Origin of the sequence: Micromonospora sp. WMMD734, from assembly GCF_049178975.1 — a bacterium.
In the GTDB taxonomy this organism is placed as follows: domain Bacteria; phylum Actinomycetota; class Actinomycetes; order Mycobacteriales; family Micromonosporaceae; genus Micromonospora; species Micromonospora wenchangensis.
Window position 1 is genome coordinate 2866275 of record NZ_JBMHMK010000001.1, and the last position, 57671, is coordinate 2923945.

At 71.5% G+C, this 57671-nt stretch carries 49 protein-coding genes and 1 pseudogene (2 of these 50 cut by a window edge); 18 read left to right on the top strand and 32 right to left on the bottom strand.

Going from position 1 to position 57671, the window contains the following annotated elements:
• Together ACN267_RS12240 and ACN267_RS12245 are read left to right on the top strand one after the other, a co-directional pair.
• Window positions 1–1184 carry the 3' portion of an extracellular solute-binding protein gene (locus ACN267_RS12240; protein WP_421488679.1) on the top strand. The gene continues 25 nt to the left of window position 1, outside the view, so the window shows 1184 of its 1209 coding nt (coding positions 26–1209); its start codon lies beyond the left edge, outside the window; it ends in the stop codon at window positions 1182–1184.
• A gap of 25 nt (window positions 1185–1209) precedes the next feature.
• On the top strand, window positions 1210–1578 hold the full coding sequence (locus ACN267_RS12245) for a hypothetical protein (protein WP_421488680.1): 369 nt from the start codon (window positions 1210–1212) through the stop codon (window positions 1576–1578).
• A gap of 422 nt (window positions 1579–2000) precedes the next feature.
• On the opposite strand, the gene ACN267_RS12250 is transcribed toward ACN267_RS12245, so the two are convergent.
• From ACN267_RS12250 to ACN267_RS12270, 5 genes are all read right to left on the bottom strand, one after another.
• The gene (locus tag ACN267_RS12250) at window positions 2001–3440 is read right to left on the bottom strand and encodes an alpha/beta fold hydrolase (protein ID WP_421488681.1); all 1440 of its coding nucleotides are present in this window, start codon (window positions 3438–3440) and stop codon (window positions 2001–2003) included.
• A gap of 123 nt (window positions 3441–3563) precedes the next feature.
• Window positions 3564–4046 carry a hypothetical protein gene (locus ACN267_RS12255; RefSeq protein WP_421488682.1) on the bottom strand — a complete coding sequence of 161 codons (483 nt, stop codon included), beginning with the start codon at window positions 4044–4046 and terminating at the stop codon, window positions 3564–3566.
• Complete coding sequence (locus tag ACN267_RS12260; protein ID WP_421488683.1) at window positions 4043–4564, bottom strand: SigE family RNA polymerase sigma factor; 522 nt, start codon at window positions 4562–4564, stop codon at window positions 4043–4045. Before ACN267_RS12260 ends, ACN267_RS12255 begins: the two co-directional genes overlap by 4 nt.
• Window positions 4565–4689: 125 nt before the next feature.
• Window positions 4690–4881 carry a hypothetical protein gene (locus ACN267_RS12265; protein ID WP_421488684.1) on the bottom strand — a complete coding sequence of 64 codons (192 nt, stop codon included), beginning with the start codon at window positions 4879–4881 and terminating at the stop codon, window positions 4690–4692.
• A 396-nt stretch (window positions 4882–5277) separates the two neighbouring features.
• Window positions 5278–6027 carry a siderophore-interacting protein gene (locus ACN267_RS12270; RefSeq protein ID WP_281898549.1) on the bottom strand — a complete coding sequence of 250 codons (750 nt, stop codon included), beginning with the start codon at window positions 6025–6027 and terminating at the stop codon, window positions 5278–5280.
• A gap of 83 nt (window positions 6028–6110) precedes the next feature.
• Here ACN267_RS12270 and ACN267_RS12275 point away from each other — a divergent pair, with 83 nt between their 5' ends.
• Window positions 6111–6692, top strand: coding sequence for a TetR/AcrR family transcriptional regulator (locus ACN267_RS12275; protein ID WP_421488685.1), 582 nt, complete (start codon window positions 6111–6113; stop codon window positions 6690–6692).
• Between the two features lie 141 nt (window positions 6693–6833).
• On the opposite strand, the gene ACN267_RS12280 is transcribed toward ACN267_RS12275, so the two are convergent.
• Complete coding sequence (locus ACN267_RS12280; protein WP_204960888.1) at window positions 6834–7454, bottom strand: TetR/AcrR family transcriptional regulator; 621 nt, start codon at window positions 7452–7454, stop codon at window positions 6834–6836.
• A gap of 117 nt (window positions 7455–7571) precedes the next feature.
• On the opposite strand from ACN267_RS12280, the gene ACN267_RS12285 reads away from it, so the two are divergent.
• Window positions 7572–8357 carry an SDR family NAD(P)-dependent oxidoreductase gene (locus ACN267_RS12285; RefSeq protein ID WP_421488686.1) on the top strand — a complete coding sequence of 262 codons (786 nt, stop codon included), beginning with the start codon at window positions 7572–7574 and terminating at the stop codon, window positions 8355–8357.
• 165 nt (window positions 8358–8522) lie between these two features.
• Here the strand turns inward: ACN267_RS12285 and ACN267_RS12290 are convergent, their stop codons facing one another.
• On the bottom strand, window positions 8523–8825 hold the full coding sequence (locus tag ACN267_RS12290) for a hypothetical protein (RefSeq protein ID WP_421488687.1): 303 nt from the start codon (window positions 8823–8825) through the stop codon (window positions 8523–8525).
• A gap of 732 nt (window positions 8826–9557) precedes the next feature.
• On the opposite strand from ACN267_RS12290, the gene ACN267_RS12295 reads away from it, so the two are divergent.
• From ACN267_RS12295 to ACN267_RS12305, 3 genes are all read left to right on the top strand, one after another.
• Window positions 9558–9998 carry a MarR family winged helix-turn-helix transcriptional regulator gene (locus tag ACN267_RS12295; RefSeq protein WP_421488688.1) on the top strand — a complete coding sequence of 147 codons (441 nt, stop codon included), beginning with the start codon at window positions 9558–9560 and terminating at the stop codon, window positions 9996–9998.
• 84 nt (window positions 9999–10082) lie between these two features.
• Complete coding sequence (locus ACN267_RS12300) at window positions 10083–10961, top strand: NmrA/HSCARG family protein (protein ID WP_421488689.1); 879 nt, start codon at window positions 10083–10085, stop codon at window positions 10959–10961.
• Window positions 10962–11086: 125 nt separating this feature from the next.
• Window positions 11087–11614, top strand: a complete 528-nt coding sequence (locus ACN267_RS12305) for a DUF6244 family protein (RefSeq protein WP_421488690.1) — start codon at window positions 11087–11089, stop codon at window positions 11612–11614.
• A 28-nt stretch (window positions 11615–11642) separates the two neighbouring features.
• Here the strand turns inward: ACN267_RS12305 and ACN267_RS12310 are convergent, their stop codons facing one another.
• Window positions 11643–15296, bottom strand: a complete 3654-nt coding sequence (locus ACN267_RS12310; RefSeq protein WP_421488691.1) for a hypothetical protein — start codon at window positions 15294–15296, stop codon at window positions 11643–11645.
• 248 nt (window positions 15297–15544) lie between these two features.
• Between ACN267_RS12310 and ACN267_RS12315 the strand changes: the two genes are divergently transcribed.
• The 5 genes and pseudogenes from ACN267_RS12315 to ACN267_RS12335 all read left to right on the top strand — a co-directional run.
• Entirely contained in the window at window positions 15545–17134 is a 1590-nt protein-coding gene (locus tag ACN267_RS12315) for a DUF4153 domain-containing protein (protein ID WP_421488692.1), read from the top strand.
• A 95-nt stretch (window positions 17135–17229) separates the two neighbouring features.
• Window positions 17230–17415 carry a hypothetical protein gene (locus tag ACN267_RS12320; protein WP_421488693.1) on the top strand — a complete coding sequence of 62 codons (186 nt, stop codon included), beginning with the start codon at window positions 17230–17232 and terminating at the stop codon, window positions 17413–17415.
• A 192-nt stretch (window positions 17416–17607) separates the two neighbouring features.
• On the top strand, window positions 17608–18402 hold the full coding sequence (locus ACN267_RS12325) for a hypothetical protein (protein WP_421488694.1): 795 nt from the start codon (window positions 17608–17610) through the stop codon (window positions 18400–18402).
• Window positions 18403–18625: 223 nt separating this feature from the next.
• Window positions 18626–19183 carry a dihydrofolate reductase family protein gene (locus ACN267_RS12330; RefSeq protein WP_204960877.1) on the top strand — a complete coding sequence of 186 codons (558 nt, stop codon included), beginning with the start codon at window positions 18626–18628 and terminating at the stop codon, window positions 19181–19183.
• A gap of 51 nt (window positions 19184–19234) precedes the next feature.
• Window positions 19235–19444, top strand: a pseudogene (locus tag ACN267_RS12335) (alpha/beta fold hydrolase); the annotation flags it as partial.
• Between the two features lie 87 nt (window positions 19445–19531).
• Here ACN267_RS12335 and ACN267_RS12340 read toward each other — a convergent pair.
• The 13 genes from ACN267_RS12340 to ACN267_RS12400 all read right to left on the bottom strand — a co-directional run bounded on the left by ACN267_RS12340 (window position 19532) and on the right by ACN267_RS12400 (window position 32926).
• Entirely contained in the window at window positions 19532–19672 is a 141-nt protein-coding gene (locus ACN267_RS12340; protein ID WP_421488695.1) for a hypothetical protein, read from the bottom strand.
• Window positions 19673–20030: 358 nt separating this feature from the next.
• The gene (locus tag ACN267_RS12345; RefSeq protein ID WP_204960875.1) at window positions 20031–20468 is read right to left on the bottom strand and encodes a hypothetical protein; all 438 of its coding nucleotides are present in this window, start codon (window positions 20466–20468) and stop codon (window positions 20031–20033) included.
• A 36-nt stretch (window positions 20469–20504) separates the two neighbouring features.
• On the bottom strand, window positions 20505–21686 hold the full coding sequence (locus tag ACN267_RS12350) for a Cmx/CmrA family chloramphenicol efflux MFS transporter (protein ID WP_204960874.1): 1182 nt from the start codon (window positions 21684–21686) through the stop codon (window positions 20505–20507).
• Between the two features lie 547 nt (window positions 21687–22233).
• On the bottom strand, window positions 22234–23118 hold the full coding sequence (locus ACN267_RS12355) for a ribosome-inactivating family protein (protein ID WP_204960873.1): 885 nt from the start codon (window positions 23116–23118) through the stop codon (window positions 22234–22236).
• Between the two features lie 236 nt (window positions 23119–23354).
• Window positions 23355–24104: an SDR family NAD(P)-dependent oxidoreductase gene (locus ACN267_RS12360; protein ID WP_421488696.1), complete on the bottom strand. Its 750-nt coding sequence runs from the start codon at window positions 24102–24104 to the stop codon at window positions 23355–23357.
• 87 nt (window positions 24105–24191) lie between these two features.
• Window positions 24192–24815, bottom strand: coding sequence for an NAD(P)H:quinone oxidoreductase (gene wrbA / locus ACN267_RS12365; RefSeq protein ID WP_204960871.1), 624 nt, complete (start codon window positions 24813–24815; stop codon window positions 24192–24194).
• A gap of 250 nt (window positions 24816–25065) precedes the next feature.
• Complete coding sequence (locus ACN267_RS12370) at window positions 25066–25536, bottom strand: MarR family winged helix-turn-helix transcriptional regulator (RefSeq protein WP_421488697.1); 471 nt, start codon at window positions 25534–25536, stop codon at window positions 25066–25068.
• Complete coding sequence (locus ACN267_RS12375) at window positions 25533–26267, bottom strand: trimeric intracellular cation channel family protein (protein WP_421488698.1); 735 nt, start codon at window positions 26265–26267, stop codon at window positions 25533–25535. The genes ACN267_RS12370 and ACN267_RS12375 overlap by 4 nt, the downstream gene beginning before the upstream one ends.
• 90 nt (window positions 26268–26357) lie before the next feature.
• On the bottom strand, window positions 26358–27065 hold the full coding sequence (locus ACN267_RS12380; protein ID WP_204960868.1) for an alpha/beta fold hydrolase: 708 nt from the start codon (window positions 27063–27065) through the stop codon (window positions 26358–26360).
• Window positions 27066–27195: 130 nt separating this feature from the next.
• On the bottom strand, window positions 27196–28020 hold the full coding sequence (locus ACN267_RS12385; protein ID WP_421488699.1) for an AfsR/SARP family transcriptional regulator: 825 nt from the start codon (window positions 28018–28020) through the stop codon (window positions 27196–27198).
• Between the two features lie 109 nt (window positions 28021–28129).
• Window positions 28130–28966: an alpha/beta fold hydrolase gene (locus tag ACN267_RS12390; protein WP_281898582.1), complete on the bottom strand. Its 837-nt coding sequence runs from the start codon at window positions 28964–28966 to the stop codon at window positions 28130–28132.
• A gap of 105 nt (window positions 28967–29071) precedes the next feature.
• A complete protein-coding gene (locus tag ACN267_RS12395; protein ID WP_204960866.1) occupies window positions 29072–29773 on the bottom strand; it encodes an alpha/beta fold hydrolase in 702 nt (233 codons plus the stop codon).
• Window positions 29774–30049: 276 nt separating this feature from the next.
• Entirely contained in the window at window positions 30050–32926 is a 2877-nt protein-coding gene (locus ACN267_RS12400) for an AfsR/SARP family transcriptional regulator (RefSeq protein ID WP_421488700.1), read from the bottom strand.
• On the opposite strand from ACN267_RS12400, the gene ACN267_RS12405 reads away from it, so the two are divergent.
• Both ACN267_RS12405 and ACN267_RS12410 read left to right on the top strand, forming a co-directional pair.
• Window positions 32914–35766 (top strand): AAA family ATPase, encoded by a 2853-nt coding sequence (locus ACN267_RS12405; RefSeq protein ID WP_281898586.1) that lies wholly within the window; start codon window positions 32914–32916, stop codon window positions 35764–35766. The genes ACN267_RS12400 and ACN267_RS12405 overlap by 13 nt on opposite strands.
• Before the next feature lie 89 nt (window positions 35767–35855).
• A complete protein-coding gene (locus tag ACN267_RS12410) occupies window positions 35856–36368 on the top strand; it encodes a sigma-70 family RNA polymerase sigma factor (protein ID WP_281898588.1) in 513 nt (170 codons plus the stop codon).
• Between the two features lie 20 nt (window positions 36369–36388).
• Here ACN267_RS12410 and ACN267_RS12415 read toward each other — a convergent pair whose 3' ends face one another.
• Complete coding sequence (locus tag ACN267_RS12415; protein ID WP_421488701.1) at window positions 36389–37435, bottom strand: alpha/beta fold hydrolase; 1047 nt, start codon at window positions 37433–37435, stop codon at window positions 36389–36391.
• Between ACN267_RS12415 and ACN267_RS12420 the strand changes: the two genes are divergently transcribed.
• A complete protein-coding gene (locus ACN267_RS12420) occupies window positions 37394–38389 on the top strand; it encodes a helix-turn-helix transcriptional regulator (protein WP_421488702.1) in 996 nt (331 codons plus the stop codon). The two genes, ACN267_RS12415 and ACN267_RS12420, sit on opposite strands and share 42 nt — an antisense overlap.
• 122 nt (window positions 38390–38511) lie before the next feature.
• The gene (xylB, locus tag ACN267_RS12425; RefSeq protein WP_421488703.1) at window positions 38512–39909 is read left to right on the top strand and encodes a xylulokinase; all 1398 of its coding nucleotides are present in this window, start codon (window positions 38512–38514) and stop codon (window positions 39907–39909) included.
• 104 nt (window positions 39910–40013) lie between these two features.
• Here xylB and ACN267_RS12430 read toward each other — a convergent pair whose 3' ends face one another.
• Window positions 40014–41225: a pectate lyase gene (locus tag ACN267_RS12430; protein ID WP_421488704.1), complete on the bottom strand. Its 1212-nt coding sequence runs from the start codon at window positions 41223–41225 to the stop codon at window positions 40014–40016.
• 329 nt (window positions 41226–41554) lie between these two features.
• On the bottom strand, window positions 41555–41848 hold the full coding sequence (locus ACN267_RS12435; RefSeq protein ID WP_204960859.1) for a hypothetical protein: 294 nt from the start codon (window positions 41846–41848) through the stop codon (window positions 41555–41557).
• Window positions 41849–42250: 402 nt separating this feature from the next.
• Here ACN267_RS12435 and ACN267_RS12440 point away from each other — a divergent pair, with 402 nt between their 5' ends.
• Window positions 42251–46471, top strand: a complete 4221-nt coding sequence (locus ACN267_RS12440) for an FG-GAP-like repeat-containing protein (protein WP_421488705.1) — start codon at window positions 42251–42253, stop codon at window positions 46469–46471.
• A gap of 171 nt (window positions 46472–46642) precedes the next feature.
• Here ACN267_RS12440 and ACN267_RS12445 read toward each other — a convergent pair whose 3' ends face one another.
• Entirely contained in the window at window positions 46643–47620 is a 978-nt protein-coding gene (locus tag ACN267_RS12445; protein WP_421488706.1) for a hypothetical protein, read from the bottom strand.
• 142 nt (window positions 47621–47762) lie between these two features.
• On the opposite strand from ACN267_RS12445, the gene ACN267_RS12450 reads away from it, so the two are divergent.
• The gene (locus ACN267_RS12450) at window positions 47763–50912 is read left to right on the top strand and encodes a BTAD domain-containing putative transcriptional regulator (RefSeq protein WP_421488707.1); all 3150 of its coding nucleotides are present in this window, start codon (window positions 47763–47765) and stop codon (window positions 50910–50912) included.
• Between the two features lie 17 nt (window positions 50913–50929).
• On the opposite strand, the gene ACN267_RS12455 is transcribed toward ACN267_RS12450, so the two are convergent.
• From ACN267_RS12455 to ACN267_RS12485, 7 genes are all read right to left on the bottom strand, one after another.
• Window positions 50930–51457 (bottom strand): nucleotidyltransferase family protein, encoded by a 528-nt coding sequence (locus ACN267_RS12455; protein ID WP_281903098.1) that lies wholly within the window; start codon window positions 51455–51457, stop codon window positions 50930–50932.
• A gap of 133 nt (window positions 51458–51590) precedes the next feature.
• Window positions 51591–52577, bottom strand: coding sequence for an XdhC family protein (locus ACN267_RS12460; protein ID WP_421488708.1), 987 nt, complete (start codon window positions 52575–52577; stop codon window positions 51591–51593).
• Window positions 52567–54681, bottom strand: coding sequence for a xanthine dehydrogenase family protein molybdopterin-binding subunit (locus tag ACN267_RS12465; RefSeq protein WP_421488709.1), 2115 nt, complete (start codon window positions 54679–54681; stop codon window positions 52567–52569). The genes ACN267_RS12460 and ACN267_RS12465 overlap by 11 nt, the downstream gene beginning before the upstream one ends.
• A complete protein-coding gene (locus ACN267_RS12470; RefSeq protein WP_204960852.1) occupies window positions 54678–55673 on the bottom strand; it encodes an FAD binding domain-containing protein in 996 nt (331 codons plus the stop codon). Before ACN267_RS12470 ends, ACN267_RS12465 begins: the two co-directional genes overlap by 4 nt.
• Window positions 55670–56209, bottom strand: coding sequence for a 2Fe-2S iron-sulfur cluster-binding protein (locus tag ACN267_RS12475; protein ID WP_204960851.1), 540 nt, complete (start codon window positions 56207–56209; stop codon window positions 55670–55672). The genes ACN267_RS12470 and ACN267_RS12475 overlap by 4 nt, the downstream gene beginning before the upstream one ends.
• A 62-nt stretch (window positions 56210–56271) precedes the next feature.
• Window positions 56272–57549 (bottom strand): low temperature requirement protein A, encoded by a 1278-nt coding sequence (locus ACN267_RS12480; RefSeq protein ID WP_204960850.1) that lies wholly within the window; start codon window positions 57547–57549, stop codon window positions 56272–56274.
• A 28-nt stretch (window positions 57550–57577) separates the two neighbouring features.
• Window positions 57578–57671 carry the 3' end of a class I SAM-dependent methyltransferase gene (locus tag ACN267_RS12485; RefSeq protein WP_421488710.1) on the bottom strand. It continues 536 nt past the right edge of the window, so the window shows 94 of its 630 coding nt (coding positions 537–630); the start codon falls outside the window, past its right edge; its stop codon occupies window positions 57578–57580.

A 57671-nucleotide genomic window follows, 5' to 3' on the forward strand; every position in this document is an offset into this window, starting at 1 on the left:
CCTTCCTCAGCGGGGTGCTGACCTGCGGCGCGCTGAGCGCCTCGGCGGTCTACCTGCTGCCCGGCGGGCACCGCCCACCGCCGGTCGAGCTTCGGCTCGCCACCGGCACCGACCCCACCGGTGCCCGGAAACTCCTGCTGGCCATGTGGAACCAGGCCAACCCCGACACCCCGGCCCGGCTGACCGACGAGATCGAGGGCGGATCCGGCGACGAACGCACCAGACTGTTGACCGCAGCCCGTAACGGCGGTGCCGACATCCTCAACCTGGACGTCGTCGACATTCCCGAGTTCGCGGCGCAGAAGCTGATCACCCCGATCCGGCTGGCCGACCGGAACTTCCTGACCTCGGTGAAGGACCTCCACCAGGTCGCGAACACCCCGGACAGCTACTGGGCCGTGCCACTGAACACCGATGTCGGCATGCTGTTCTGGCGCAACCCCGGGACCGAGGCCGGTCGGGTGAACCTGTCGGGCGTGCTCAGAACCGCCGGCGAAGACTCGTTCGTCGGTCAACTGAGCCCCAACTCGTCGAACTACAACGAGGGTTTCCTGGTCAACATCCTGGAGCACGCCCTGTCCGTGGAATCCGACCTCCTCAGCCCGACCGGGGAGATCCGGTTCGAGCTGAAACCCTGGCAGCGGGCGCTGCAACCACTGCAGGAGGCCATTGAGGCCGGGAAGGTCACCCGCTCCAGCGACGAGAACGCCAGCCTCGAAGAGTTCGTGGGGAAGAAGCCGACGTTCATGCGCAACTGGCCGGTGAAGTACCGCGAACTCCAGCTGCGGAAGGACCCTGACCTGCTGGCCGGGAAGATCCAGGTGCGCCCGCTGGCCTACGGGGTGCTCGGCGGCCAGAGTCTCGCGCTGGCGCGCACCTGCCCGCATCCCGAGCAGGCCACCCGGTTCATCAACTTCATGACCGGCACGGCGGCACAGAAGGTCCTCGCCGGACACGGCTTCGCCCCGACCCTCGCCGAGGCGTACAACGACACGAACCTCCGGGCGGTCATCCCGCACCTGGAAGCACTACGGGGTGCGGTGGAGAATGCCCGCCCCCGACCGATGCATCCGGGGTACCGCGCGTTCGCCGAGGTCTTCGTCGATCACACCGCCCGGCTGCTGGCCAACGAGTCCGGCCTGACCTCGGAATTCATCGCCGCCATGAAGGCGGCGCTCGCATGACCGCAGACGGTGTGGAGGAGGGTCCGTGAAGGTCGAGCCGTGGCAGGTGCCGATCCTGGTGATGACCGGCATCATCCTGGCGGAGCTGGCCACCAGGGTGATCCCGCGCCGCTGGACGGCGCACCTGGCCCGACAGCAGGTCCGCACCGTGGCGCTCGGCGGGCTGGCGGTCCTGGTCATCGTCGTCGGGGTGCTGGCGCTCGGCCCGGACCTCGCCGACCAGATCGCCAGCGTGGCGGCGGCCGTCGCCGGGCTGGTGGCGCTCTGGCTGACCTACCGGTCGTACCAGTTGCAGACCACCGCGACCCGGGACGCCGCGAACCCGGTCGGGGCAGCGCGGGACGCCTCCGAGCCGGAGGCCGCGGGCAGCACCGGTCAGCCGGCCGGTCGGTGAGGGCCACCTACGACGGCGGGCGTTCGGCTTCGACCGGCGGCGATGCGGCATACCTGTGCCACCGGATGCGGCGGTCCGGGCTGGCGGATCTCCTGCCGTCGCTGCTGGACACCCTCTGGGCGGGGCTGAGCGCGGCGCGCATGATGCTGACTCCCCGGATCGGTTCCACCCTCGTCGAGTGGTAGTGCGCACCCGACGATCGCACGCCGGGGGTCGTCGACTTCCCGATCTTCCCGCACCCGGGTCTCGAACCGGACAACGCCGTGGCGGATGCCGGGAGGTGGGCGGCCGAGATCGCGGGTCCCGCGTACGCGGTCGACGACCAGACGGCCATCACCGTGACCGACGGCACCGTCGAGGTCGTCTCCGAAGGACGGTGGAGGCGCTTCCCCTCGTCGTCTCGGCCGGTGTGACGAGCACGTTCAGCAGGCGGTGTCGTGCTCCGGCAGCTGCCCGTGCACCAGGTATGCGGTGACCGCGCCCGCCAGGCAAGTGTCGGCCGGGCCGTTGAGCACCGGCGCATGGGTCCGCCTGTCCACGGTGACCAGCCGGGATCCGGTGATGGCCCGGGCGGTCGCGATCGAGTTGGCCGGTGGCACCGAGGCGTCGCGCAGTGCGGCGACGACGAGCGCCGCCGGTGCCCGGTTGCCGGCGAGCGGCGGCGTGTTGTCCCGGCTGACCGGCCAGAAGGCACAGGGGTTGAGGTTGGCGATCGACGGGCCGAAGACGGGATAGCGGGTGCCGAGGCGGGCCAGGTCGTGGCGGTAGGTCGCCGGGTCACGCGGCCACACATTGTCGCCGCAGCGGAATGCCGTGTTGACCGCGGTGTGGTTGTCCGCCGGCACACCCGGGGTGCCGGGCAGCGGGGCCGGTCGCGGGTCGAGGGGGATCGGTGGCGGGCGGTGCGCGAGGATGGCGGCGAGGTCGGTCGCGACCACCGGCCACAGGTGCTCGAAGTACGTCGCGATGACCGTCAGGGAGCCCAGCTCACCGGCGGTCCAGGCGTGGTCTCCGGCCACGATCGGCTCGGTCGCCGCCCCGGCGAGGGCCCGGCTGAGGGTGTCCGCGACCTCGGTCGGCGTCGCGCCGAGTCCGAACGTTGCGCTGTTGTCGGCGAGGTACCCGGTGAAGGCGGCGTAGTTCTCCTCGAAGGCCGGGATCCGTGCCAGCTCGTACCGACGCCAGGCGAGGTCGTAGTTGACCGGGCTGTCCAGCACGAACCGGTCCGCCCGACGCGGGAACAGGATGCCGTACGCGACGCCGAGCAACGCCGCGTACGAACCCCCAAGGAAGGACAGTTTCCGCTCGCCGAGCGCTGTCCGGATGGTGTCCATGTCACGGGCGGCCTGTGCGGTCGTGGCGAACGGCAGCGCCCAGCCGGCGTGCCGGGCACAGGCGCGGGCGTACGCGCGGGCCTGCGCGGCGGTGTCCGCCAGGGACTGGTACGTCGCGGTGCGCACCCAGTAGCCGCCCGGTTCCTCCTCCGGCTGGCCGCAGGTGATCGGGGTGCTGCGTTCGACGAAGCGCATGTCGAACCCGACGATGTCGTAGCGGGCGAGCACCGCGGGATCGACGACGGCGGCGAGGTTCAGCGGCTCGGGGACGCCGGCACCGCCCGGCCCGCCACCGGTGGTGACCAGTACGCCGCGGCGCAGCGCCGGGTCGGTCGCGGGGAGCCGGGAGATCGTGATGTCGATCGTCGGGCCGGCCGGCCGCGCGTGGTCGAGCGGTACCTGGACGGTGGCGCAGCGCAGGCGGCTGTCGTCGACACCGGGGCAGGAACGCCAGGCGAGGGTCGCCCCGCTGGCCGGCGCGGCCGGGGTGACGGCCACGGTGAGGAAGGCGACCACCACAGCGGCCATCGCACGCATACACGTCCCCCGACAGTCGATCCGCACAGGTCTATGTCGGACACGGTAGGGCGGGTGGTCCCCGCGTCACAACGTGGTTTCTCGACACCGCTCCCCGGTCCTGCGGACGGGCGGTCAGGAGGTGCAGAACGGTGCCGGCATGGTCAGGCCGAGCTCTTCACAGTCCCATTCGGTTCCCTGCTCCTGGTACCGCCAACCCGCGTCGGCCGTGTAGTGGAACAGGTAGCGGACGTTGCCGCCGGCCGGGCGCTTCACCTCCACTGCCGCCCACGTCTGCGCGCACTGCACGTCGGCGGACGCGAAGGACCAGTCCTTGGGCAGCTCGACCAGGTCCCCGAGGGTTTCGACAGTCGGACAGTCGGGTTGCCCGGGGGTGGTTGCGGGAGACGCCGACCGGTCGGGCCAGTGGTCGACGGCGAAGGCGACCGTACCGCCGACGGCGAACACCAGCGTCAGGGCTGCGACGCCCGTGGTGACGGCCGCCCGCCGTTGCAACTGCCGCGACCTGCGCAGGGTCCCCTCGTACAGGTCGGCGCTGCCGCCGTGCTCGCTCAGCTCGGACATGGCCTGACGCAGCGGCCCGAGGTTGTCGGTCATCCGGCCTCCTCCATCACGGCCGAGAGCAACTCGGGCGCCACCTCCCGCCTGCGGGCCAGTGCCTTGCTGGTCTGACTCTTGATCGTGCCGACCGAGCACTGCAACAGCTGCGCGGCCTCGGCCTCGCTGGGGTCCTCGAAGTAGCGGATCACCAGCACCGCGCGTTGCCGCTGGGTGAGCTGGGCGAGCGCCTGGTGCAGGGCGAGCTTGAGGTCGGTACGGCCGGCGTGGTCACTGCCGGGCTGAGCCACGTCGGCCAGCTCCCCGGGCAGGGACTCGGCCACTCTGCGTCGCCGCCACCAGCTCACCTGCTGGTGGTACATCGCGGTACGGGTGTACGCCTCGAAGTGTCCCGGATCGTGCAGCCGTCGCCGGCCCCGGTGGGTGCGGGCGAGTGCGTCCTGCACCAGGTCCTCGGCAAGGTGCCGGTCGCCGGTCAGCAGGAACGCCGTTCGGAGCAGGGCCGGCGAGCGGGTCCGGACGAACTCCCGGAACTGGTCGTCGATCGAGTCCGCCATGCCCGCTCGCATCCCCCGACGTACCGGCACAGGTTGTCAGGGCGCGACGGCGTCGGTGCGGCCGGCTGACTGTGGCGCACACCGTAGCCAGTGTGCGCCACAGCGCGCAAACCCGGTCCCTGCGGTCAGCCGGAGATGCAGAACGGCGCCGGCTCGTCGAGGCCGAGGTCCGTGCAGTCGTATCCGCTGCCCTCGCCGTAGTACTTCCAGCCCGTACCGGCCGTGTAGTGGAACAGGTAGACGCCGTCACCGGTCTTCGGGCCCTGCGGGACGGCCCCCGCCCAGCCCTTCACGCACTCGACCTTGCCGAAGGTCATGCCCTTCGGCAGCTCGATCAGCTTCTGCAGGTCCGTCCCCGAGGGACAGTCAGCGCTCGTGACACCCCCGGCGGCGTCCGCCGGGGCGGATGCGGCCGGGGCGGATGCGGTCGCGTTGGGGCTGGCTGCCGTCGGGGTGGTCGAGGTGGGAGAGGCAGAGGCGCCGGCCCCGGGTGCCTCCGTGGTGGAACAGGCGGCAAGTACGAACAGGACGGTGGCGGCAGGAAGCAGCAGAAGGCGACGTGCAGACATTTCCGGACCCCTATGGATCGTGGCGATCGTTGCTGACATCCGGGTACATGCGATCCACCGCCCGGAGGTTGCCGTCACCCGGAACTTTTTCTCGGCGGGGTGTCGGTGTAGGTGAGCCGACCGTTGAGGGTTCACGGAACGGCGCTAATCCATTCCCTTGCGTCCCGGGGTCCAGAACGGCTTGGTGATCACGTTGCGGCGCGGCCAGTTCCGCTCCTTGACCAGGTGGTGGCGGATCAGCTGGATCGTCCGGGCTTCCCCGGCCAGGTAGGCGCGGCCGGGCTCGGCGGGTAGCTCCAGTCCTCGGACGGCCTCGACCAGCGTCTGCGAGGAAGCCGCGGACCGACCCCGGCGGTAGCTCCACTCCAGGTCCCTGCCCCTCTTCGGGTCCGGGTGCCCGCTGTGGGAGTCGATCAGGTTCAGCCGCTCGTCCGGGGAGTCGATCTCGAACCGGCCAAAGACCCGGGCGTCGGCCGGCAGTGCGCGCAGCATCGGACCGTAGGCGGCCTGCGCGGTCTCCTCCCCGGCGAAGAGGTGGTACGACGCCGGGGCGGTGACGAAGGTGCCCTGGGGTTTCATCAGCATCAGCTCGTCGCCGGGCCGGGTGGTGCGTGCCCACTCGGCACCGGGGCCGTCCCCGTGGTCGAAGACGACCAGCTCCATGGTCTGGTCCTGGTAGCTCCACACCGTGTAGGTGCGCAGGGTGCCGACCAGCCAGTCGACGGCCGCCGGCCCCGGGGCGAGTTGCAGGCGTACGTGCTGGCCGGGCAGCCAGTCGAGACCCGCCAGATCGGGCCCGGTCAGGGTGACCAGCCGTAGGCGGGGGCCCAGCGGCTCGACCGCGTGAACCCGGGCGGCGACCAGCAGGCGGTCGAGCAGGCGACTCTTCACCATCGGTCCTCACCATCGGAGTCGAGACTGTTCCTTGCCGATCGGCAAGGCGAAACCTGCCGTTCGGCAAGTTATACCCTGTGGCGGTGACCGCCGCCAGCCCCACTGCCGAGCCGATGCGGGAGCGCATCGTGGACGTCGCCGTCGAGCTGTTCGCCCGCCAGGGCTACCAGGGCACGTCGCTGCGGCACATCGCGGAGCGGCTCGGCGTCAGCAAAGCGGCGGTGTACCACCACTTCCACGCCAAGGACGACATCGCCCGCACGGTCATCGGCCGGGCCCTCGACGTGCTCACCGAGGCGTCCGACCGGCTGGTGGTGGCCGGCAGCGACCCGGGCGCCTGGCAGCGGGCCCTGCCGCAGATCATCGACATCGCCCTGCGGCACCGGCAGATGCTCGTGGTCCTCGAACGCAACGAGGACGTCTTCCACGCGCTGTTCGCCAACGACCCCGAGGTCGGTGCCCGGCTGGCGGCACAGAACACGAAGCTGTCGGCACTCTTCGCCGACCCGGCGCTCGACCCGAAGGTGAGGGTCCGGCTCGGCAGCACCCTGGGCGCGATCTTCGGCCCCCTGGTGATGCTGTCGGACCACTATCAGGACATGCCAGCCGACCAGTTGCGCGAGCAACTGATGGAGGTCATCAAGGTGCTGCTGGACGGCCTGTGACCTGGCCAAGGCCCCTTCAGGTTTCCCTACGGGCACTCCCGTGACCGTGCGCCCGAGATGGCGGATGCCCCTGTGGTTGATGCCCCACACCCTCCAGGACGTCCTAGGACATTGGTTTCACGATGACGCCTCCGGTCGCGGTCAGGTCTGATACCTGGCGCACATGGTGCTGACCGCTTCCCGTACCGCTTGTTCGATCGCGGTCCGCTGCGGTGCCCAGTCGGTGAGCAGGAGCGTTGGCCAGAAGACGAAGTTGGAGATCATCCCGAGGAACTGGGTGGCCGCGAGATCAGGGGCGTCGACCTTCGCCGAGCCGGCCCTGTCGGCGGCGGTGAGGTAGCGGCTGACCGACTCGAAGTAGGGCATCTTTCCTCGGCTGAACTGCGCCTCGCCGAGCTCGGGAAAACGCGGTAGCTCCGCGATGACGATGCGGAACAGCGCGGTCATCCCCGGGCGGGTGAGCAGTTCGACGTACCGGTGACCGATCGTGGTCAGACCGGCCTCCAGATCCTCGGCCGACGGCTCCGGTGCGTGGGCCTCCTCGACCTGCCAGGACTCGGTCACGATCGCGTCGAAGAGCGCCGCTTTCGTGGGGAACTGCTTGAAGAGCGTGGCCTTGGAGACCCCGGCCGCCTCCGCGATCTTGGCAAGGGAGATTCCGTCGTAGCCGGCGGTCAGAAACAGGCCGGTGGCGGCCTTGAGGATGGCTGCGCGCTTCTCTTCGGCGACGCGTCTGTGGTACGCCGACGGCTCGGTGCTCATGGAGCACAGTATGCCCGATGGCGAGGTGAGTCACTTGACTCACCACTTCGCCGGGCATAGTCTCGGGTGGTGAGGTGAGTCGGTCAGCTCACCAAGGCCACTTTCGAAGGACACGTCATGTCACGTTTCACCAATCAGACCGTACTGGTCACCGGCGGCACCGGAGGACTCGGCGAGAGCCACGTCCGGAGCTACCACGCCGAGGGCGCGAACGTCGTCATCGGCAGTACGGCGGGAAGCCTGAGCAAGGCCACCAAACTCGCTGCGGAACTGGGCGGACGAGCCCTCGCGGTCCGCCTGGACGTCGCCCGTGAAGACGACTGGACAACCGCCGTCGCGGCAGCCGAGCACACCTTCGGCACGCTGACGATCCTGGTGAACAACGCGGGTGTCCAGAACCCCGCCACCACGATCGAGTCCACCGACCGCGCCCTCTGGGACCGCACCTTCGCGATCAACGTGACCGGGCAGTACCTCGGCGTCAAAGCCGTCACCCCCGCAATGCGACGGGCCGGCGGCGGCGTGATCGTCAACATCGGCTCGACGATGGCGTACGGCGGCACCGCCCGCTACGCCTCCTACGTCGCGAGCAAATGGGCGATCAGGGGCCTGACCCTGAGCGCCGCACTCGAACTGGGTCGGGACAACATCCGGGTGAACGTTATCCACCCCGGAGTCGTCTCGACCACCCTCATCCACGAACCAGCCGCACCCGGCGAACGGCCGATCTCCGACTTCTACGACCCGGGGCCCTTCGCGATCCCGCGCCTCGGCGAACCCGCCGACGTCAGCGCAGCACTGCTCTACCTCACCTCACCGGACGCGTCGTTCGCGACCGGGACCGAACTCGTACTCGACGGCGGCCTGCTGCTGGGTCCCGCCCTCCCGGTCGGCGTCGCCTGACAAGCGATGCACTCCCTGACCCGCGACCGGGTCGCCGAGCACGGCCCGGCCGGCGTATGCGTCTACGCGGTCGCGCCCGACCCGGTCTGAACCAGCGCCCCCGTCGGGTATCTCGACGGGGGCGCCCCCTCATCCCGCTGCGCCGCGTCGCCCAGCCGGAGGACGTCACCGAGGTGATCGCCTTCCTGGCTTCACCGCGGTCGAGCCCGCGAAGGCCGGGGTCGACCACCTCACCGAAGAACCGACACTGTCGCCGCCGAGGACCACCGCCCGCGGCTTGGCGGTGCCCTGCGGGACGACGAGATACCAGCCGCCCCGCACGTTCGCGATGAACACCTCATCAACCTCCTGGTCCGGTGGATTCGGGTCGGCGGCGTCCCCGACATGGTTCTCGAAGTCGACGGTCGCGCCGAAGATGCCACTTGTTCCGATCCGGGAAAATAGGACATGTGCAGCACGACCCAACATTGCAGCAATTGACGTGCATCAAATGACTTAGTTAAGATGCTTCCATTGTCGGAGACACGGACACCTGATTCGGCCGCGCCCTGGAGGTAGAGTTGACACAACCTGCGAAACGACTTCTCGCACTCCTGGTCGCGACACCTGCCATTCTGGCGACCAGCCTGACCCCTGCGTCCCCGGCAGCAGCCGCCCCCATAATCACCGGGCACAGCTGCCCATCCGGACAGGGGGAATACTACTGCCTCGTATCCCCCAGTGGCACTGTCGGACCCGTTACCTACACCTGGTACAGAGACGGCCACATGCTACCCATCGACCCCTACTCGAATCAATACTTTGATTATTGCCACATCGGACAGTCTGTGACGAGCCGCGTGGTGGTGACTGATTCCACCGGCTCCACCAGCTCTGTGGTCGGCTTCGTCTGCCAAGCGAATTGGGATTGACAGCGTTGTTCACGAGATACGATCCGGTGTTGCGGTTTACGGGTTCGTGGCAAGGCCGGGCCCCGGCAATGTCGTGACGGCGTCCGGCTTGATGCGATTGGTGTAGGCGCGTCGTGGCGGTGGGGTTCGCGTGCGCCCGCCCGCGAACCGCTCCGATCAGGTGAACCGTGAGGTGGTGGTGCAGGCGTGCCGGCCGGTCTCGTAGAGGTGTGCATCCCTGGTGAGTGGCGTGGTCTGCCGGCCCGCGACGGGTAGGCTGGCCGTTCGTCATCGGACGAGGGAGGCCGGCGTGGGCTATGGCGACAAGCTCTTCTGGCTCTCGGTGGTGATCCAACGCAAGTACGCGCAGATCTGCGCCGAGTTCGACCTGACCCCCGCACAGGCCACCCTGCTCTGCGCAGTCCGGAACGAGCCGCGGCAGATGGCGGACCTCGCCGCGTCGTTGGGGATGACCAAGAACGCGTTGAGCCAGTTGGTCGATCGCACCGCGCGGCGCGAGTTGGTCGGCCGGGCGAGTTCGGCGCAGGACCGACGGGTCGTCATGCTCAGCGCGACGCCCACAGGGAAGGTCCTCGCCGAGGCCTTCTACGCCCAGGTGGTCGAGCGCCTGCCCGAGATCGCGAGGAACCTCGACACCGACGACCAGCGCGACTTCGAGCGCTTGGCCACCGCCGTCGTGGACACCTCGGACCTCTCCTCGACCGTGGCGAACCCACCAGCCACGCGGTGAGGTCCCGGCACCCGACACCTTGACGTTGTTCATGCCATGAACTAGTTTCGTTCATGGCATGAACTAGTTAGGGGTGGCAGAGCGATGACCGGCACGATTGCAGTCTTCGGCGCGACGGGGCAACAGGGCGGGGCGGTGGTCGACGCGCTGCTGGACCACAGGGCGCAGGTGCGGGCTCTGGTCCGCAACCCGCAGTCCGACCGGGCTCAGGCGCTGGCCGCCCGCGGCGTCGAACTGTCGGCCACCCGGGCCGACGATCCGGCGTCGCTGGCCGCCGCGCTGGCGACGGTCGAGGGGTTCTACTTCATGACCCCGGAGGCGAACAGCCTCGAAGAGGTCGAGGCGGAGGTCCGCATCGGTAAGGCGCTCGTCGACGCGGCGGTCGAGGCGGGCGTCCCGCACGTCGTGTTCAACTCGGTCTACGGAGCGGACCGGGAGTCGGGCGTGCCGCACCACGACTCGAAGCACCGGATCGAGGAGCACCTGAGAACCTCCGGCCTGCGGGCCTCGATGGTTCGCCCGACCGCCTTCATGGAGAACTTCGCGAGCGTGATGGCACCGAGCCTGGAGCACGGGGAGATCGTGCTGAGGATGCCACTGCCCGAGGACGTCGCCCTGAAGATGATCTCGATCAGGGACATCGGCCGGGTCGCCGCCGCGCTCCTGCTCGACACCGCGCAGGCGCCCGGCGGAGCCGTCGAACTCGTCGGCGACGAGCTGACGGGCCCCCGGATCGCCGCGGCGTTCGGCGCGCACGCCGGGCTCCCGGCGCGGTACGAGGCCCTACCGTTGAGCGTGCTTCCCAACGAGCTCGACCAGGCGATGTTCCGCCAGTTCGCGGAGGCGGCGGAACACCCTTCGGACCTCGCGGTGGTGCGCTCGATCGAGCCGGCCGCCCTGGACCTGGTCGGGTGGATCCGAGCCACCGGCTGGACCGCGCCAGCCAACGTGGCGGGTTCCTGAGCCCCCGGCACCCGCCACGGCCGGTCGAACGGGTCAGGCATCTGCCGCTGTCTCTGGTGACCCTGGAGCGTCTTCGGTAGCGTCAGGTGCACGGTTCGCCGTCATCGATTGGGGACGTCACCCACGTGTCACACATTGAGAAGATCACCGGTGAGCTCAAGGCCCTGATGGCGGGCGTCGAGCGGGCGCAGGGGCTGACCGCCGCCGCCGACCGGCAGGCGCAGGAGGTGGCGATGCGTGCCGCCAGCGCCGGCTTCCTCGCTGTCGCGGCGGGCGTGGCCCGGGTGCGGAGCGCCCTCACCGATGTGCAGGGCGGCCTGGGGCGGCTCGGGGGGGCGATCGGTGAGGCGACGAAGGCCGTCGCCGCCGTACCCCAGCAGGCCACCCCGCAGGAGACGATCGCCGCACTGACGCCGGTGCAGGGCGCCGTCGGCGGCGCCCGCGACGCGGCCGGCGGTGCCATCACCCGGATCGGTGAGACCCAGCAGCTCGTCACCACGATCCTCCAGGGCGGCCAACCCGGACCACTGCTCCAGGCCCTGGACGGCATCAAGCAGGTGCTGATGCAGGTCGTCACCCGCACGACCGGCGCACGGCAGGCCGTCGAAGCGGCGATCGCCGAAGCACAGCGGGTGGGATCAGCGGGAAACTGACCGGGCTGAAGCTCAGACGCCGAACCAGTCAGCCACCGGAAGGCCGGAGGTCGGGGTAGGTGGATGCGGGCGCGGTCGGGTCGGCTCCCTGCCCGTAGGGTAGCTCGGGGCAGAGACGCCGGTAGGGCTCCGACCCGACGTGGTAGGCCCATTCGTCGTCGGTCAGGTTCCGCCCCGCCCGGCGGCAGAGCTCGGCGGGCCAGGTGTCCGGGGTGGGGGTGAGGCGGGCGGTGTGGTCCCAGGAGGTGGTGGCCAGCGTCTTGCCGTCCGGGCTGAAGGCCACCGCCGTGACCCAGCCGACGTGACCGGTGAGAACGACGATCGTCCGGCCACGGTCGCGGTCCCACAGGCGGGTGGTGCCGTCCCGAGCACTGGTGGCGATGGTCTGTCCGTCCGGGCTGAACGCGACCGCGTTCACCTCCGCGGTGTGTCCGGTCAGGACGGACGCCACGCGACGGGCGGCGATGTCCCACAGCAGGGCGGTGCCGTCGGCGGGGGCGATGGCGAGGGTCCGGCCGTCCGGGCTGAACGCCACCGCGTTCAGGTGGCCGGTCCTGGGGGCCAGGGTGACGATGGTGCTGCCGGCGTCGGAGTCCCACAGCCGGACCGTGCCGTCGGTCGAGGCGGTCGAGGCGGTGCTGCCGTCGGGGCTGAAGTCCACGGCGTCCACCCAGCCGGTGTGGCCGGTCAGCACGGCGGACGTACGTCGGGTGGCCAGGTCCCACAACCGGGCCGTGCCGTCGGTGGACGCGCTGGCCAGGAGTTGGCCGTCGGGGCTGAAGGCGACGGAGGCGACGCCGTCGGTGTGCCCGGTGAGGGTGGCCTTGCGTCGGCGGGTGCCGGTGTCCCAGAGTCGGATCCGGCCGTCCTTGTGCCCGGTGGCAAGGGTCGTACCGTCCGGGCTGAACGCCACGGTGAAGACGAAGCCGGCCCGGGCGTCGAGGACGGCGAGCTGCCCCTGCCGGGCGGTGTCCCACAGGCGGACGGTGCCGTCCCTGCTTCCCGTGGCGACGGTTCGGCCGTCCGGGCTGAACCCCACCGCGTCGACGTAGCCGGTGTGGCCGCCGAGCGTGGCGACGGACCTGCTCGTCGTCGTGTCCCACGTGCGGGCGGTACCGTCCCGGCTGCCGGTCACGACGGTCGTGCCGTCGGGACTCGTCCCCACGGCGAGCACCTCGTCGGTGTGGCCGGTGAGGATGGCCAGGGGCTGGTGCGTGATGGTGTCCCAGATCCGCGCGGTGCCGTCCCAGCTTCCGGTCACCACGGTGCGGCCGTCCGCTCCGAACGCCACGGCCCGCACGACGCGGGTGTGCCCGACGAGACTGGCCCGGGACTCGTGGGTCGTGACGTTCCAGATCCGCGCGGTGCCGTCGGCGGAGCCCGTGACGAGGGTCGTGCCGTCCGGGCTCAACGCGACCGCGAAGACCTCGCCCGTGTGCCCGGAGAGGACCGTCGTCTGACGGGTCGCCGTGTTCCACAGCCGGGCGGTGTTGTCGTCCCCGCCGGTGGCCAGGATCAGCCCGGTGCGGTCGAAGGTCACCGCGTTCACCGGGCCGTCGTGGCCGACCGGCACGGGCCGGGACTGGCCGGTGCGGGTGTCCCAGAGCCGGACGGCACCGTCGGCGTGCCCGGTCGCGATGGTCGTGCCGTCCGGATGGAAGGCCACCGTGTCGACCGCGGCGCGACCCGTCAACGTGCCGAGGGGTCGGTGGGTGGTCGCGTCCCACAGCCGCACGGTGCCGTCGACTCCCCCGGTCGCCAGCAGGCGTCCGTCCCGGGTGAAGGCGATCGCCGTCACGGCACTGCCCTGGGTGAGCGCGGCGGTCGGGCCGGCGGTCCACAGCCGGATGGTGCCGTCGTCGCCGCCGGTGGCGACGGTGCCGCCGTCGGGGCTGTACGCGACGGCGGTCACCGCGCCGGAGTGCCCGATCAGTGGCCGCGCGACGTGCATCGGGACCGAGAGTGCCGCCTGCGCGCTGGCCACGGTCTGCGCCGTCACGGAGTGGCCGAGCCCGGCCAGCGCCAACAGGTTCGCCAGGTCAGGCTGGGTCGCCAGCGCCGCACGCGACCGGGCGGCCAGGCTGTCGGCGACGGCGAGGTCACGTTGGGCGTTCGCCGTGACGGTCTGCACCACGGCGAGGACGGCCAACAGGCTGACCGTGACCAGGCCCGCGACCAGGCTGCCGATGGTGACCCGCAGCCGCCGCCGGCGGCGGGTGTGCTCGCGGGTCTGCCGGGCCAGGCTGGTGGCGAGGAAATCGCGTTCGGTTCCGTTGAGGGCTTCGGTGTCCCGGTCGGCCCAGCCCGCGAGCAGGCTGCCCCGGTACAGGAACGCGTCGTCCCCGCCGTGCGTCGCCCAGTCGGTGGCCGCACCGGTGAGGCGGCGGTGGGCGCGTAGCGACTCGCGGTCGGCGGCGAGCCAGTCCCGGAGCGTCGGCCAGCCCCGGATGAGCGCCTCGTGGGCGATCTCCACGGTCTCCTCGCCGAGCGTCACCAACCGGGCCGCCGCGAGTCGTTCCAGGACGTACGCGGTGACGGCGTCGTCGCCGAGCTCCGCGCGGGCGACCCGCCGGCGGGTGTCCTCGGTGCCGTCGCCCAGCGCGGTCAGCCGCAGCAGGATCCGTCGGACCGCCCGGCGGTGCTCCTCGTCCAGCTCCCCGAACACCCGATCGGCCGACTGCGCGAGCGCGCCGTCCAGGCCGCCGGCCGCCTCGTAGCCGGCCAGGAACAGCCCGGCGCCGCGCCGCCGCCGCCAGGTCTCCCACAGGGCGTGGGAGACGAACGGCAACACCGCCGGCCGGGACGCCGCCTCGGCGATGATCCTGGCGACGAGGGTCTTCTCCACCATCAGCCCGGTCCGGGCCGCCGGTTCGGTGACGGCGACCGACAGCTCCTCGGGCGTCATCGGGCCGACCAGCAGCTGCGCGTCCTGCAGCGCCGCCACCAGCTCGGGCACGCGGGTGCAGTGTGCGTAGAAGTCGGCCCGCAACCCGATCACCACCCGGGTGCGGCCGCCCGCCTCGCCCGCCACCGCGAGCAACGCGCGGATGAAGGTCTCCCGCTCGGACTCGTCCGCGCAGAGGGAGAACACCTCCTCGAACTGGTCGACGATCAGCAGACCGTCGACTCCCGCCACCGGGTTGTCCGCCAGCTCCCGCACCGGGTGGGCACCGGGGGTGATCACCACGGTCCGCAGCTCCTCGTCCGCGCGCCAGGCCGGCAGCAGACCGGCCCGCAGCAGGGACGACTTGCCCGAGCCCGACGGCCCGACCACCGCGACGAACCGGTGTCGGGCCAGCCGGTCCGTGAGGTCGGCGACGAGGCGGTCCCGACCGCAGAACAGGTCCGCGTCGTCGGGTCCGTAGGCGGCCAGGCCCAGGTAGGGCGGCCGGTCCCCGACCGGATCGGAGGCACCGGTCGTCGGTGGCGTCGCGGCGTCCAGTTCCGCGACCGCACTCCGCCAGCGGGCCGTCCACTCGTCGGGGTCGCCACCGCAGGCGCGGGCGTACGCCACCGCCACCGCCAGGGTCGGCAGCCGGTCACCCGCAGCGGCCTGCGCCAGCGCGGTTGCCGAGTAGTGCGCCCGCTTGGCCAGCACGCGGTACGTCGGATTGCCCGCCGACTGCCGCAGCTCCCGTAGGGCGACGGCGAACCGCTGCGCCGGTCCCTCGCCCGGATCCACCGGACGCTCCGGACGCGGCATTTCCCACCCCCAACGACAGATGCGAATGCTATCAGCGGCCGTCGTCGAATCGCCTGGTCGGCGGTTGTTTAGTTCCCACCCCCGGAAAGCGGACAACGTCGAACCACGGAAACGGTCGAGTCGGTTGTCCACTGTTGTTTGTCCATACCGCACTCCCGAAGCCGGACAACCCACCGCCCGCTAGACACAGATCCGTAAGCCGCGTCACCGCGTCCAAAGGGGATCTGATGTCGTTGCCCGTCACGAGCGCCACCCCACCACCGGGCGAGCCACCCGGGCCGTCGTCCTCGGCGTCGTCGTCGACCAAGCCTTCGTCGCCCGGGTCCGGGCTACCCGAGGCCACGCCCGCGCCACCGTCCCGGGCGGCGATCACCGCCACCGCGGGTGCCGCGATCGTGGCGGCCGTCGCGCTGTCGTGGGACCGGCCGGGCGTCGGGTGGCTGTTGACCGCTCTCGCCGTGGCCGCCGCGACGGTGGTCTCGGCCGGCCGCGGTTCTGCGTGGTCCGGTCGTACGGCGGTCCGGGCCGGCGAGGCCGTGGCCGTGGTGGCGCTGATCGCCGTGGGTACGGTGCGCGCGGCGGGGTGGCTGTTCGTGCTGTGCGTGCTTGCCGCCGGGGTGGTCGGCTGCGTGGCCCTGACCGATCGCTGGTCGGTCGGCGGTCTGGTGGCCGCCCCGCTGCGGGTGGTCGGTTCGGTGCCGGCCGCGCTGCGGTGGCTGCTCAGGGACGCGGTCAGGATCCACGTTCAGGATCGGGGCGCGGTCCGGCGGACCACCGTCGCCGGGCTGGTGGCGGTGGCGTTGATGGCCGTGTTCGGGTTCCTGCTGGCCGAGGCGGACGCGGCGTTCGCCGAGGTGTTGTCCGTGCTGATCCCGTCGGTCGACGGCGGCACCCTGGTGCGGTGGCTGGGGTCGGCGGTGGCCGCCGTCGTGGTGACGGCGGTCGCGGCTCACGGTCTGCTGACCGGCACGACCGGGCCCGAACCGGAGTCGCGGCCGGAGCTGGTCCGCCGGATCGAGTGGGCCGTTCCGGTCGGCGGACTGGTCGCACTGTTCGCGGGCTTCGTCGCGGTCCAGGCGACGGTCCTGTTCGGCGGCGGTGAGCACGTGGCGAAGACCGCCGGACTGACGTACGCCGAGTACGCCCGGGCCGGCTTCTGGCAGCTACTGGTGGTCACCGGGCTCACCGTGATCGTGGTGGGCGTGGCGGCCCGGATCGCGCCCCGGGCCACGGTGTCCGACCGGGTGCTGCTGCGCACGCTGCTGGGACTGCTGTCGGCCCTGACCCTGGTCATCGTCGCCTCGGCCCTCTCCCGGATGGCGGCCTACGAGCAGGCGTACGGGTTCACCAGGCAACGGTTGCTGGTGACCGTCGGCGAACTGTGGCTGGGAGCGCTCTTCCTGCTCATCCTGGTGGCCGGGATCCCGCTGCGGGGACGATGGGTGCCCCGGGCCGCCCTCGCCACGGCCGTCGGCGCGCTGATCGGCCTGGCCGTGCTCAATCCCGACGCGTTCATCGCCCGACAGAACGTGAACCGGGCCGCGAAGCACGGGATCGATGTGCACTACCTCAGCACCCTGTCCGCAGACGCCGTTGCGGCGCTGCAGAAGCTGCCGGAGCCGTACCGCTCCTGCGCGTTGGCCGCGATCGCCGACGAACTGAACGGCGGCTCGGCACCCTCGTCGGGGTCCGACCGGCGCGACGCGTGGCAGGAGTGGAACCTGGGCCGCGCCACCGCCCGGGACCACCTCGACGAGGAGGCTCTGCGTCCGTGTTCGGCGGCGTACGGGCGGTACGACTTGCCTGACGCTGACTGAGCTTCCGGCCTGACGACGGTCGGCGGGCAGGCCGCGGGCCTCGGCCTGTGGTTCCCGGGTGATGGCGGACTGGACCGGGGCCGGCGCATCTCGCCGTGAGCTCGGCGGACGCGCCGGGCGGGCCGCCTGCCGCGCTGCTGCGGGTCATCAGCGCGATCCCGGGGCTGTCGCGGGCGCTGCGGGTGGTGATGCGCCGCGCCTACCGCTCCGGGCTGCGTAAGGAGGGCCACGCCGACATCCCGGACGGGCGACGGCCCGACGGACCGCCACCCGCGTCCTGACCGGCAGGGTCGGCCGCGCGACCGGGCGACCGGGCGACCGGGCGACGCACGGATCACGGGGCACGGACGGCAGGGGCGCAACCGGCTGGCGTACCGGCGTTGTGCGGGCCCCGCTGCGGGGCTGGCATCATCACCGGTCAGCGGTCCCGGGTGGCCGGTCCCGCTGAACAACAACTACCGGAAGGAGACGGCGTGTCCCACTGGGACGACCTGCTCGGTCAGGCGTTCGGCCTGCTGCTCGGCCGGCCGCTGGCGGAGTTCGACGCGGCGGGCACGTACGCGGTGTTCCACTACGACGACGAGACCGCTGGCGAGGCGCTCGAAGAGTTCGATCCCGCAGATCTCGTGGCCGACGTCGACGGCAGGTCGGGCGACCTCGGCGGTGACGAGCTCTATCCGGACCGGTGGGTGCCCGACCTGGCCGGGTCGGCGTTCGTCGCCACCGACGTACGGCCCGCCGCGCTCCAGCCGCTGATCACCGCCGGGCCCGACGACGACCGGGCCGTGGTGTGGGGCAGGGAGATCGGCCGGGCGCTGCGGGACGGCTCGCTGGGTCTCGACGAGCTCAGCCCCGACGGCTACCGGCAGTACCCCCATCTGCTCCTGCGGCCGCGGACGGACGGCTCGTTGCTGGACGCGATGCGCGCGGCGACCTGGACGATGAGCGCTCCGGACGGCCTGTGCGACATCGGCGACAGCCTCGTGCGAGACGGGTACGTCGAGGCCGGGGTGAGCGTGGTCGACCCCCGCTGGGAGTCGACCCTGGACCAGATCGGCGACGAGGCGCTGCGGCGGCACCTGCGTGGGCTGTGCCTCGACGCCCGCTGGGCACGGATGGCCGGCGCGTACTATCTCGGCCCCGGTGAGTGCCCGTCCGACCTGCGGCCGATCGCCGACCTGCCGGGCAGCAGGGTGATCGCCGGTTGGGAGTTCGGTGAGGGCCAGGGCGCCACGGCCGTCGTGCTCCTTGGGCCTCCCGTCGGGTAGGGGTGCCCGGTACGACGTGGACGGAACTCCCTCCCTCGGACAGCGGGCCTCGACGTCGGCCGAGCGTGGAGGCCGGGCGGAGCACGGCCAGCGCCACGGTCGAGGAACCCGATGAGGACGGCCTGCCCGCACCCGACGCCCGTGGTCTCCCACCCCGTCGCGTCGGGACAGACCGGCGGCGTCACCCGGGGCGGCGGCGTCGGTGGCGCTAGACTCGCCGGCCATGGGACTGCTCACCTTCAGCCTGAACATCACCCTGGACGGCTGTGTCGACCACCAGGAGGGGGTCGTCGACGACGAGACGCACGCCTTCTTCACCCGGCTCATGGACGACAGCGGGGCGATGCTGTGGGGTCGGGTCACCTACGAGATGATGGAGAGTGCCTGGCCGGTCATCGCCCGGGGTGACCAGGAGGCACCGCCGGCCATGCGGGAATGGGCAGCCAAGCTGGAGGCCAAACCCAAGTACGTGGTGTCGACGACGCGCACGGAATTCCCGTGGACCAACAGCCACCACATCGCCGGCGACCTGCGCGAGGGCGTGCAGAAGCTCAAGGACGCGACCCCGGCCGGGGTCCTGCTCGGCAGCGGCACCCTCGCGACCGAACTGGACCGGCTGGACCTGATCGACGAGTACCGGATGCTCGTCCATCCCCGGATCGCCGGCCACGGCCCGACCCTCTACCAGGGCGGACTGCCCGCCACGCGCCGGCTCGAACTGCTCTCGGCGGCGCCGCTCCGTTGTGGTGCGGTGGCCGTGCACTACCGCCGCGCACGCTGATCACCGGAGTCCACAGCTGGCCCCCACGGCCCCCGCGCTGACCTCACCGGCCCGATCGGCGGATGGGCCGCAGCCGAGACGGCGGCGCTGGGTAGCCCGCGGGTGGTCTGGGGCGCGTCCGACGGCATCGCGCCGGCCGCCTACGGCCGCGCCTACGCTGACGCCATCCCGGGCGCCCGGTTCACGCTGCTGCCGGATGCCGGTCATCTGCCGCAACTGGAGACCCCGGAACGACTTCTCACCGCCGTGCTGGTCCGGTAGCCGCACTGCGGGGTCGTGAACGGTGCCGCCGCGGCGCGGCACCGACACCATGACGCCGGAGCGGACCACCCGCGCCGGCCGGGCGGATCAGCTGTGGCAACCACGGGGTGCGTGGTTGCACAGGGCGACCACGTCACCGGAAGGTGCCGACGCCAGCGCCGCCTGGGCACCGGCGACGACGAACGCCAGCGCGGCAGCCGCGATGACCGTACGAACCAGTGTGGACATATTCGCCCCTCGACAGACCGGAGATTCAATGTGATCGATAATATCGTTGTCGGTGGAGGACCGACCAACGTCGGATTCCCTGGCGGACGTAGATCGAGCATGCCGGGCTAATGCCGCCAATTCGGGACGGCGTTTTCGTTCACCCAGAATTCCCGCGGGACCCGGCCAGCATGCGCGACGGTGTGTGGACGGGGCGGTGGACACGATGGTCACCCGCCCCGGCCGGCCGGGATTCCGATTGAGGCGCATTGTTGGCGTACCGGTTCAATGCGGCCACAATGCAGACAGCACAGTGCCGTCGCCGCCCGCGCCGTTCGGGCGCGGCACGCTGCCGGGTGCCGTCCGTGGTCACCCTGTTTCAGAGCTTGACCAGGGCCAGCGTCCACTGGCCGTGAGCGTCTTCCCAGAGAGTGACGATCTCGCCGACCGGGACCGAGTTGTACTCGTGCCGCTCGTCCTCCTCGTAGTAGTCGCCGTCCTCCTCGGCCGCCGCGACGATGCGCAGGGCGTCCTCGCGGGTGCCGTCAGTGGCTGCGCGGATGCGGGAGACCCGCCACGTGACACCGCTGAGGTCGCGGCCGACGAGTTCACTACCGGGCACGAGGTTCTCGTCGTCGTCATCGATCGCGAAGAGGGTGCCGGGACCGTCGACCGGTAGCGTGTCGGTGTCGCCGATCATCAGGCCGTCGTCGACGATCTGCCGTTCGCCGCTGAGCACCGCCGGGTCGAGCCAGGCCGGCCGCCGGTCGAGTCCGACCTCGCTGATGAAGTTTCCCCAGGCGTAGAGCGCATACATGCGCGCATGCTACCGAGCGGCAGGATCCTCGCTTCCTCAGGACAATCGCCCCGGTGAGCCTCGATCCTCCCGGTAGGCAGTTCGACAGGTGAACCAGACGCCGACGGCGAGAATCACCAGCACGCAGCTGGCGATGACCGGGCCGCGTACGCCGAGCGCTTCGATGGTGAGACCGCCGGCGAGGGGTCCGGTGACCGCACCGACGTTCAACGCGACGGTCGCGAAGGAACCACCCATCGTGGGCGCGTCGCGTGTGGTGGCGACGATCCGGGCGATGAGCGTGCTACCCAACGCGAACGACAACGCACCCTGGGTCAGGGCGAGAAGCCACAATGCCGCAGGGCTGGCGACGGTGAACGCCAGCAGCGCCCAGCCCGCCATGAGCAGCGGCCCGGTGACGGTGATCAGCGGTCGCCAGTGCCGGTCGCCGAACCGCCCGGCCACGGTGACACCGAGGAACGCCCCGATCCCGAAGACAGCGAGCAGCAGCGGTACGGTGCGGTCGGTGAACCCGGCCGGCCCGGTGGCGATCGCCGCCAGGTAGGTGAAGGTGCCGAACGTCGCGGCGTTGACCAGCACGGCCAGCACGATGTTCAGCTGCGCCGGACGCCGACGCAGACTCGCCAACTCGCGGCCGATGGCGCTCCCGGCCCCCGTTCCGGCGCTCTGCCGGGGGTGGGTCGGCGTGGCCGCCAGAACCGCGACGAGCGCGGGCAGGCAGAGCAGCGCGATCGCCCACAACGTGGCACGCCAGCCCAGCACCTCGCCGACGAAGGCGCCGGCGGGCACTCCGGCGATCAGCGCGAGGGTGGTGCCGCCGAGGATGACTGCCAGCGCGCGGGTGTGCCGCTCGGCCGGCACGATGCGCGTCACGGTCGAGAGGGCGACGGCGAGGAACCCGGCGTTCGCCAGCGCTGCGCCGATCCGCGAGGCCACCAGGATGGCGAAGCTGTCGGTGATCGCGCCGATGACGTGCGCGGCGATGAACAGGGCCAGAAACCCGGTCAGGGTCCAGCGGGGTGGGAGCCGGCGGGCAGTGGCGGCCGTCGCCGGTGCGCCGACGACCATTCCCAGGGCGAAGCCGGAGGTGAGGAACCCGGCTCGGCCGAGCGAGACCTCCAGGTCGGTGGCGATGCCGGGAAGGAGGCCGGCGAGGACGAACTCCGAGGTTCCCTGGGCGAAGACCGCGACCGCGAGCAGGTAGAGGAGGACGGGCATGAGGGTGCCTTCCGAAGCGGGAACGTGATGGGTGGCAGGCGTCTGGCGCTGCCGGTGCTTCGGATGCGCAGGAACTCGAACGACGTCGCCGCCGACCGGATCGGCACGGATCGTCAGAGCAGGGACTGGGGCATCGGGGCTACCGGGAGGCCGGCAGCCCTGACCGGTCCGCTTGGGGGGAACTCACCTCGCGAGGCTACCAAACGGGCCCGTCGTCGCTGGTGGGCGCGCGCAACGACGACGCGCGCAGGTCATCTGGGCCGTCCGTACCGCCGCTCGCCGTGAACACGCAGTTCAACAGGCTCGTCACCGCGCGAGCGGTGCGTGGTCCAGCGGCGAGGCCGGCACCCCGGGATCGCTGATCTCCGGGGTGCCGGCCTCGCCGCTGACCGTCGGCGTCGCCGTAACCGCACCGGCTCCACCGCAGGCCCCCGGGCAGAGCGAACGCGTCACCTCGGACGCGTCCCTGCTTCCTCAGCGAGGTCCGGGGCCGTCCGATGGATCCGGTTCTCCACTCGCTGTCTGCCGGGTCGTGCGAGGCGGTGGGTCAGTACTGGGCCACCCGTACGTACTGCCGCGCCTGGGCGATCGTCGAGATGACGTGGGTGGAGTTGCCGCCGAGCCGTACGGTGTAGGTGTTGGTCGCGCCGTAGCTCCATCCCAGAATGGCACTGGAAATCGCACTCCACTGGTTCTCCAGCTCAGCATGCCGAAGGGTGATGGGAGCATTGTTGTAGCTACGCATCCCCTGACGGAAGATGCCCTCGATGTCGTTGAAGCGGGCACCCTCCGAGACGAACCCGATCAGGGTCTGCAACGACCTGGCCGCCTCCTGCTGCCGGCCACCGGGGTTGGCGGTGGGGTTCTCCATGCGGGCCAGCGACCCGATCGAGCCGGCGACGTCCTGGAAATTGGCGAGCATCGCCGTCCGGCTGCGGTTGGCAGCTCCCTCGATGCTGCCGTAGTTGCTGGTGAAGTAGAGCGTCTGCACGTTGGTGTCGACTCCGTACCAGCTACTGTTGGTCGTCCGGCTGAACCTGTCCCGCAGGGTTCCCGCCTGGTCGGAAAACGCGTAGGTGGCGCCCCGCTGGGTGGAGAAGCCCAGGACGTAGAGGTTCTGCGGGTCGATCCACAGATCGACGTCCTGCGCTGCGTACTCGAGCGTGACCCGTAACAGGGCCCGGTTCGTCTGGGTCACCAGTCCGCCCCGACTGTCGGCCCAGTCCGACACGGCGTTCCGCACCGCCGCGAGGAAACTGGAGTACCTGATCATCTGGTTGTCGCCGGGGCCGTATTCCATGATGAGGTAGACCTGCCGCAGCTGGTCCGTCGGAATGGTGGCCGACGCCGGACCGCTGCTGACCGCAGTTCCGCCGGCGGCCATGACCAGTGCTACGGCAGAGCCGACGACCGCGCGCACGAGACGGTGCATTGTCCTCATTGTTTCGCTCTTTCCTCTTCGACGATTCGCCGCCCGGCGGTGTGCGGGGCGCGGAATACCGCCGATCATCGGCGGCTCCCCCGAAAAGCTACCTAGGACGTGTTTATTCCTACTGATCTGCTTGTGTAACGGCATCGACGATGCCGGCCCGTCCCGCACGGGCGGCACCTGTCGGTCCCGGTGCGCCCGGTGATCGTCCGATGGCCGCTGTCGTGGGTGGCGGTCCGCTACCGGGGCAGACCCTGGTAGTCGGCCGGTCCGGCGATCTGCCCACCGTCGCCGGCCACTTCGCTGCCCGTGACGAACGTCGAGTCGTCGCTGGCGAAGAACAGGACGATTCTCGCGATGTCATCCGGCTCCCCGACCCGGCCGAGCGCGACGTTGGCCGTGTCGAAGACGACGCCGTCGGTCATCGGCGTGCGGATCTGACCGGGGTGGACGGCGTTCACCCGGATCCCGTGGACGCCCAACTCCAGCGCGGCGGTCCGGGTCAGGCCGCGTACGCCCCACTTGGAAACCACGTAACCGGACATTCTCGGCACACCCTGTAGGGCGCCGACGGAGCCGATGTTGACGATCGATCCGCCGCCGGCGCGCTTCATCGCCGGGACCACAGCCTGGATGCCGTTGAAGACGCCGATCAGGTTCACGTCCAGCGTGCGCTGCAACCGCGCGGCGTCCCACTGCTCCAGCGGAGCCGGATCGGCGATGCCCGCGTTGTTGACCAGGATGTCCAGCGAACCGAAGCGCGCCTCCGTCCGTACGACCAGGGCGGCCCACTGGTCCGCCGACCGGACGTCGAGGTCCTCGGCGACGGCCCGCTGCCCGAGTTCGACGGCGAGAGCCTGCGCCGCCGCGAGGTTCACATCGGCGACGACCACGTTCGCGCCCTCGGTCACGAACCGCCGCCCGGTGGCGGCACCCATGCCCATCGCGCCGCCCGTGACCACCGCCGTCTTTCCTGCCAACCGTGCCATGGTGGCTCCTCTCTGCCGTACCGTGACGGCCTTTTCTGTGGTTCCCGGCTGCTCGACGCTGGTCGGGCGCCGGCGGCGGCCGACCGGTCAGGCGGCACGCCCGGACTTCAGGGCCCGCGCGATCCGGACGACCCGTTCGGCCTGGTGGCGGGCGGAGTTGCGGGTGTCGTCGTCGATCGAGCCGAGGTCGGGGCCGAACGCGGCGTGGTGCGACGTGCCGTAGGGGTTGCCGTCGACGAACTTGACCGCGTCGGTGTATCCGGGCGGCACGATGATCCCGCCGAAGTGGTGGATGCTGTTGTACATGGCGAGCAGGGTCGACTCGTGCCCGCCGTGCCGGGTGCCGGTCGAGGTGAAGCCGCTGTAGACCTTGTCCGCCAGCCCACCGGCCTGCCACACCGGCGACAGGGTGTCGAAGAACTGCTTCAACTGGGCCGCGATGTTGCCGAAGCGGGTGGGTGAGCCGAAGATGACCGCGTCGGCCCAGGTGAGGTCGTCGGGGGTCGGGGTGGGCACGTCGGCAGTGGCCGCGTGGTGGGCGGCCCAGACGGGATTCGCCTCGATCGCGGCCTGCGGCGCGAGCTCGGCGACCTTGCGGACCCGCACCTGCGCCCCGGCGGCCTGCGCCGCGTCCGCCATCGTGTTGGCGATCTCGGTGCCGGTGCCGGTCGACGAGTAGTAGATCAGGGCGAGTGTGACGACGTCGGACATGGCTGTGGTCTTCTCCTCGGTTGCGGAACCTTGGTGGCCCCGGCGGGGTACGGGCGGCTTACCTCGACCGACCGTAGCCATTTTTAGGTGACACGTCATCATCATGTGTTTGGTGACACATCACCATCACGGCGCTATAGTGGGTTCCGTCAGGGATAGATCCGGGACAAAACGCCATCTGAGCCGCAGCATGTCCGCAGGTATCACCGCCCAGGTGCGGTGACTTGTCACCTAATTGACCTGCGGTTGATCAGTCCTCGAAGGCGTCGCTCGCGAGGTTGTCCAGCACGGTTTCGGAGACCACGGCGAGGGTGTCGAGCTGCCGGGGGCTGAGCAGGTCGAGAAAGATCTGACGCACGTACCGCAGATGCAGGGGCGTCGCCTTGTCGATCACCGCACGCCCCTCATCGGTCAAGGCGATGCGCGTGCCACGTCGATCCTCGACGCAGGTCTGACGTTCCAGCAGCCCCCGTCGAATCATGCGCGACGTCTGGTGGATCACCCGGGTCTTCTCCCACCGGAGCGCCTCCCGCAGCTCGAAGACCCGCATCGGACCGGCCGGGGACATGCGCAGGACGCTCAGCACGGCGAATTCCGCCACCGAGATATCCGCGTCACGGAGCAACTGGCGGTTCAGGTGACGCCGGACGTCCTCCTGCATCATCAGGAACCCGAACCACGCACGGCGCTCGCGGTCACTCAACCGCCCAGACTCACTCACCCGTCCACGCTACCGCCGAAGGACGCACCCGACCGGTTGGCCGACCGTCCTGCGCGGTGACGGCGGTGCCGCTGCCTGCTGCCACCGACGCCGTCGGGACCGGTATTCGGGCGTCGGGGGCCTACCGGACGCTGTTCGGGGAAGGTCCAGCCGAAACGAACGGCGGACAGCCGTACGGACATCGTCACGACGACGCAGGCGAGCCCCGCGATCAGGATCGGCGTGCCGGATGCGGTCAGCAGGACGAGCGTCCCGGTGCCGGCCCCGGCGGCCACGGCGTAGAGGGTGCCGACCTGCAGGATGGAGATCGGCAGTCCCAGGATCACGTCGCGCAGGATCCCGCCGCCGATGGCGCCGATGACCCCCACGACCAGCGCCCCGGCTCCGCCGACACCGACCGACAACGCCTTCGAGGCCGCGATCGCGCCGAACACGCCCATCACCACCGCGTCCAACCCGGTGATCAGCCAAGCCACCCGGACGATCACCGGTTGCAGCAGCATGCCCAGGACCGCCGAGGCGCCGGCCACCGGCAGGTACCAGTTTCTCCAGACCACGACGGGCGGCTGATTGAGCACCATGTCGCGAAGCAGGCTCCCCCCGAGCGACACGGCGAGTCCGATGACGACGACGCCCAACACGTCGATGCGACGCCGCCGCTCTCCCGCCGCGAACAGCGCGCCCTGAAGACCGCCCAGCCCTGCGGCGAGCAGTTCGATCCAGAGCGCCACCTGGAATAGGGTGGACATGTGGTCATCCTCCGCAGGGCTCGGGGCCGGCTCACCGGGGTGAGCCGGCCCCGGATCAGTGGTGCTCGGGGGTCAACGAACGCCGGCGGCGGCGCTGCGCGCGGCGCTGACGATCACGTCGGAAACGACACCGGGCTGGGTCGCGAACAATGCGTGACTGGCCGACACGTTGGTGACCTCCGCGTTGATCCGCTTGGCCATGTGCTGCAGCATCGCCTGGTCGAACGCCTTGTCCTCGGTGGCGATGACGGCCCAGCTCGGCTTGTCACGCCAGGCGGCGTTCGTCACCACCGCCGAGAACACCGCCATGTTGACGGGCACCTGCGAGTCGCGCAGGAACGCGGCGTCGGCGTCGCTGGCGTCCGCCGCGAACCCGGCCCTGAACGTGTCGGGATTGAGGTAGCCGTATCCCTGCACGACGTCGATCACGAATTCCGGAGTCGGGGCGAAACCCTCGTACTGCTGGGCGGAGGTCTCGCCGGCGTCGGGCACCAGTGCCGACACGTAGACCAGCCCGGCGACGTTCGGGTGCACTCCCGCCTCGGTGATGACCGTGCCGCCCCAGGAGTGACCGACGAGAATCGTCGGACCGTCCTGTCGGTCGAGCACCCGCACGGTCGCCGCGACATCGTCCTCCAGCGAGGTGAGCGGGTTCTGGACGATGGTGACCCGGAATCCCCGGGATGTCAGGTTGTCGTACACGCCGCGCCAGCCCGAACCATCGGCGAACGCGCCGTGCACGAGTACGACGTTGCGGATCTCTCGATCGGTGGTGCTCATGGCATTCTTCCCTTCGTTGCCGCGCCGGTCGTTCCCGGGCGGAGTCTCGGTGCCCCGACGGCCACCGTCGGTGCTGTGCGCGGTGCATGCAGGCCCGGGTGCGCCGCCTTCCTGGCCTCGTCGTCCTCGTTCAGGTGGACCAACTCCCGCTTCCCGTGGCCACGGATCCAGCCGTGTCCCGCCGCAGCACCTGCTGGTAGGCCTCGCGGAACTCCCCGCCCGGATCCACCCCCAGTTCGTCGGCGAGCCGGTGCCGGACGGTGTGGAACAGCGCGATCGCCTCGGCCTGCTGGCCACCGGCGGACAACGCGAGCAGCAGTTGGGATTGCAGTGCCTCGTCCCACGGGCGGTGCTCCGCCACGCGCCGCAGCACGGGCAGGACGGATCGGGCCCGGTCCAGGCGCAACGCCAATCTGGTGGCCTCGCGGGCCAGGTCGGCGCACTCGTGGTCCACGGCGTCGAACGCCAGGTGGTCGTTCGCACCGAGCTGCGCGGCCCCACCACACGGGCCACGCCACAGCCCGAGGGCCTCCTCGTAGGCCGACGCGGCCTCCACGAACCGGCCGGCGCCCTCGGCCGACCGGGCCCGTCCGGCCAGCGCGCGTAGTCTCAACAGGTCCAGGTCGTCGGGGTCGACCTGCATCCGGTACCCGCCGGCGTCGCCCCGCAGCCACCGTCCGGCGGATCTCGCCGCAAGGCCGGGCTCGAACAGACGTCGTAGCGCACCCACGTACCGGTGCACGACGTTCACGGCGCTCTGCGGTGGCTGCCGGCCCCACATGACCTCGAGGATCTCGCCGACCCCGACGGGCTGTCCGGCGTTGACCAGCAGCAGACCGAGGATCAGCCGTTGCTGGCGGGGCCCGAGATCCACCGGTACGCCCCAACGCCAGACCCGTACGGGCCCGAGCACACCGAACCACAGCGGCGTCTCGTCGTCATGGTTGACGGACACGATCCCCACCCTCCTGCGTCCACCGGGAACTGTCGTGAGTCTGTTGATGCCGCCCCGGCCTGAACGGCGGCCGGGGAAGCCGGCATGCCGGGGCGGCTGACGGGGCCGGTCAGCGGGTGGTGGCGCGGGCGGCCTCGTCGATGAGATCTGCCACCGCCTCCGGCTCGGAGACCGTCACGGCGTGCGAGGCGTCGATCTCGACGGTGCGGGACTTGGCCCGCCCGGCCATGAACCGCATCGACTCGGCCGGGATCGCCAGGTCCTGCCGGGTCACCAGGAACCACGAGCGGATCGACCTCCACGCCGTCCTCGTGGCCGGCTCGTCGAGCGCCGCGCTCGTGATCGGCCGCTGGGTGGCCGCCATCAGATCGGTCACCTGCCGCGGCACGTCAGCGGCGAACACCCGACGGAACTGGTCCTGCTCGATGTAGAGGTCAGTGCCCGCCCCGGCGCCCGCAATGGTCACCGGCACGCTCACCAGCGCCGGACCCAGCTGCCCGCCCGGGTACTTCGCGGCCAGCCCCGAGGTGCTCTCCCCACGGTCCGGGGCGAAGCTGGCGATGTAGACCAGCGCCCTGACATCCCGGTCCCCGTCGGCGGCCTCGCTGATCACCGAACCGCCGTAGGAGTGACCGGCCAGCACGACCGGCCCCTGGACGCTGTCCAGCACGCTGCGCAGGTACTCGGCGTCTGAGTGCAGCCCCCGCAACGGGTTCGCCGCGGCGACCACCGGATAGCCGTCCCGCTTGAGGTCCCTGACCACGGCGTTCCAGCTCGACGAGTCGGCGAACGCGCCGTGCACCAGCACCACCGTGGGCTTGACCCACGGACGGTGTCCCGGCACCGCGTGCGCGGATCCGGCGACGAGCGCGGCGGTCAGGAAACCCGCGACGGCGGCTGCCCCGCCGAGCAGCGGCCTCGACATCCGGGGGAAGGGGAGGTTCATGGGATCGTCCTTTCGATTTCGCAACGGGACCGACCGCACCGGGTCGTCCGTCGGGGGGCAGGTCGGGTGGCGACGGGCGTCGTCGCTTCGCAGGCTGGCGCGGCGTCAGACCGCGGCCGCGGCGCGGAGGATGACGTCGGCAACCGCCTGCGGCTGCGACGCCGGCAGGGCGTGGGACGCGCCGGCCACCTCGACCGACTCGCGCGCGTTGGCACGCCCGGCCATGAAGCGGAACGTTCCCCGCGGGATGGTCAGGTCCTGCTCCGGAAAGACGAACCAGGACGGGACCGTCTTCCAGGCCGGCTCGCCGGACGCCTCGGCGAGGGCTCTGCTGTTCAACGGCCGCTGGGTCGCCACGGCGAGATCGGCCTGGTCGAAGGGCAGGTCCGCGGCGAAGAACTCGTGGTAGCAGTCCGGCCGGACGTAGAGGTCGGCGGTGCCGTCGGCCAGCGGCACCTCGTAGAGGTGGGGACTGAGGGTGGCACCGGGGAACCGGCCGGTCAGGTCCGGCACGGTCTCACCCCGGTCCGGAGCCAGGGCGGCGACGTAGACGAGGGCCTTGACGTTGTCGTTGCCGACGGCGGCACCGGAGACGACGGCACCGCCGTACGAGTGACCGACCAGCACGATCGGACCCGCTATCGTGCCGAGCAGGCTGGACACGGCGGCGGCGTCCGCGGTCGGACCGCGCAGCGGGTTTCCGGCCGCGACGGTGCGGTGACCGGCGGCCTGAAGCCGGCGGATGACGCCGTTCCAGATGGCGGACTCCGCGAAGGCCCCATGGACCAGGACGACTGTGGGTTTCATGTGCGCGCTGCTTTCGATGTTCGAGGCGATCTGACGGCGGGCCGCCGGTGAACCCAGAGTCGTCTCCCGCACGGCGCACCGAATCAGTCATTCGCCTGCGGTCAGGCGCGGTCGGTCGCGCCGCTCGGAATAGAAGCTGGCCCTGAATATCCGAATCACCCTGGTTTCGGGGTCGGTACCGGCCATCGCCCCACGACTTCGGAGCACGGGGCGGTCGAGGCCGGCGGACGTCCCGGTTAGGTCATTCGACGGATGGGCCGGCAGCCGCCCGCCCCGCTACGCCCGCGCGTCGTCGGTGCGGTGGCCCAGCTTCGCCAGGCGACGCCGGATCCCGGCCTCCTGGTCCGGGTCCGCGTCGTCGGCCACGGCGAGAGCCGCCAGCCAGGCCGTCCGCGCGGCGGACCGGTCGCCCATCGCATAGGCGGTGTCCCCCAGGCCCAGCTTCGCCCGGACCATCCGCACGCGATGGTTGATGGCGGTGGCCAGCTCGTCGGCCGCGGTCCAGTCCGCCAGCGACTCGGCGTACCGTCGCTCGCGGAGATACAGGTTGGCCCGCCGGAGATGGCACTCGCTGCGCCGGCCGTCGTGGTCGAGCTGCTCGCTCATGGCGAGAGCACGCCCGATGGTCTCGAAACTCGACGTACGCTCGCCCAGTTCGTACTGGGTGTCGGCGAGCCGGCAGAGCACATCCAGTTGCGTCATCTGCTCCCCGAGCGACTCCGCGATGCGCAGCGCCCGGTGATGGCAGGCGACAGAGCGGTCGTAATCGCCGACCGCGAAGCTCACCTCGCCGATGTTGCGCAGCGTCAGCGCTTCCCGGGACGCGTTGCCCAGCTCGGTGAAGATCACGAGGGCACGTTCGAGCAGGTCCAGCGCAGACGTGCTGTCGCCGAGGTAGAAACGGGCACCGGCCAGACTGCGCAGCATCTCCGCCGCTCCGGCCGAGTCGCCGGCGTCGACAGCGGCGTCCAGGCACTCGCCTACGACGGTCGCCCACTCCTGCCACCAGCCGGCCCGCTGGTAGTACCCCTGCACCGTGAGCTCCAGCTGCCAGGCGTCGTACACCCGGCCGCTGTCGTTCGCCTGACGCATGACGGCCTTGAGCACCTCGCGTTCGGCGGCGAACCAGTCGGCAGCCGCCCTGTCGGTATCCGGGCTCTCGACGACCACCCCGTCGTGGATCGCGGGCGGATCCGCGTCGATCTCGGGGTTGATGTGACGATTGGCCGCGTAGGCCGCCTGCCGGTAGTACCCGAGCAACCGGTCCACGGCCGCGTCCCGCTCCGCGACGGTGTCGGTGTCGAGCAACAGCTCCCGCGCGTACGCGGCGATCAGGTCGTGGGAACCGTAGCGACCGGGCTGGCGTTCCGTGACCAGCCTGCTGCGCACCAGCTCGCCGAACACGCTGCGGGCGGTGCGCGCGGGCAGGCCGCCCAGGCTCGCCGCTGCCGGGAGCGTGACGTCCGGTCCCGGATGCAGTGCCAGCAGCCGGAAGAGGCGGGCCGCCGAAGCAGTGAGCCCACGGTAGGACCAGGAGAAGATGGCGCGCAGGTCGGTGTCCGGATCGTCGACGCCGAACCCGTCGAGGCTGCCCCGGGTGTCGTGCAGCTCACGGGCCACGGCCGGTAGCCCACAGCCGGGGCGGGCCAGGGTCCGGGCCGCCACCACGGCGAGGGCCAGCGGAAGGCCTCCACACAGGCTGACGATGTCGTCCAACGCCTGCCGGTCCGCCGGAGCACGTACGGGCCCGAGGCGTGCGACCAGCAGGTCACGTGCCTCGTCGTTCGGCAGAACGTCGAGCGTGAACACGTCAGCCCCATGTGTCGCGGCGAGACCGGCCAGGCGGTACCGGCTCGTGACCAGGACAAGGCTTCCCGGGGCACCGGGGAGCAGCGGCCGGACCTGTTCGGCGTCGCGGGCGTTGTCCAGCACGATGAGCACCCGGCGCTCCGCCAGGAGACTGCGGTAGAGCCCGGACCGGGCCAGGTCGTTCGCCGGGATGTCCGGGCCACGAACGCCGAGCGCGTGCAGAAACGCCTGCAGCACGTCTCCCGGCGCCAACGCGGCGTCCGGGTCCAGTCCCCTGAGGTCGGCGTAGAGCTGACCGTCGGGGAACTCGTCGGCCACCCGGTAGGCGAGGTGGGTCGCCAGGGTGGTCTTTCCGACACCGGGGATGCCCTCGATGACCACGATCCGCAGCGCACCGGCCGCGGCACGGCCGTGGATCAGCGCACCTGCCCGGCGCAGACTCGCCTGCCGGCCGGCGAAGTGGGGCAGGTCGGGCGGGAGCTGGGCCGCAACGACGAAAGGGCTGCCCGCCGTCGGGCCCTCGTCGCGTAGCGGATCCGCCGGGGGCCCGGTGCTGCCCGCAGCGCCGCGTCGCAGCACCTGCCGGTATGCCTCCTGCAGCTCACGGCCCGGATCGATCCCGAGGTCACCGGAGAGCCGGCCGCGGAGTTCCTGGTACCGGGCCACCGCCTCGGCCTGTTGCCCGGTCGCGGACAATGCCAGCAACAGTCTGGCCTGCACGGCCTCGTCCAGCGGACGCTGCGTGGCGACACGCCGCAGCATGGGCAGCACCACACGTGCCGTTGCGGTGCGCAGTGCCAGATCGGTGGCCTCGCCCACCAGGTCGGCGTACTCGTTGTCGACCGCCTCGAAATCGACGACCGGACGGCTGATCAGATCCGGTGCGCCGGCGCACGGCCCGCGCGACAGTTCCAGCGCCCGGACGTAGGCCGCCAACGCCTCGGCGGGGTCGTCGGTCGTGCGCGCCCGTCGTACCAGGTCGCGGAGCCGCAGCAGGTCCAGCCCGGACGCGTCGACCAGCATGCGGTAGCCGGCCGGGTCGCCCACCAGCCAACGACCGGACGCGCGGGGTCGCAGGCCGGGTTCGAACAGTCGCCGGAGGCTGCCCAGGTGCAGGTGCACGATGTTCACGGCGCTGCGGGGTGGCCGCTCGTCCCACAACAGCGTGACGAAATCCGTGATGCCGACCGGGCGGCCGGCCCGCGCCAGGAGCAGCGCCAGGATCAGCCGCTGCTGGCGCGGGCCCGGGTCGAGTTCCACTCCGTCACGCCACACCTGCACCGGGCCCAGCACGGCGAAGCGTACCGGCGGACCCTCGGCCGGTGTGCCGGGTGCCGTCAGCATGGCGAGCGGTCGACGATCACGGCTCCCAGCTTAGAGTCCGTCCGGCGGGGGCAGCTGAACCCGCGCGGTGCGAACGCGTAGTGCCAGTTGTGACGGCATCCCGCGAACTGTTGTTCGGACGCGACGTGGAACTGGCGCGTATCGGTCGTTTCCTGGAGTCCGTGCGGCACGACGGGAACGTGCGGATGGTCCGGGGCGAACCCGGTGTCGGCAAGTCGGCGCTGCTCGCCGCCGCGGCGGACATGGCCGAGGCCGCCGACTTTCGGGTGTTGCGCGGGTCCGGTTCCGAGTTCGAGGCGGACGTCAGTTACTCGTTGCTCAACCAACTGTTACTGCCGCTGTACGGCGAGATACAGCGGCTGCCGCCGGCGCTGCGCGACGCGCTCACCGTGGCGCTCGGCTTCGGCCCCGGCCCGGCACCCGCGGCACTGCTGGTCTGCAACGCCGCCCTGTCCCTGCTCACCACCGTGGCCAGGAAGGCGCCCGTGCTGCTGATCGTGGACGACGTACAGTGGGCCGACCGGTCCAGCGCGGTGGTGCTCGGCTTCATCGCCCGACGGGTTCCGAGATCACCCGTCGGGGTCATCGCCGCCCGGAGAACCGGCACCGAGAGCTTCCTCGACCACCGCGGCCTCACCGGGGTCACCGTCGAGCCCCTGAGCACCGAGGCGTCGGCCCGACTGGTGGATGTCCGCTTCCCCACCATGACGGCGCGCGCCCGGCAACGCCTGCTCGACCTCGCCCAGGGCAACCCCCTGGCCCTGGTCGAACTGCCGGCCACCCTGGCCGGTCCCACATATCCCGCGAACGTCTCGGACGTGGTGCCCCTCAGCGACCGGTTGCAGGCCAGCTTCGCCCACCGCATCGCCGGCCTGCCCGACGCCACCCGCCTGCTGCTGCTGCTCGCCACGTTCGAAGGCAGCGGCGACGTGCGCACCCTGCGCGGCATGACCGACCTCACCGCGCTGGCACCGGCCGAACGAGCCCAACTGGTACGGGTCGACGACACGACCGGTCGCCTCACCTTCCGGCACCCCCTCATCCAGTCGACGATCGTCGCGATGTCCACGCACGAGGAGCGCCGCCGGGCGCACCTGGGCATCGCCGAGGCCCTGCCGGGAGATCTGGAACGTCGGAGCTGGCATCTCGCCGCGGCCACCGCCGGGCCGGACGAGGCGGTCGCGGCGGAACTCGAACGCGCCTCCCACCGAGTCCTGCAACGGGGTGACGCCCTGGCCGCCATCGCTGCCCTGGTGCGCGCGGCGGACCTCAGCGGCACCCGGGAGGATGCCGCACGACGGCTCGCGGAGGCGGCGTACATCGGCGCGGAGGCCGGCGGCTCGGGGGACGCCACCACCCTGCTCGCCCGGTCCCGGGAGATGAGCGTCGACGCGGCCGGCACCCTGCACGCGGCCGGCGCTGCGGCCCTCTTGATGATCAATGGTGACGGTGACGTGCACACCGCCCACCGCCTTCTCGCCGGTGCGATCGAGACGGGCGCGCACGGCTGGCGCGCGGACGACCCCGCACTCGACGAGGCCATGCACACGCTGCTGTTGCTGTCCTGGTACGCCGGCAGTCCCGATCATTGGGCCACCTTCCACCGGCTCCTGGGCATGCTCCGGCCGGGCCCCGGCGACCTCCTGTCGGTGATGAGCAGGACCTTCCCCGATCCGGTACGCACCGGCGCAGCGGCGCTGACCGACCTCCAGGCGCTGATCACCACGTTGCCCGAGGAGGCGGACCTGACCCGGGTCATGCGGATCGGCACCGCCTCGATCTATCTCGACCGGCTGGGCGAGAACCGCGAGTACTCGTGGCGGCTCGTGCGACAGGGGCGGGAGGGAGGGGCGCCACGGCGGCAGTTGTCCGCGATGATGCATCTCTGCCTGGACGGCTTCCTCACCGGCCGGTGGGACGAGTCCGAAGCCCTGGCCGTCGAAGCGCAGCAGGTCTGCGGCGACAGCGGCCTCACCTTCCTGAGGTGGTACTTCCTCTACACCCGGGCGATCGTCGCGGCCGGCCGCGGCCGGTCCGACGAAGCGTACGAGTTGGCCGACGAGATCACCCACTGGGCGCTGCCGCGCGGGGTCGCCGGAGCCGCAGCCATCGCCCACCACCCGCGTGCGCTGGCCGCCGCCGCGACGGGCGATTTCGAGTCGGCCTTCCGGCACGCTGCCGCGTCCAGTCCCGCCGGCGTCCTCGCCGCGAACGTACCGAACTGCACGTGGGTGATGTTCGACCTGGTCGAAGCCGCGTTGCGCACCGGACGTGCGGCCGAGGCCCGGGCGCACGCCGACGCCATGCGGGAGGCGGACGTGGCCGCCCTGTCCTCCCGCATGAGGCTGCTTCAGCACGGCGTCGACGCGCTCGTGCTCGACAGCGACGACGCCGGTACACGGCTCGAACAGACCCTGGACGACCCAGCCTCCGAGCGCTGGCTGTTCGAGGCGTCGCGGATCCGGCTCGCCTTCGCCGAGAAGCTGCGCCGCCGACGGAACCTCTCGGCCGCCCGCACCCATCTGCTCGCCGCACGCAGCGGTTTCGCCGCGATGGGCGCCGACCCGTGGCTGGTCCGCGCCACCGCGGAGCTGCGGGCCACCGGCTACCAGCCCGTCGTCGCCGAGCAACCGGCTGCGGGCCTCACCGGCCAGGAGCTCGAAATCGCCGGCCTGGCCGCCAGCGGCCTGACCAACAAACAGATCGCCGAGCGACTCTACATTTCGCACCGCACGGTCGGCGCACACCTTTACCGAATTTTCCCGAAGCTGGGCGTCTCGGCACGGGCTGGGCTGCGTGACGCCCTTTCGGCCCAATCGGCAGAGCTTTCGAACGACTGATTGAGCGCTAATTAACTGGCAATAGAGTAGGAATTTACCGGCGGCCCCCTACGCTCTCGGCACCGCGCTGGACAACGAGGGGAAATACGATGCCGACAACCACCGCCGTCGACGCCCACATGCGGGAACTCCACCGCGACAACGGCGGCGCGCTGTTGCACTACCTCCGGCGGCTGACGCCACCGGGCTCTCCCTGCACCGCCGAGGATCTGCTACAGGAGACGATGCTGAGGGCCTGGCGCAGCCGGGAGCGGCTCCCCGCAGGCGGGGAGCCGCAGCGGCGCTGGCTGTTCACCGTCGCCCGACACCTCGCGGTCGACGCGTACCGCAAACGGCAGCGGCGGCCGGTCGAGGTCGACCTCGCCGAGTTGGACCTGCCCCCCTCGCCCCACGCCACGGCGGACACGGCGGTCGCCGCGCTCACCCTGCGACGCGCCATCGGCGAACTCGGCGATGCACACCGGTCGGTCCTGCTGCAGCTGTACGTCAGAGGACTCTCCGTCGACGAGGTGGCCACCCTGCTCGACATTCCTGCCGGCACCGTCAAATCGCGCGCCCACTACGCCGTACGGCATCTGCGCAACGCGCTGACGGGCAGTTGAAGAACGCGAAGCGGCACCGCCTAAGGCGTGCTGCTGCGCTGGTCCAGCCACGTCAGAATCGCCTCGGTCGTCTCCTGCGGCTTTTCCTGCTGGATCCAGTGACCGCAGTCCAGACTGACCACGTCCACGTTCGGCACGAAAGTCGTCAGCCTTTCCGCCCTCGCGACCGGGTCGCGATCGCCGTAAATCATGAGGGTGGGCTGTCGGATGGCAGGGTCCACGTCCGCCAGCAACCGCCAGTTGCGGTCCAGGTTCCGGTACCAGTTGATTCCGCCCGTGAAGCCTGTCGACGCGAAGGCGGAGACGAAGACGGCCAGTTCGCTGTCACTCATCACGGGCTCCCCCGGTGGGGTTTCCATCCGGGCGAGGTTGATCAGCGCGTTGCCCGGCTGCGGCGCTACGGGAGGCAGGTTCTTCCGGTACAGGTTCCGCAGGAACCGGAGCGGGTTCTCCGCGAACACGGCGTCCGCGACGCCCGGCTGCCGGTTGAAGTGCACGAGGTAGAAGTCGCCCCCGAGCCCGGCCTCCATGGCCTCGATCCACGGCGTTTCTCCACGTTCCTGGTAGGGCACGCTCAGCGCCACCACGCCGTTGACCCGGTCCGGGTGCAGCAGGGCCAGACCCCAGACGACGAACGCGCCCCAGTCGTGGCCGACGAAGGTGGCATCCTCGTAGCCGTAGTGATCGAGCAGGGCGACGAGGTCACCCGACAGGTGCGTGATGTCGTAGGCCGTCACGTCGGCGGGACGCGACGAATTGCCGTAGCCCCGCTGGTTCGGGACGATGACGTGGTAGCCCGCCGCAGCGAGGGCCGGCACCTGGTAGCGCCAGGAGAAGGCGTGCTCCGGCCAGCCGTGACAAAGCACCACGGGGTTCCCCGCGTTCTGCCGGCCGGCTTCGAAGACTTCGAGTTCCACACCGTTGACGGCAACGCGGGTGGGCTCGGGAAATTCGATTGTCATGCCGGCATCCTGGCGACCGATACCGGTCACCTCCTGACCGGTTTCCGTGGCAGGGTTGTCCGGGTGCGAGCCGACCGGTTGGTGGCGATCCTCCTCCTGCTGCAACAGCGCGAACAGGTGACCGCGGCGGAGGTCGCCCGGGAGTTGGAGGTCTCCGAACGCACCGCCCGCCGTGACCTCGACGCCCTGGGTATGGCCGGCGTGCCGGTGTACTCCGTGCAGGGTCGGGGCGGCGGCTGGCGGCTCGTGGGTGGCGCCCGTACCGACCTGTCCGGGTTGACCGCGGGCGAGGCCCGCGCCCTGTTCCTGGTCGCCGGTCCGGCCTCGGCCGTCACGCCGACGGTGAAAGCGGCCCTACGCAAGCTCGTCCACGCCCTGCCGGAGCCGTTGCGGGCGCAGGCCGAAACGGCGTCGTCGTCGCTCGTCACGGACCCGCAACGATGGGGGTCGAGCCGGGTCGAACCCCGACCGCCGCGCTTCCTCGACGAACTCCAGGATGCGGTGATCCGCGGCGTTCAGATCCGGCTCGGCTACGTCGACCGCGACGGCACCGCCACCGGACGGACCGTCCACCCGCTGGGCGTCGTCGCCAAGGGCCCGTCGTGGTATCTCGTCGCCGGCACGGAGGCAGGCCGGCGGACCTTCCGGATCGACCGCGTGTCGTCCGTCGACCCGACCGCCGATCCCGTTCACCGGCCCGGGGACTTCGACCTTGCCCGCAGTTGGCGCGAGATCGCCGACGAGGTCGAACGCAGGCGAACACCCATCGAGGCGTACGCGAGGTGCGCGCCCCACGGGATCGGCGTGCTCCGGCTGGGGTTCGGCACCCGACTCGACGTGGGAGGTGCCACGACCGACGGCCGCGTCGAGGTCGTGATCCGGGGCAACGACGAACGCAAACTCGCCGGTGAGCTTGCCGGGCTGGTCGACTACCTGGAGGTGACCGGCCCGGCGGGGGTGCTGGACCACCTGGCCGCGATCGGCACCGTGCTCGTCGAGCGGTACGGCCCGGAACGCCAGAACGACGATCGAGTTCGTCGGAACCCCCGACGACGCTGACGGCCTCCGGCTGCCCGCTCGGCACGACGACGGGATCAGCGACGTCGAATTATGTAAGGCCATTGAACTAATCACTCCGCTGGACGTAGAGTCGGGGCCCACCGAGCTACGGAGGCATCGCCATGGCTGGCGGGAGAACCCTCGTCGCCGGGGTCGATTCGTCGACCCAGTCGACCAAGGTCGTGGTCTGCGACGCCGGGACCGGCGAGGTGCTCCGCACGGGCCGCGCCCCGCACCCCGACGGCACCGAGGTCGATCCACGGTCGTGGTGGGCCGCATACCAGCAGGCCAGCGCCGGCCTGCTGGACGGCGTGGCCGCGATCGGCGTCGCCGGGCAGCAGCAGGGCATGGTCTGTCTCGACGAGGCCGGCGAGGTGGTGCGGCCCGCCATCCTCTGGAACGACACCCGCTCGGCGGGCGACGCCGTCGACCTGACCGCCGAGTTCGGCGGCCCGAAGGCGTGGGCCGATGCCGTCGGGCTGGTGCCGGTGGCCAGCTTCACCGTCACCAAGCTGCGCTGGTTCTCCCGCGCCGAGCCCGACCTCGCGGACCGCACCGGCACGGTGCTGCTGCCGCACGACTGGCTCACCCACCGGCTGCGCGCGGACGGCGGCGCGCCGACCACCGACCGGGGCGAGGCGTCCGGCACCGGCTACTGGTCGCCGGCCGCCGGCACCTGGCGGCACGACCTGGTACGGCTGGCCTTCGGCCGGGACGTGGCACTCCCCCGGGTCGCCGGCCCGGCCGAGGTGGTCGGGGAGACCGCCGCCGGCGCGCTGCTCTCCGCCGGCACCGGCGACACGATGGGCGGGGCGCTCGGCGTCGGTCTGCGGCCTGGTGACGTGGTGGTCTCGCTGGGCACCTCGGGGTGTGTGTACGGGCTCGGTGACGTGCCGACCGCCGACGCGAGCGGCCTGGTGGCCGGGTACGCCGACGCGACCGGCCGGTTCCTGCCGCTGGTGTGCACGCTCAACGCGGCCCGGGTGCTCGTTGCCGTCGCCGACCTGCTCGGCCGGTCCCTGGCCGAGCTGGACGACCTGGCGCTCGCGGCGCAACCCGGGGCGGGCGGGTTGACGCTGCTGCCGTACCTGGACGGGGAACGCACCCCCAACCTGCCGGACGCGCGCGGTGTGCTCGCCGGCCTGACCCGGGCGAACGCGTCGGCGGCGAACCTGGCGCGGGCCGCGGTGGAGGGCATGCTCGGCGGCATCGCCGACGCCCTGCACGCGCTGCGCGCCCAGGAGGTGCCGATCGACCGGGTGTTGCTGATCGGCGGCGCGGCCCGGTCCCGCGCGGTGCGGGCGGTCGCGCCGGCGCTGTTCGGCGCACCGGTGAGCGTGCCGCGCCCGGCCGAGTACGTGGCGCTCGGCGCGGCGCGGCAGGCGGCCTGGGCGCTGTCCGGCGACGCCGAGCCGCCGCCGTGGCCGGTCGCGGCCGAGGAGATCACGGCCGCCGGCACCCCCGGGGTGTACGAGCGCTACGTCGACGTCCGCCAGCAGGCGCTACCGCTGCTGACCTGACGGTCGCAGGCGTGCAGGCCGGCACCCGTGCACCCACCACGCCCCGGGAGGGGCACCCGCCCGGGTGGCGGGTGCCCCTCTTCGCCGCAGCGCATCCGGGGTGACTACCGGAAGGTGACGTCACTCCTGTTGACCTTGCAGTTGGCGTCGTTCCAGCCCTCACCGAGGTAGCTGGGTTCGCTGCCCTTGGGCACGCCCTTGTACTTGCCGCAGATGGTGGCCGAGCCGATCACCACCACGCGGGTGATGGTCGCGGTGTCGTTCCAGTTGCTGTTGATGCCGGCGAGCATGTCGATGTCGTCGACCAGGACGTTGTCGATGCGCACGTGGCGGGTGTACGAGGTGGTGCAGTTGCCGCAGCCGCGGTACAGCTTGCCGGACCCCTTCAGGTAGAAGCCGGAGATGTTGACCGTGCCGTTGCCGTTGTGCTGGAAGGTCTTGTCGCTGCCGCTGCGCGCGCCGCCACCGATGACGTACGAGGTGCCGCCGTTGGTCTGCTTGAAGGTGGCGGCGTCCTCACCGATGTCGTTCCACCACACGTTGCGCAGGGTGCAGGTGCCTTCGCAGTGCACGCCGTCGCCGGCGGGCGAGCCGAGGATGACGTTCTGCAGCGTGCCACCGTTGGCGATCTTGAACATCGGGTCCTGCGACTCGCTCTGCCCACCGTCGCCGATGCAGCAGTAGGTCTTCATCCCGCCGTCGAAGGTGCCGGAGACGTTGACCGTGCCGGAGATGTTGACCGAGCCGGCCGACGACGGCCACGCGCCGGTCGGCGTGCCCGGGTTGCTGGTCGGGCTGGACGTCGGACCGCTGGTGGGGCCAGAGGTCGGGCTGGCGGTCGGGTTCGACCCGCCGCTTGCGTACGTCTCGAACTCGGCGATCCTCGGGGTGCCGGACGCGCCGGTGATGACGAAGGAGATCTTCTTCAGCGACGTCGAGGAGAAGGTGACGGTGCCCGGGGCGCTGCTGCCGCTGGCCAGGACGGCGCCCGTGTCGTAGTTCTTGAGCTGCCAGCCGCTGATCGATCCGCCGCCCGATGCCTGCACGATGACGGCCGAGGACACGGTGGTGGAGCTGTCCCACTTGACCGAGACCGTGCCGGTCGAGCCGGCCGGCGACCAGTAGGTGCCGGCGTTGCCGTCGATCACGTTGCCGTAGCTGGTACCGCTGGCTTTGCTGGAGCCGTCGGCGCCGGCACCGAGGCTCAGGTTGGTGGCGGCCGAGGCGCTGGGGATCTGCAGCGCCAGGGCGACGACGGCACCTGCGACCACGGTGGCACCACCGGCCAGCCACCGCGAGGCGACTTTGCGTCTCATCTGGTTTCACCCTTTCGAGCGTGAGCGCTTGGGACGGGAAAGCGCTTTCCATCAACCATAGGGACTGGTCGATGGTGAGGCAAGGGTCACACTGCCCTCGTCAGTGCTGTCTTGCGGAAAGGGCTGTCCCCGCGTTGTCCGAGGGTGAGCACCGTTGGCAACGGCCTGCGGCCCTGTTCACAGGCGGGGTGCGGCTTCGTGGTCAACCCGTCCCGGGGCCGTCCCAGGTCGTGACCATCGAGCTCGTCATCGACTCCGCCGGGCGGCTCGACCCGCAACTGCGGGCATCCAACCGGCTGGTCCTGGACGATCCGCCCGATCGTGGCCGTTCAGCAGGTGGTGTTGCCCAGCGGGACCCAGCCGTCCAGCGACGGGTCCTCGGCGCCGTGGCCGTAGACCCAGTTGTCGTTGTCCTCGCCCCAGCCCGCGTGCGCGCGGAACCCTCGACCGGCGGTCAGGGTACGCAGGACGTAGCCGTGCGGTGCGGCCCGCAGCCAGGTGTTCTGCGTCAGGTTGCAGACGAAGCCGGGCGCGTCGCTGGCATGGGCCGGCGCGGCCACCACGGCCACGCCGGTGAGGCTGACAGCCGCGATCGTCAGTACGGACAGAAGTCGCCGTTTCACCGGGGTCCCTTCGGAGTAGTTAGCGCTCCGTCCATTGTGGCAAAGCCGCACCGGCCGGGATGGCAACGACGGTCCCCGCTTCGCTCTCGGCCTCGCGTCATCGAGTGAGGTTCGGGTTCATCGAAATCACGTTCGTTGCAGCGTAGCCTTACCGACTCCCGGCCAACCCCGACGACGGGACCTGCGGACGGCCCGGTCGCCGTGGTCCGTTTCAACCACGGAGCCGGGCTTTGCGGGTCAGCTTGACCACCCGACGGGCGATACGCTCTCCGGCGGCAGGGAACCGCGCCGGCCCTACGCCGTCCGCCTTCCCCGCTGACGGCGCAGGAGCGCCGAGCGGGTGGCCGTCCGTGACCGGCCCGGCAGGCGGAGGCGTCCATGTCGTCGTCCCAGCATCCATCGGTGTCGGCCCGAACCGGCCGGCGGAACGGGTCCTCCCGTCGTAGTCTGGCGGGCGGTCTGGTCGCCGCCCTGCTGGCCGGCCTCGCCGTGACGATCGGCGGTGGCGCGCCGGCACACGCCGTCGACCCCAACGGCCTGTCGCCCTTCGTCAGCTACAACATGCAGGGCAGCGACAACGGCAACCGGTGGAGCCACCAGGTCGCCGACATGGCGGCCCGCTTCCCGGTGGTCATGATCCAGGAGGCCGGCCCGAGTCTCCCCGTTCCCTTCAACGGGGAAGTGGAGGACATAGCGATCCGACGGCCGAGCGTGCCCCGCGGCGTCCAGTACGTACAGCACTCCCGGTGGGCCCCGCAGGGCTCCTCACGCGGCCCCCTCCACCACGTCTACTTCTTCCAGACCGACCCCCAATGGATCGAACACACCAACGTGATGCTCTGGGAGGGCGGCCGGGTCAACCTCGTCACGATCACCGACCAGCCCGCCGACGACGTGATGGTCGTCGAGAACCCCCGCTTCCGGGCGGACCCTGTTACCGGCGACCCGAACGCCTACCGCTTCCGGCCGCTGCTGGGGCTCCGGTTCGGCAACGTCTGGTACTTCAACGTCCACGCCCGCGGCAGCGACGTACAGGACCTGCTGGCGCGGGCGCGGGCCCGAATGGGGCCCGGGCAGACCTACGTGATTGCCGGTGACTACAACGTCAACATCATCAACCGCACCACCCAGGAGGCGCGGGACCTGAGCCTGCACCTCGAGCCGAACGAAAACCTCTTCCGCACCGGAGAGTGGACCCACGTCGACTCCGACACGGGTAGCCGGAGCGAACTCGACTTCGCGATCAGCAACGTCCCCGGCCTGAACTTCGTCGCCTGGTCGCCCGACACACCGCGGTCGGACCACCGCCCGGTCTACTACAACACGGTACGCACCCCGCCTGCGCCGGTCCGACCGATCCACGTCAACCCGGTGCTGATCCGTAGCGATCACGGCGAGTTCCTGGATCAGACCGCCAACGGCACCTTCGTCGCCTACCGGCGGCAGAACAACGAGAACCAGGTGTTCGAGCACCTGCTCGCCGAGGACTTCTGGAACGTCCTGCGCAACCGCCGCACGAAACAGTGCGTGGGCATGGCGAAGCCGCTGGAGGACCGGACTTTGAACCCGGTGCTGCCGGTGGACTGCGACGACCCGGGGGCCCGGTGGGCGATCGAGGACCCGCCGGCGGAGGGCGGCCCGGCAATGTGGCGCAACGTCTCCTACCCGGACGCCTGCCTGAGCATGCCCGAGCTCGAGGGTCAGCCGATGGTCACCGAGTACTGCGACCCGGACAAGAGGCCACAGCGGATCTGGGAGGTCGCCGCCCGCATCCCCGAGAGCCAGTGGGAGACGACGGTCACCAACCAGACGATCCAGTCCGTCACCTCCGGCAGCTACCTCGACGTCTTCCGGGGGCTGTCGGGGGACGACTCCCCCGTGATCACCTATCCGCCCCGGGACGTCAGCAACCAGCGCTGGCGGCTCGAAACCGTGGACCAGGGGGACAACCTCGTCCGGCTGCGGCCCGAGCACGCCACCGAGGACTGCCTCGACGTCTACCGCAGCGACGACGACGCGCAGCCCAAGCAGGCGGTGGTCTACCGCTGCGACGACCCGGGATCCACCAACGACGGCGAGGGGCACCGCTGGCGGGTGGAGTACATCGCCGACTCCCAACCGGACGACCCGGACCTCCCGACCGAGGTGACGTTCCGCAACGAGGCCACCCACCTGTGCCTGGAGGCCTCGGACCGGGCCGAGGCCCCGGCTGTCGCCGCCGTCTGCGACGATAGTCACTCCCAACGGTGGCGCATCGGTCCGCGGAGCCCGGCGCCGGGCCCGGGGCCGACGACGCCGCCGGACCGTGACCCGTCGCCGCGCCCCACCCGGCTGCCGCCACGCTCCAATCCCAGCACCGACCTGCGGCTGATGCCGCTGGGCGACTCCATCACCTACGGCGTCGGCGCGGCGGGGAACAACGGGTACCGACGCGAACTGTTCGACTCCCTGCAGTCGGTGACGACCTCGCTCGACTTCGTCGGCTCCATGCGCCAGGGCGACTTCGCCGACCCCGACCACGAGGGTCACCCCGGCTGGCGGATCGACCAGATCGACAAGCTGGCGACGAGCTGTTCCATCCCGTCCTACCGCCCGAACGTGGTGACCCTGCACATCGGCACCAACGACATGCGCAGCTCCGAGGGCGCCGAGGGTGCCCCGAAGCGCCTGCGCGCGCTGATCGAGGACGTGCTCGACCAGGCCCCGGAGACCACCGTGCTGGTGGCGACCCTGATCCTGTCCAACGATCCGGCCGTCAACGCGCGGGTGCAGGACTACAACCGGCAGATCCCGGGGATCGTCGCGAACCTGCGCGCGCAGGGCAGGTACGTACGCACGGTCGACATGTCCGCCGTCACCGCGGCCGACATGACCGACAACCTCCACCCGAACGCCGCCGGGTTCGGCAAGATGGCCGCCGCGTGGCGGGCGGCGATCGTTGACGCGCTACACGAGCACTGGATCGCCCCGCCGGCCACGGTGTCCGGCACCGCCAAGGCGTGTGCCGCCGAGACGCCGTCGCCGGGCGATGGTGGCGACGACGGCTGGAACTGGGCCGGCGTGGTGGCCTCCGGCGTCGGGGCGAGCCGGGACCACGTCCGGCTGGCCGACCTGGACGGTGACGGCCGCGACGACTACCTCGTGGTCGACGCCGGCGGCCAGGTCTCGGGCTGGCTGAACGCTCCGGGACCGAACGGATGGGGCTGGAAGTACGCCGGCGTCGTCGCCTCGGGAGTGGGCGCGACACGCGACCAGGTGCGCTTCGCCGACCTCAACGGCGACCACAAGGCCGACTACCTGGTGGTCGACGACGCCGGGCGGGTCAGCGCGTGGATCAACGACTACCAGCCCGGCACCGGCTCACGCTGGATCGGGGCGGGCGTCGTCGCCACCGGTGTCGGCGCCACCCGGGACCGGGTGCGGTTCGCCGACCTGGACGGCGACGGCCGCGACGACTACCTCGTGGTCGACGACCAGGGCACGGTCACTGCCTGGCTCAACAACCGGGGCGGCACGGGGTCGGCCTGGATCGGTCAGGGACAGGTCGCCGCCGCCGCCGGAGTCACCCGGGACGGGCTGGTGCTCAAGGACCTCGACGCCGACGGCCGCGACGACTACCTCTTCATCGACGACGCCGGTCGGATCAAGGCCTGGCTCAACGACTTCGCCACCCGCGTCGGCGGGTGGAAGTACCAGGGTGAGATCGCCTCCGGTGTCGGGGTGGCCCGGTCCGGGGTCGCCATGGCCGAGATCAACGGGGACGGCCGGGCCGATTACCTGACGATCCGGGAGAACGGCATGATCACCGCCTGGTTCAACGACCGGTTCAGCGGTGTCGACCGGTGGGCGTGGCAGGGAACGGTCGCGCCCGGTGCCGGCGTGCCCGGGGCCCAGGTACGGTTCGCCGACCTGGACGGGGACGCCCGCGAGGACTACCTGGTGGTGAACGAGACCGGCCGGATCGCGGCGTGGCTGAACGCCGGCCGGGACGGCGACCAGAACTGGGGCTGGGTCTACCAGGGCATCGCGGCACCCGGGGTGGGGTCGACCGGTGACCGGGTACGGCTGGCCGACATCAACGGTGACGGCCGCGTCGACTACCTGGTCGTGGACGACTCCAGCCGGGTCCGGGCCTGGCTCAACGGCGGGAAGGACGGCAACGGCCGGTGGGTCTGGAACTCCGTGGGCGAGATCGCGGCCGGGGTGGGCGTCGCCGGTTCGCAGGTGCGCTTCGCCGACGTGGACGGTGACCGCAAGGCCGACTACCTGGTGGTCGATGCCGCAGGCCGGGTTCGGGCCTGGCACAACAACCGCGGCGGCTCCGGGGCGCCCTGGGGCGATCTGGGCCTGATCGCCACCGGGGTGGGGGTCACGGATGCCGAGGTCCGCTTCGCCGACGTCAACGGTGACCGCCGCGCCGACTACCTGGCCGTCGACGATGCGGGCCGGGTGCGGGCCTGGCTGAACGATCCCGCTGGCGGGTGGACCCTCGCGGGGGAGATCGCCACCGGCATCGGTGCCTCCGGCGACCAGGTCCGCCTGGCCGACGTCAACGGTGACCGCCGCGCCGACTACCTGATCGTCGGTGCCGACAGCGCGGTCCGGGCCTGGCTGCGCCGCTAGGTGTCAGGTGGGCAGCCACCGCCGACCAGGTGCGTGCGGTGACGGACCCGGGCCGATGCCCCCGGCGGAGTGGTCCGCCCGGAGCCCGGGCACGGGTGGTGACGGAAAGGGGCGCGGTCACCGCGCGACGACGGTGGTCGTCGCGCGGTGACCGCAGGGACGGGTGCGGGATCAGGCCGCGATGGTTTGCAGGTAGGCGATTCCTCCACAGGAGAGCGTGCTGAGGTTCTTGAACCACATCGCGAGCTGACGCTGCGAGGATCCGTCACCGTTGATGCGCTGGACGTAGACCACGCGCGTGACCTCGAACTGACAGTAGGTGGGGGCACTGCCCTGGGGCGACGGGCCGATCACGTAGGCCGAGCTGACGGGATTCGCGTTGTTCCAGGTGGTGGACCAGGTGCCGCCGGGGCTCACGGTCGCCATGGAGAACTGCGACCCGATGGTGGTGGAGCCGAGCCGGACATCGGCCTGGCAGGTGATGGTCCCCACGTTCTTGACCTCCACCCAGATCTGCCGCAGCGAGCTGCCCGGCTGCACGGTCCAGATGCGGGTCACCTGGAACTGGCAGGCCGCCGAGCTGGTGGCCCCGTTCGGGTTGAGACCGGCCACCCAGATGGTGTTCCAGGGGACGTTCCACAGGTACGTCTGGGTGCCACCCGGATTGACGCCACCGGTCGAGACCAGGGACGAACTGGTCACCGCCGCCAGTTGCACCGTCGCGCCACAGGCGATCGAGCCGACGTTCTTCAGGGTGAACTGGAACTGCCGCTCCCCACTGGACAGCTGGACGTACCGGCTGCTGATCGTCTCGAACTGGCAGGTGGCCGACGTGGTGGCGCCCGCCGGGTTGTAGCCGACCACGTAGGCGGCGTCGGCCGGGGCGTTGGTCCAGGTCCAGCCCTGAGTGCCGCCGGCCGCGACGGTGCCGGTGAACCACGCGGCGGCGGTGCCGATCCCGCCCTTCGCGGCGGGGCCCAGTCCGTTCGACGCCGCTGCGGCGGCCCGTGCGTCGCGCAGCGACGACTGGGACGACTGGGACGGCTGCGGCGGCTGCGCCGACTCGCCAGCCTGTGCGACCCCGACCGACGCGACGACCATGCCCAGCGTCGTCACCGCGAGGAGAGCCGCACGGATTCTTCGTCTCATTGAAGCTCCTTCACCTCATGTTCCGGGCCGTCCGCCCGGCTCCATCAGGCTGCGCGGCCCGGCTTGCCATCGGCTAGCCGTCCGATAGCCGCCCTGGCCGCAACGCCTAGAATCACTATCGATACGTCGATGTGGGGGCTGGATGACATGGCGCTTGCTCGGCCCGGTCGAGGCCGTGGTGCGGGGCGAGCGAGTGCCGCTGGGGCGACCCCAACAACGCGCCGTGCTGGCGTACCTGTTGCTCAACGCCAACGTGGTGGTGTCAGCGGAACAGCTGGCCGAGGCGCTGTGGGGCGGAGCTCTGCCCACCCGCGCACGGGCACAGGTCCAGGTCTGCGTCTCCCGGTTACGCCGGCTGACCCGCGCGGCCGGCATACCCGAAACAATTTACTCGGACTCCGGGGGATACCGGCTTGAACTGGCCGGCGACGACCTGGACGTCGCGGTCTTCGCCGGGCTTGCCGAGACCGCACGTCGGTACGCCGACTCCGGCCGCCACGATCGGGCCACCACCCTGTTACGCCAGGCGTTGGCGTTGTGGCGTGGCCCGGCACTCGCGGGCGCGGCCGCCGCGTTCGTACCGGCCGCCGCCGCCGGCCTGCACGACAAGCGGCTCGCCGCGTCCGAGGACCTGTTCGACGCCGAGTTCGCGCTCGGTAGGCACGCCGCCGCGGTGGCGCCGCTGCGCGAGCTGGTCACCGCGAACCCGTGGCACGAGGGTCTCGCCGCGCGGCTGATGACAGCACTGGCCGGGTCCGGGCACCAGGCCGAGGCGCTGCGGGTGTACGAGCGGATCCGTCGCCTCCTCGCCGACGAACTGGGCATCGAGCCGGGCGCGCGGCTCGCGGAGGCCCACGTGCGGGTGCTGCGGCAACAGTTCCCGCCGGGCAGGCCCACGCCACCGGTCCCCCAGACCGGAACCGGTCTGCGGCCCGCCCAACTGCCCGCCGGCCTGGCCACCTTCACCGGCCGCGGCGACGCGCTCGCCGCGCTGGACACGATGCTGAGCCGGGCCCGGGACAACGGCGCCCTGGCGGTCGTCGCGGTCATCGGCACGGCCGGGGTGGGCAAGACGGCGCTGGCGGTCCAGTGGGCGCACCGGGTACGGCCCCTCTTCGACGACGGTCAGCTCTTCCTGGACCTACGCGGCTACTCGCCCGGCGTGGCGGTCGCGCCGCTGGACGCGTTGTCACGCTGCCTGCGCGCGCTCGGTGTGCCACCCACCCAGGTGCCTGACGACGTCGACGAGGCGACGGATCTCTACCGCAGCGTGCTCGCCGACCGGCGGATGCTGATCCTGCTCGACAACGCCCGCGACACCGCACACGTCCGGCCGCTGCTGCCCGGCGGCGCCGGCTGCCTGGTGATCGTCACCAGCCGTGACCGCCTCGGTGGGCTGGCCGCCCGGCACGACGCGCAGCGGCTGTCCCTGGACGTGCTCGCGCCGCACGAGGCCACCGAGCTGTTGACCCGCGTCGTCGGCGCGGAACGGGTCGCCGCGCAGCGGGACGCCCTCGCGGAACTGGCCAGTGACTGCGCGCACCTGCCGTTGGCCCTGCGCATCGCCGCAGCGGACCTGCACGGCCGGCCCAACGAGAAGGTCAGTGGGTACCTGGCACGGCTTCGGGCGGGCGACCCGCTGACCGTGCTGACCGTCCGGGACGACGAGCAGCTGGCGGTACGTTCGGCGTTCGCCGCTTCCTACCGGACGCTCCCGCCTCGACTCCAACGGCTCTTCCGGCTGTTCGGGCTGGTGCCCGGCTGCGACGTGACAGCGGAGTCGGCCGCCGCGATGCTGCGGTGCGGGGTCGACGAGGCGGCGGACATGCTCTCCCGTATCGCCGACGCGCACCTGGCCCAGGAGCGGACGCCCGGCCATTTCGGCACCCACGACCTGCTCGGCCGGTACGTGACCGAGCTGGCGAAGATCGATGACGATCAGGAGACACTCGTCGAACTGCTGTCCTGGTACCTCTTCAGCGTGTACGCCGCAGCCGACCGGCTGTATCCACAGGTGTTGCGCGTGCCCACCCAGCTACCCGCGCCCGCCAGCCCACCGATGCGGTTCACCACCCACGTCGACGCCCTCGCCTGGCTCGACGCGCACCGGCACAACCTCGTCGCCGTGACCCGGCACGCGGCGCACCAGGAACTGCACACCGTCGCCTGGTCGTTGGCGGACGCGCTGCGCGGATACCTGTGGCTGGGAATGCACACCACGCAGTGGTCCGAGGTCGCGAAGACCGGTCTCTGCGCCGCTCAGGCCGACCGGCACGGACAGGCCGAGGCGGCGGCCCGGCTCAGTCTCGCCGCCCTGCACTGGCGGCTGGAACGGTTCGCCGAGGCGATCGACGACTATCGGCTCGCGTTGCGCTGCGCGAACCGTTCGGGATGGCGCGACGGCGAGGCAGCCGCGCTGGGCAACCTGGGCCCGGTCCATCGGATGACCGGCCAGCCGGGTGAAGCACTGCGGGTCATGGAGCAGGCGCTGGAGTTCAACAGGCGCAACGGCCGGACCGCAGGCGTCGCCGTCAACCACAACAACCTCGGACTGGTCTGCGCCGACCTCGGACGGCTGCGCGAAGCCGCCGACCACCACCACGCGGCGCTCACCCTGGCACACCAGGGCGGGACACCCTCCAGCCGGGCGCTCATCCTGAGCAACCTGGGCGTCGTCCATCACCTTCTCGGCCGGTCCGACGACGCGTTGCGGACGCTGACCGAGGCACTGGAACTGCATGAGCAGACGGGCAGCCGGGGCCGGGCCACGACCCTGTGCGCGCTGGCCCGGGTCCACTGCGACCGCGGTGACGATCCGCAGGCGGCCCGCCTCGCCCGGCAGGCGCTCGACATGGCGCGCGCGCCGGTCGAGCCCCGGGTCGAAGCGCTCGCCCTCCACATCCTGGGCATCGTCGAGAGGAGGACCGGCACCCTGTTGGACGCCCTGCGAACGGCACGCACCACCGCGGACCGGTACATCGAGGCCGACATCACGGTCAGCCTCGCCGAAATCGACGAGCCCACGGCACCGTCCTGGTGCCACGCGGCGCTGTCCGTCACGCGGCAGTGCGGCTATCGGCTGCTCGAAGGCCGGGCGCTCGCCGCCCGTGCCGCGGCCGAGTACCGGGCTGGTGACGTGGCCGCCGCCCGGCGCAGCGCGCGGCTGGCGGCACGGTCGCACGCCCGGACCGGCCACCAGCCGGGCACGGAACGCATCGAAAAGCTGCTCGCCCTCCTCGCGGAACCCTCGCCGGACCCCGCAGACGGGCTCGGTCGGCGTCACGAGTGGTGATGGGCAGGGAACGGTCCTTACCGTTCGTCGATGTCGTAGCCGGCGGCCACGTCGGCACACTCGACGACGCTCACCTGGTCGGCCCGCAGACGCAGGTACGCCCGCGCGCCCTGGTCGCCCCGCGCGGTCGCAGCCGCCTCCGCCCAGTGGTCGCGGCCCAGCAGAACCGGATGGCCCGGCTCGCCGTCGTAGCAGGCGCGGGCCAGACAGCCCGGGTGTGTGTGGGTCAGCAGCCGGGCCACCGCCGCTGCGGTGACCCCGGGCATGTCCACCAGGTGCACGCACACGGCGGAGATCCCGGGCAGGCCGGCGACCGTGTTCAGGCCGAGCCGCAACGACGAGGACATCCCCGCGGCCCAGAGCGGATTGTCGACGACGTGGACGCCGGTCAGGTCGACGGCCGACCGGGCCTGGCGGGCTCCGGCGCCGAGGACCGCGATGAGCGGTTCGCACCCGCCGTCCCGGAGCGCGCGGAGCGCCTGCCCGAGGAACACCGGCGCCTTGGGCGCTCCGTAGCGGCGTCCCGCCCCGGCGGCCAGGACCAGTCCGGCGACGGGGTTCGCCGCGCTGTGGGGGTTCGTCCCCGCCCATGGGACGTCCGTCGACCCGTTGGGGCGGGTGAGGTGGTGGGAAGGGGTTGTCCGGCCGGCCGACGCACGGCCGACCGGTGGCCGGACGTCAACCATGGGCCGTCGTCGCCGGGTGGACGCCGATGGGGAGCCGGGAGTTGCGCAGCCGGCCTCCGGCCCGGCCGTTCCCCGCCGCGACGACCTCGGCGAGGATGGACAGGGCCGCCTCGGCCAGGGACGCGCCGCCCAGGTCCAGTCCGGCGGGACCGGCGAGTCGGTCCAGGCCGGGTGTGCCGGCGAGACGTCGCAGGCGCTGCGCGTGGGTGGCCCGGCTGCCGAGCGCCGCGACGTGTCCCGCGCCGCCGGCCAGCGCTGCGCGGATCGTCCGGTCGTCGATGCGGGGGTCGTGGCTCAACGTGACCACGGCGTCGCCGGGTCCGAGCGGGTGACGGGTCAGCCATTCGTCCGGCCAGGCGCGCACCACCCCGGCGCTGGCCGGCAGCGCCCCGGATCCGACGTGGCCGGGGCGTGGGTCGATGACGGACACCGCCAGGTCCAGTGGCTCCGCCAGGGTGGCCACCACCGCGGCCAGGTCGGTCGCTCCGGCGAGCACCAGCCGCCGTCGGCGCGGCAGGGCCTCGACGTACGCCGGCTGGTCGCCGGGGAGCTGGTCCGTGGTCGGGGCCACCGACCACCGGTACGGCGGCTGTAGTCCGACGCCCACCGCGACGGGTCTGTCCTGCCGCAACGCCATGGTGATCGCGTCGTGCACCGGCGGGGGTGGTGCCGGCATGACCAGCACCTGCATGGTGGCGGAGCAGGCGGGCACGTCCTCCCACGACAGCAGGAACTCCCCCGGTGTCACCGGCAGCACGTGCGCCGCCGCTCCGGCGAGAACGGCGCGGGCAGCTTCCACGACGATGGCTTCCACGCAGCCCCCGGACACCGAGCCGCGCCACGTGCCGTCCGCCGCGATCGCCATCGTCGATCCGAGTGGCCGTGCTCCCGGGCCGTCGCGGGCCACCAGCCGGGCGAGGGCGACGGGGCGTCCGGCCCGGCGGTGGGCGTCGACGAACGACCAGACCTCACGCAGCATCGGGGGTGCCCGGGTCGGCGGGCTCCAGCACCCGGTCGAGGCGGATCGGGAGGATCCGCTGGCGGGTGCCCGTGGCGTGCCACACGGCGTTGGCGATCGCCGCCGCGGTGCCGGCCGTGCCGATCTCGCCGAGCCCGTTGAAGCCCGACGGGTCCTGCGGCTCGTAGTCGGGCACGAAGTCGGCCTCGACGTCAGGCACGTCGGCGTGGGCGGCGACGTGGTAGCCGGCGAAGTCGCCGTTGGTCTGCCTGCCGGTGCGGGGGTCGCGCACGTTCTCCTCGTGCAGCGCCATGGAGAGCCCCATGATCATTCCCCCGATCACCTGGCTGCGGGCGAGCAGCGGGTTGATCACCCGGCCCACGGCGAACATGCCGAGCAGGCGACGTACCCGTACCTCGCCGGTCGACGGGTCGACGGTCACCTCCGCGAAGACGGCGCTGTAGGTCTGCCGTTCCCGGCCGGGCCGGTAGTCGATCATGGTGGTGGTGTCCACCGTCGCGGTCACCGGTCGGGCCGGGTCGCCCAGGTTCTCCCGCAGTTTCCTGGCGGCCTCGGTGATGGCGAAGGACCAGGACGTCGTGCCCCGGGAGCCGCCCGCGCCCCAGGCCATGCCGAGGTCGCTGTCGCCGATCCGGATGCGGACCCGCTCCGTGCCGACCCCGAGCGCGTCGGCGGCGACCGCCGTCAGCACGGTACGGGCACCCGTGCCGATGTCGCTCGCGCCGACCGACACCGTGAACGTCCCGTCCGCCTCGGCCGTGATCGAGGCCGTCGACGGGAACACCCCGGCACCGAAGGAGGTGGTGGCCATGCCGGTGCCGATCAGCAGTGGACCCTCGCGCCGGCCACGCGGACGCCGGTCGCGCGTGGCCCAGCCGAACCGGCGCGCTCCCTCCCGCAGGCAGGAGACCAGCCGGCGGCTGCTGAAGGGCAGCCCCGACACGGGCCCGACGGTGGGCTGGTTGCGCAGGCGCAACTCCAGCGGGTCGATGTCCAGCCGCTCCGCCACCTCGTCGATCGCCGATTCCAGGGCGAACGAGCCGGGTGTCGCGCCCGGCCCGCGCATCGAGGCCGGCGGCAGGATGTCGAGGGGTACGGCGGTCAGCTGCGTGCGGATCGCCGACGCCGAGTACAGGATCTTGGCCTGCTCGGTGCACCACTCGATGTACTCGGCGAGCGGCGAGAGGGCGTACGCCGGTCGGTGGTGGATGGCGCGTAGTCGGCCGTCGGCGTCAGCGCCGATGCGGACCAGCTGGTCCGTCGGAGGCCGCGACGCGGTCGCCTCGAAGACCTGCGCCCGGGTCAGGACGACTCGCACCGGGCGTCCGAACCGCGCACTGGCCATCGACCCGAGGATCACCTGCGGGCCGCAGGCGCCCTTGCCGCCGAAGCCGCCCCCGACATGCTCGGCGCGGATGTGCACCCGCTCCCGGTCGATGGACCACAGCGCGGCCAGCACCTCGGCCACGCTGAACGCGCCCTGGTTGGCGTCCACGGCGTACACCTGGCCCCCGTCCCACCACACGGTCGCGGCATGCGGCTCCAGGGCGCTGTGGCTCTCCTCCGGGGTGCGGTACCGCTCGTCGACCACGACCGCCGACGCCGACAGTTCCGCGTCCACGTCACCGGTGTCCGCCTCCGGGCCGAAAGCGGTCGATGCCGGCCGGGCCGCCGGGTGCTCCAGGTTGAAGTCCAGGTCGTGCGGCTCGACGTCATAGGTCACCCGCAGCGCCGCCGCTGCCGCCCGCGCCTGCTCGGGCGTTTCCGCCACCGCCAGCGCTACCGGCCGGCCGGCGTACGGGATCACGTCGTCCTGGAGCAGTTGCATGCTGCCGTCCGGGCCGAAGTAGTTGCCGGCCCGGGGGTTGAGCCGGGGCGCGTTGCGGTGGTCGAGCACACCCAGCACACCCGGCATGCCGAGCGCGGTCGAGGCGTCGATGTCGCGGATCCGGCCCCGGGAGATGGGGGCGGTCACCAGCCAGCCGTGGGCCAGGTCCGGCATCGGCACGTCCGCGGCGTAGCGGGCGACACCGGTGACCTTGAGCGGGCCCTCGATCCGGGGGTGCGGGGCGCCGACGGCACCGGGGTCGAGGTTCGTGCTCATCGGTTTCCCTCCGTTGCGGCGAGCCCACCGAGCACGGCCTCGACCAGGTTTCGCGCCAGGGCCACCTTGTATCCGTTGTCGCGCAGGGGCTTCGCGGCGCTCAGTTCCGCCTCGGCGGCGGCGCGGAACAACCCGGCGGTGGGCCGGGCGTCGCGGAGCACGGCCTCGGCGGCGCGGGCCCGCCACGGATGCGACGCCACGCCGCCGAGGGCGATGCGCACGTCGCGTACCACGCCGTCGCGGACGTCGAGCGCGGCGGCGACGGAAACCGTCGCGAAGGCGTACGACGCGCGCTCGCGGACCTTGCGGTAGCGCGATCGGGGGATCCGCGCGGAGGCGGGTAGGGCGACGGCGGTGATCAGCGCGCCGGGCGGCAGCGCGGTCTCCCGGTCCGGACGGTCACCGACCGGCAGGTAGAACTGCTCCAACGGGATCTCCCCGGTGCCGTCGAGCGTCTCGTAGCGCACGACCGCGTCGAACGCGCAGAGCGCCACCGCCAGGTCCGAGGGGTGGGTGGCCACACAGTGCGCGGAGTGGCCGAGGACCGCGTGGTTGTGGTGGATTCCCTCGATGGCGGCACATCCACTGCCGGGGATCCGCTTGTTGCAGGGCGAGCAGAGGTCGGTGAAGTAGCCGCAGCGGGTCCGCTGCAACAGGTTGCCGCCCACCGTGGCCATGTTCCGCAGTTGGCCGGATGCGCCCGCCAGCACGGCCTGGGCCAGCGCCGGGAACCGGCGGCGCACCTCGGGGTGCGCGGCTGCGTCGCTGTTCGTGGTCGTCGCACCGATGACCAGCCCGCCGTCCGGTGCGTCGTGGACGCCGTCGAGGGGAAGCCGCCGTACGTCCACCAGCCGGGTCGGCTCCTCGACCCCGCACTTCATCAGGTCGACGAGGTTGGTGCCGCCGCCCAGATACCGGGCACCGGCATTCCCGGCGACCGCGGTGAGCGCCTCGTGGACCTGCGTGGCGCGCTGATAGGCGAACTCCCTCACCCCGCCACCCCCTGCCGGGCGGCGGTCTCGATCACCGCGCGGACGATCGACGGGTACGCTCCGCAGCGACACAGGTTGCCGCTCATCCGCTCGCGTACCTCGGCCTCGTCCAGTTCCGGCGCGCCGTCCGGTGGGTCGTCGACGGTGACGGCGCTGGGCCAGCCGGCCGCGTGCTCGGCGAGCATCCCGACCGCCGAACAGATCTGCCCCGGCGTGCAGAAGCCACACTGGAAGCCGTCCAGGCGCACGAACGCCTCCTGGATCGGCTGCAGCCTGCCCTCGACGGCCAGCCCCTCGACGGTGGTGATCGCGGCAGCGTCGGCGGCGACCGCGAGGGTCAGACAGGAGACCACCCGCCGGCCGTCGCGCAGCACCGTGCAGGCGCCGCACTGCCCGTGGTCGCATCCCTTCTTCGGCCCGGTGACGTCCAGGTCGTCCCGTAACACGTCGAGCAGCGTCCGACGGTTGTCCACCGACAGCCGGTGAGTCACGTCGTTCACCAGCAGCGATATCGTGCTGTGTGTCTGATCGGTCATCGTCGTCGCCTCCCGCTGATTGAATTCGGGTATCGCGTCGTTCGCAAGAAGTGTTCAGGTAATCAGTTATCGGATGCCGCATCCATCTCGATCCTCGCGATTCCTTGCTCGATCCTCCGCGATTCCGGTTTGCCGACGATCACCGTGGCGTCGACCAACGGAATCGTCGGACGTGAATTCCGACGGGACTGGCGGGTCTCGACGACGATCAGGACGATCAGGACGGCGACCAGCCCGGCCAGGCCGGCCATCGGGGCGAGCACGGCGGCAGCCGGACCGGCGGCGGTGAGCACTCCGGCCGTCACCAGGCGCGGCAGGCTCGTGGCACGGTGCACGAGCCGTTCGAACAGCAGGTGACCGGCCAGATAGAGGGCCGCACCGCCATAGAGGGACAGCGCATAGAAGGCCCCCAACGGCCCTGTCCCGTCGGCGTGGGCCACCACACCCTCCACCCCGAGCGCGGTGAGCACGATCCCGGCGACCAGGGGAAAGTGGCCGTAGGTGTACGCGTCGACGGCCAGGCTGACCCGGGCGGCGTCGTGCGCTGCGACGAGGCGACGCCGGGCCTCGGGTGCCACCACGTCGAAGTACAGCCACCACAGGCAGACGGCGGTCCCGACGCCGAGGACGGCGGCGGTCAGCAGCGGCACGCCGACGGGCTGGCCGGCGGCCCCCACCCCGATCGCGACAGTGGACTCACCGAGGGCCAGGATGATGAACAGGCCGTGCCGTTCGGTGAGGTGCGCCGGACTGTGCAGCCGCCAGGCGCCGCGCCGGGCCGTGAGGTAGATGCCGGCCCAGTCCACCAGCAACGCGACGCCGAACAGCAGCACCTGGGCCCAGCCACCCGCCAGCGCCCCGCAGAACAGCAGTGCCGCGCCGGCCAGCAGGGGTGGCCAGGTGACCGCGATCTGTTGCCGCAGGCCGGTGTCGCCGGTCGCGGCCACCGCGTAGACCGCGAGGTGCACCCACCGGACGAACAGGTAGGCGCAGACCAGGACGACCGGTCCGGGCAGGCCGCCTGGAGCGTCCCGCCAGGCCTCGGGAATGGCCAGGGCCACCACGAACATCGCCGCCATCGCGCCGACCATCCCCGCCCGCAGCAGGCCCTCGTCGGCCCGGGAGTGGTTGCCCAGCCAGGTGTAGCCGGACCACGTTCCCCACAGCAGGGCCAGGATCAGCAGCCCTCGCAGGACACCGTACGGGCTGTGCTCGTGGGCCAGGTAGGCGGTGATCTGGGTCGTCGCGAAGACGTAGACGAGGTCGAAGAAGAGCTCGAACGGCGTCGCGCGGTGGTCCTCGTCGACCGGGCGTACGGCCGGGTCGGGCCGGTTCCCCATGGCCGGTCCTCCTCTCGGGTTCCGTCGCTCAGGGGGCCAGGGACAGCAGCGTGCGGGGTCGCGCCGCGGCCCGGGGTCGCCGGCAGAAGTACACGAATGCCGGCGGCAGGTTCGCCCACACG

Coding starts and splice junctions, on each gene's coding strand:
- ACN267_RS12280 (WP_204960888.1), bottom strand. CDS start 7,454: ATGAGCACCGAGCCGTCGGCGTACCACAGACGCGTCGCCGAAGAGAAG.
- ACN267_RS12250 (WP_421488681.1), bottom strand. CDS start 3,440: ATGGCCGCTGTGGTGGTCGCCTTCCTCACCGTGGCCGTCACCCCGGCC.
- ACN267_RS12400 (WP_421488700.1), bottom strand. CDS start 32,926: ATGCTGACGGCACCCGGCACACCGGCCGAGGGTCCGCCGGTACGCTTC.
- ACN267_RS12480 (WP_204960850.1), bottom strand. CDS start 57,549: ATGGGGAACCGGCCCGACCCGGCCGTACGCCCGGTCGACGAGGACCAC.
- ACN267_RS12360 (WP_421488696.1), bottom strand. CDS start 24,104: ATGGCACGGTTGGCAGGAAAGACGGCGGTGGTCACGGGCGGCGCGATG.
- ACN267_RS12450 (WP_421488707.1), top strand. CDS start 47,763: ATGACATGGCGCTTGCTCGGCCCGGTCGAGGCCGTGGTGCGGGGCGAG.
- ACN267_RS12345 (WP_204960875.1), bottom strand. CDS start 20,468: ATGTATGCGCTCTACGCCTGGGGAAACTTCATCAGCGAGGTCGGACTC.
- wrbA (WP_204960871.1), bottom strand. CDS start 24,815: ATGTCCGACGTCGTCACACTCGCCCTGATCTACTACTCGTCGACCGGC.
- ACN267_RS12475 (WP_204960851.1), bottom strand. CDS start 56,209: ATGACCGATCAGACACACAGCACGATATCGCTGCTGGTGAACGACGTG.
- ACN267_RS12260 (WP_421488683.1), bottom strand. CDS start 4,564: ATGGCGGACTCGATCGACGACCAGTTCCGGGAGTTCGTCCGGACCCGC.
- ACN267_RS12395 (WP_204960866.1), bottom strand. CDS start 29,773: ATGAAACCCACAGTCGTCCTGGTCCATGGGGCCTTCGCGGAGTCCGCC.
- ACN267_RS12465 (WP_421488709.1), bottom strand. CDS start 54,681: ATGAGCACGAACCTCGACCCCGGTGCCGTCGGCGCCCCGCACCCCCGG.
- ACN267_RS12300 (WP_421488689.1), top strand. CDS start 10,083: ATGACCGGCACGATTGCAGTCTTCGGCGCGACGGGGCAACAGGGCGGG.
- ACN267_RS12410 (WP_281898588.1), top strand. CDS start 35,856: ATGCCGACAACCACCGCCGTCGACGCCCACATGCGGGAACTCCACCGC.
- ACN267_RS12380 (WP_204960868.1), bottom strand. CDS start 27,065: ATGAGCACCACCGATCGAGAGATCCGCAACGTCGTACTCGTGCACGGC.
- ACN267_RS12270 (WP_281898549.1), bottom strand. CDS start 6,027: ATGGTGAAGAGTCGCCTGCTCGACCGCCTGCTGGTCGCCGCCCGGGTT.
- ACN267_RS12390 (WP_281898582.1), bottom strand. CDS start 28,966: ATGAACCTCCCCTTCCCCCGGATGTCGAGGCCGCTGCTCGGCGGGGCA.
- ACN267_RS12285 (WP_421488686.1), top strand. CDS start 7,572: ATGTCACGTTTCACCAATCAGACCGTACTGGTCACCGGCGGCACCGGA.
- ACN267_RS12330 (WP_204960877.1), top strand. CDS start 18,626: ATGGGACTGCTCACCTTCAGCCTGAACATCACCCTGGACGGCTGTGTC.
- ACN267_RS12430 (WP_421488704.1), bottom strand. CDS start 41,225: ATGAGACGCAAAGTCGCCTCGCGGTGGCTGGCCGGTGGTGCCACCGTG.
- xylB (WP_421488703.1), top strand. CDS start 38,512: ATGGCTGGCGGGAGAACCCTCGTCGCCGGGGTCGATTCGTCGACCCAG.
- ACN267_RS12255 (WP_421488682.1), bottom strand. CDS start 4,046: ATGACCGACAACCTCGGGCCGCTGCGTCAGGCCATGTCCGAGCTGAGC.
- ACN267_RS12290 (WP_421488687.1), bottom strand. CDS start 8,825: ATGTTGGGTCGTGCTGCACATGTCCTATTTTCCCGGATCGGAACAAGT.
- ACN267_RS12460 (WP_421488708.1), bottom strand. CDS start 52,577: ATGCTGCGTGAGGTCTGGTCGTTCGTCGACGCCCACCGCCGGGCCGGA.
- ACN267_RS12445 (WP_421488706.1), bottom strand. CDS start 47,620: ATGAGACGAAGAATCCGTGCGGCTCTCCTCGCGGTGACGACGCTGGGC.
- ACN267_RS12315 (WP_421488692.1), top strand. CDS start 15,545: ATGTCGTTGCCCGTCACGAGCGCCACCCCACCACCGGGCGAGCCACCC.
- ACN267_RS12340 (WP_421488695.1), bottom strand. CDS start 19,672: ATGTCCACACTGGTTCGTACGGTCATCGCGGCTGCCGCGCTGGCGTTC.
- ACN267_RS12355 (WP_204960873.1), bottom strand. CDS start 23,118: ATGCACCGTCTCGTGCGCGCGGTCGTCGGCTCTGCCGTAGCACTGGTC.
- ACN267_RS12265 (WP_421488684.1), bottom strand. CDS start 4,881: ATGACCTTCGGCAAGGTCGAGTGCGTGAAGGGCTGGGCGGGGGCCGTC.
- ACN267_RS12350 (WP_204960874.1), bottom strand. CDS start 21,686: ATGCCCGTCCTCCTCTACCTGCTCGCGGTCGCGGTCTTCGCCCAGGGA.